General features: G+C 37.2%; 57 protein-coding genes and 1 pseudogene (1 of these 58 running past the window's edge). 19 read left to right on the top strand and 39 right to left on the bottom strand.

From position 1 onward, the window contains the following. The 4 genes from H5090_RS13555 to H5090_RS13540 all read left to right on the top strand — a co-directional run. On the top strand, positions 1-20 hold the 3' portion of the coding sequence (locus H5090_RS13555; RefSeq protein WP_002960879.1) for a carbohydrate ABC transporter permease. It extends 853 nt beyond the left edge of the window; 20 of the gene's 873 nt are visible here — the last part of the coding sequence; its start codon lies beyond the left edge, outside the window; the stop codon is at positions 18-20. A 2-nt stretch (positions 21-22) separates the two neighbouring features. Further along, positions 23-853 carry a carbohydrate ABC transporter permease gene (locus H5090_RS13550; protein WP_182695955.1) on the top strand — a complete coding sequence of 277 codons (831 nt, stop codon included), beginning with the start codon at positions 23-25 and terminating at the stop codon, positions 851-853. A 10-nt stretch (positions 854-863) separates the two neighbouring features. Then, positions 864-1865 carry an ABC transporter ATP-binding protein gene (locus H5090_RS13545; RefSeq protein WP_182693430.1) on the top strand — a complete coding sequence of 334 codons (1002 nt, stop codon included), beginning with the start codon at positions 864-866 and terminating at the stop codon, positions 1863-1865. A 248-nt stretch (positions 1866-2113) separates the two neighbouring features. Beyond that, entirely contained in the window at positions 2114-3073 is a 960-nt protein-coding gene (locus tag H5090_RS13540; RefSeq protein ID WP_002960874.1) for a sugar-binding transcriptional regulator, read from the top strand. Between the two features lie 433 nt (positions 3074-3506). Here H5090_RS13540 and H5090_RS13535 read toward each other — a convergent pair whose 3' ends face one another. The 14 genes from H5090_RS13535 to H5090_RS13470 form a co-directional block, all read right to left on the bottom strand. Continuing rightward, complete coding sequence (locus H5090_RS13535) at positions 3507-4331, bottom strand: alpha/beta fold hydrolase (RefSeq protein WP_182695954.1); 825 nt, start codon at positions 4329-4331, stop codon at positions 3507-3509. 366 nt (positions 4332-4697) lie between these two features. Continuing rightward, the gene (locus tag H5090_RS13530) at positions 4698-5126 is read right to left on the bottom strand and encodes a response regulator (RefSeq protein ID WP_182695953.1); all 429 of its coding nucleotides are present in this window, start codon (positions 5124-5126) and stop codon (positions 4698-4700) included. A gap of 96 nt (positions 5127-5222) precedes the next feature. Then, positions 5223-8093, bottom strand: coding sequence for a response regulator (locus H5090_RS13525; RefSeq protein ID WP_182695952.1), 2871 nt, complete (start codon positions 8091-8093; stop codon positions 5223-5225). Next, positions 8090-9256, bottom strand: a complete 1167-nt coding sequence (locus tag H5090_RS13520) for a hypothetical protein (protein WP_182695951.1) — start codon at positions 9254-9256, stop codon at positions 8090-8092. Before H5090_RS13520 ends, H5090_RS13525 begins: the two co-directional genes overlap by 4 nt. Positions 9257-9265: 9 nt before the next feature. Continuing rightward, entirely contained in the window at positions 9266-10081 is an 816-nt protein-coding gene (locus tag H5090_RS13515; protein ID WP_182695950.1) for a type II secretion system F family protein, read from the bottom strand. After that, the gene (locus tag H5090_RS13510) at positions 10078-10953 is read right to left on the bottom strand and encodes a type II secretion system F family protein (protein WP_182695949.1); all 876 of its coding nucleotides are present in this window, start codon (positions 10951-10953) and stop codon (positions 10078-10080) included. The genes H5090_RS13515 and H5090_RS13510 overlap by 4 nt, the downstream gene beginning before the upstream one ends. After that, positions 10946-12244, bottom strand: a complete 1299-nt coding sequence (locus H5090_RS13505) for a CpaF family protein (RefSeq protein WP_182695948.1) — start codon at positions 12242-12244, stop codon at positions 10946-10948. Before H5090_RS13505 ends, H5090_RS13510 begins: the two co-directional genes overlap by 8 nt. Before the next feature lie 6 nt (positions 12245-12250). After that, entirely contained in the window at positions 12251-13018 is a 768-nt protein-coding gene (locus tag H5090_RS13500) for a hypothetical protein (protein WP_182695947.1), read from the bottom strand. An 83-nt stretch (positions 13019-13101) separates the two neighbouring features. Further along, the gene (locus H5090_RS13495) at positions 13102-13491 is read right to left on the bottom strand and encodes a hypothetical protein (RefSeq protein ID WP_010552792.1); all 390 of its coding nucleotides are present in this window, start codon (positions 13489-13491) and stop codon (positions 13102-13104) included. A gap of 374 nt (positions 13492-13865) precedes the next feature. Continuing rightward, on the bottom strand, positions 13866-14543 hold the full coding sequence (locus H5090_RS13490) for a lipopolysaccharide assembly protein LapB (protein WP_182695946.1): 678 nt from the start codon (positions 14541-14543) through the stop codon (positions 13866-13868). After that, complete coding sequence (locus H5090_RS13485) at positions 14540-16459, bottom strand: pilus assembly protein N-terminal domain-containing protein (protein WP_182695945.1); 1920 nt, start codon at positions 16457-16459, stop codon at positions 14540-14542. The genes H5090_RS13490 and H5090_RS13485 overlap by 4 nt, the downstream gene beginning before the upstream one ends. Positions 16460-16671: 212 nt before the next feature. After that, positions 16672-17244, bottom strand: a complete 573-nt coding sequence (locus H5090_RS13480) for a tRNA-(ms[2]io[6]A)-hydroxylase (protein ID WP_165743839.1) — start codon at positions 17242-17244, stop codon at positions 16672-16674. Between the two features lie 47 nt (positions 17245-17291). Beyond that, entirely contained in the window at positions 17292-17924 is a 633-nt protein-coding gene (locus tag H5090_RS13475) for a sulfotransferase (protein WP_182695944.1), read from the bottom strand. 14 nt (positions 17925-17938) lie between these two features. Further along, positions 17939-18310: an MAPEG family protein gene (locus H5090_RS13470; RefSeq protein WP_002962524.1), complete on the bottom strand. Its 372-nt coding sequence runs from the start codon at positions 18308-18310 to the stop codon at positions 17939-17941. A gap of 152 nt (positions 18311-18462) precedes the next feature. Between H5090_RS13470 and H5090_RS13465 the strand changes: the two genes are divergently transcribed. Next, positions 18463-19815 carry a DUF2254 domain-containing protein gene (locus H5090_RS13465; protein WP_182695943.1) on the top strand — a complete coding sequence of 451 codons (1353 nt, stop codon included), beginning with the start codon at positions 18463-18465 and terminating at the stop codon, positions 19813-19815. 16 nt (positions 19816-19831) lie between these two features. On the opposite strand, the gene H5090_RS13460 is transcribed toward H5090_RS13465, so the two are convergent. The 3 genes from H5090_RS13460 to ggt all read right to left on the bottom strand — a co-directional run bounded on the left by H5090_RS13460 (position 19832) and on the right by ggt (position 24327). Next, entirely contained in the window at positions 19832-20557 is a 726-nt protein-coding gene (locus tag H5090_RS13460) for an SIMPL domain-containing protein (protein WP_024596616.1), read from the bottom strand. A gap of 154 nt (positions 20558-20711) precedes the next feature. Continuing rightward, positions 20712-22406: an NAD-dependent malic enzyme gene (locus H5090_RS13455; protein WP_024604382.1), complete on the bottom strand. Its 1695-nt coding sequence runs from the start codon at positions 22404-22406 to the stop codon at positions 20712-20714. A 142-nt stretch (positions 22407-22548) separates the two neighbouring features. Next, positions 22549-24327 carry a gamma-glutamyltransferase gene (ggt, locus tag H5090_RS13450; RefSeq protein WP_182695942.1) on the bottom strand — a complete coding sequence of 593 codons (1779 nt, stop codon included), beginning with the start codon at positions 24325-24327 and terminating at the stop codon, positions 22549-22551. Positions 24328-24424: 97 nt separating this feature from the next. On the opposite strand from ggt, the gene rrtA reads away from it, so the two are divergent. After that, positions 24425-25009 carry a rhombosortase gene (rrtA, locus tag H5090_RS13445; protein ID WP_182695941.1) on the top strand — a complete coding sequence of 195 codons (585 nt, stop codon included), beginning with the start codon at positions 24425-24427 and terminating at the stop codon, positions 25007-25009. Positions 25010-25090: 81 nt separating this feature from the next. On the opposite strand, the gene H5090_RS13440 is transcribed toward rrtA, so the two are convergent. From H5090_RS13440 to H5090_RS13420, 5 genes are all read right to left on the bottom strand, one after another. Next, entirely contained in the window at positions 25091-27595 is a 2505-nt protein-coding gene (locus tag H5090_RS13440; RefSeq protein ID WP_182695940.1) for a prolyl oligopeptidase family serine peptidase, read from the bottom strand. 132 nt (positions 27596-27727) lie between these two features. Next, entirely contained in the window at positions 27728-28891 is a 1164-nt protein-coding gene (locus H5090_RS13435) for an endonuclease/exonuclease/phosphatase family protein (RefSeq protein WP_182695939.1), read from the bottom strand. Positions 28892-29003: 112 nt separating this feature from the next. Then, positions 29004-30155, bottom strand: coding sequence for a 5-(carboxyamino)imidazole ribonucleotide synthase (locus tag H5090_RS13430; protein WP_182695938.1), 1152 nt, complete (start codon positions 30153-30155; stop codon positions 29004-29006). A 2-nt stretch (positions 30156-30157) separates the two neighbouring features. Then, entirely contained in the window at positions 30158-30640 is a 483-nt protein-coding gene (gene purE / locus H5090_RS13425; RefSeq protein ID WP_002962540.1) for a 5-(carboxyamino)imidazole ribonucleotide mutase, read from the bottom strand. 151 nt (positions 30641-30791) lie between these two features. Beyond that, entirely contained in the window at positions 30792-32381 is a 1590-nt protein-coding gene (locus tag H5090_RS13420) for an ABC-F family ATPase (RefSeq protein WP_138490010.1), read from the bottom strand. Between the two features lie 637 nt (positions 32382-33018). Between H5090_RS13420 and H5090_RS13415 the strand changes: the two genes are divergently transcribed. Continuing rightward, positions 33019-34227 (top strand): porin, encoded by a 1209-nt coding sequence (locus H5090_RS13415; RefSeq protein ID WP_182695937.1) that lies wholly within the window; start codon positions 33019-33021, stop codon positions 34225-34227. An 89-nt stretch (positions 34228-34316) separates the two neighbouring features. Here the strand turns inward: H5090_RS13415 and H5090_RS13410 are convergent, their stop codons facing one another. Beyond that, positions 34317-35228 (bottom strand): LysR family transcriptional regulator, encoded by a 912-nt coding sequence (locus H5090_RS13410; protein ID WP_182695936.1) that lies wholly within the window; start codon positions 35226-35228, stop codon positions 34317-34319. A gap of 108 nt (positions 35229-35336) precedes the next feature. Here H5090_RS13410 and H5090_RS13405 point away from each other — a divergent pair, with 108 nt between their 5' ends. Further along, positions 35337-36509, top strand: a complete 1173-nt coding sequence (locus H5090_RS13405; RefSeq protein WP_182695935.1) for an MFS transporter — start codon at positions 35337-35339, stop codon at positions 36507-36509. A gap of 24 nt (positions 36510-36533) precedes the next feature. Next, positions 36534-37619 carry an MFS transporter gene (locus tag H5090_RS13400; protein WP_259395102.1) on the top strand — a complete coding sequence of 362 codons (1086 nt, stop codon included), beginning with the start codon at positions 36534-36536 and terminating at the stop codon, positions 37617-37619. A 583-nt stretch (positions 37620-38202) separates the two neighbouring features. On the opposite strand, the gene H5090_RS13395 is transcribed toward H5090_RS13400, so the two are convergent. The 3 genes from H5090_RS13395 to H5090_RS13385 all read right to left on the bottom strand — a co-directional run bounded on the left by H5090_RS13395 (position 38203) and on the right by H5090_RS13385 (position 40364). Continuing rightward, positions 38203-39084, bottom strand: coding sequence for an alpha/beta hydrolase (locus H5090_RS13395; protein ID WP_182695934.1), 882 nt, complete (start codon positions 39082-39084; stop codon positions 38203-38205). A gap of 30 nt (positions 39085-39114) precedes the next feature. Beyond that, positions 39115-39726: a MarC family protein gene (locus H5090_RS13390; protein WP_033029579.1), complete on the bottom strand. Its 612-nt coding sequence runs from the start codon at positions 39724-39726 to the stop codon at positions 39115-39117. 155 nt (positions 39727-39881) lie between these two features. After that, a complete protein-coding gene (locus tag H5090_RS13385) occupies positions 39882-40364 on the bottom strand; it encodes a GNAT family N-acetyltransferase (RefSeq protein WP_182695933.1) in 483 nt (160 codons plus the stop codon). Positions 40365-40471: 107 nt separating this feature from the next. On the opposite strand from H5090_RS13385, the gene H5090_RS13380 reads away from it, so the two are divergent. Next, positions 40472-40672: a hypothetical protein gene (locus tag H5090_RS13380; RefSeq protein WP_002962626.1), complete on the top strand. Its 201-nt coding sequence runs from the start codon at positions 40472-40474 to the stop codon at positions 40670-40672. Positions 40673-40730: 58 nt separating this feature from the next. On the opposite strand, the gene H5090_RS13375 is transcribed toward H5090_RS13380, so the two are convergent. Beyond that, the gene (locus H5090_RS13375) at positions 40731-40925 is read right to left on the bottom strand and encodes a CPXCG motif-containing cysteine-rich protein (RefSeq protein WP_002962627.1); all 195 of its coding nucleotides are present in this window, start codon (positions 40923-40925) and stop codon (positions 40731-40733) included. 281 nt (positions 40926-41206) lie between these two features. Here H5090_RS13375 and msrA point away from each other — a divergent pair, with 281 nt between their 5' ends. Next, positions 41207-41806: a peptide-methionine (S)-S-oxide reductase MsrA gene (msrA, locus tag H5090_RS13370; RefSeq protein ID WP_039487894.1), complete on the top strand. Its 600-nt coding sequence runs from the start codon at positions 41207-41209 to the stop codon at positions 41804-41806. 68 nt (positions 41807-41874) lie between these two features. Here msrA and H5090_RS13365 read toward each other — a convergent pair whose 3' ends face one another. Next, positions 41875-42114, bottom strand: coding sequence for a hypothetical protein (locus H5090_RS13365; protein WP_182695932.1), 240 nt, complete (start codon positions 42112-42114; stop codon positions 41875-41877). A gap of 323 nt (positions 42115-42437) precedes the next feature. Between H5090_RS13365 and H5090_RS13360 the strand changes: the two genes are divergently transcribed. The 4 genes from H5090_RS13360 (at position 42438) to H5090_RS13345 (ending at position 47016) form a co-directional block, all read left to right on the top strand. Then, positions 42438-43352: a 2OG-Fe(II) oxygenase family protein gene (locus H5090_RS13360; protein ID WP_182695931.1), complete on the top strand. Its 915-nt coding sequence runs from the start codon at positions 42438-42440 to the stop codon at positions 43350-43352. Positions 43353-43686: 334 nt separating this feature from the next. Continuing rightward, positions 43687-44949, top strand: a complete 1263-nt coding sequence (locus H5090_RS13355) for a hypothetical protein (RefSeq protein WP_182695930.1) — start codon at positions 43687-43689, stop codon at positions 44947-44949. A 2-nt stretch (positions 44950-44951) separates the two neighbouring features. Next, positions 44952-45392, top strand: a complete 441-nt coding sequence (locus H5090_RS13350; protein ID WP_058550077.1) for a hypothetical protein — start codon at positions 44952-44954, stop codon at positions 45390-45392. After that, positions 45385-47016 carry a sensor domain-containing diguanylate cyclase gene (locus tag H5090_RS13345; protein ID WP_182695929.1) on the top strand — a complete coding sequence of 544 codons (1632 nt, stop codon included), beginning with the start codon at positions 45385-45387 and terminating at the stop codon, positions 47014-47016. The genes H5090_RS13350 and H5090_RS13345 overlap by 8 nt, the downstream gene beginning before the upstream one ends. A gap of 31 nt (positions 47017-47047) precedes the next feature. Here H5090_RS13345 and H5090_RS13340 read toward each other — a convergent pair whose 3' ends face one another. Continuing rightward, positions 47048-47470, bottom strand: coding sequence for a hypothetical protein (locus H5090_RS13340; protein ID WP_182695928.1), 423 nt, complete (start codon positions 47468-47470; stop codon positions 47048-47050). 264 nt (positions 47471-47734) lie between these two features. On the opposite strand from H5090_RS13340, the gene H5090_RS13335 reads away from it, so the two are divergent. From H5090_RS13335 to H5090_RS13325, 3 genes are all read left to right on the top strand, one after another. Beyond that, on the top strand, positions 47735-48436 hold the full coding sequence (locus H5090_RS13335; RefSeq protein ID WP_182695927.1) for a metal-dependent hydrolase: 702 nt from the start codon (positions 47735-47737) through the stop codon (positions 48434-48436). 348 nt (positions 48437-48784) lie between these two features. Further along, complete coding sequence (locus H5090_RS13330) at positions 48785-49387, top strand: thiamine biosynthesis protein ThiC (RefSeq protein ID WP_182695926.1); 603 nt, start codon at positions 48785-48787, stop codon at positions 49385-49387. Positions 49388-49815: 428 nt separating this feature from the next. Further along, positions 49816-50919, top strand: coding sequence for a hypothetical protein (locus H5090_RS13325; protein WP_182695925.1), 1104 nt, complete (start codon positions 49816-49818; stop codon positions 50917-50919). A 191-nt stretch (positions 50920-51110) separates the two neighbouring features. Here H5090_RS13325 and H5090_RS21090 read toward each other — a convergent pair. Further along, a pseudogene (locus H5090_RS21090) lies at positions 51111-51324 on the bottom strand (cold shock domain-containing protein); the annotation flags it as partial. A gap of 416 nt (positions 51325-51740) precedes the next feature. Here H5090_RS21090 and H5090_RS13315 point away from each other — a divergent pair. Then, positions 51741-52361 carry a trimeric intracellular cation channel family protein gene (locus H5090_RS13315; RefSeq protein ID WP_182694263.1) on the top strand — a complete coding sequence of 207 codons (621 nt, stop codon included), beginning with the start codon at positions 51741-51743 and terminating at the stop codon, positions 52359-52361. A 70-nt stretch (positions 52362-52431) separates the two neighbouring features. Here the strand turns inward: H5090_RS13315 and H5090_RS13310 are convergent, their stop codons facing one another. The 9 genes from H5090_RS13310 to H5090_RS13270 all read right to left on the bottom strand — a co-directional run bounded on the left by H5090_RS13310 (position 52432) and on the right by H5090_RS13270 (position 57389). After that, positions 52432-52941 (bottom strand): DUF421 domain-containing protein, encoded by a 510-nt coding sequence (locus tag H5090_RS13310; RefSeq protein WP_182695923.1) that lies wholly within the window; start codon positions 52939-52941, stop codon positions 52432-52434. A gap of 91 nt (positions 52942-53032) precedes the next feature. Further along, positions 53033-53473, bottom strand: a complete 441-nt coding sequence (locus tag H5090_RS13305; protein WP_182695922.1) for a GNAT family N-acetyltransferase — start codon at positions 53471-53473, stop codon at positions 53033-53035. Between the two features lie 115 nt (positions 53474-53588). Next, positions 53589-54059 (bottom strand): SMI1/KNR4 family protein, encoded by a 471-nt coding sequence (locus H5090_RS13300; protein ID WP_182695921.1) that lies wholly within the window; start codon positions 54057-54059, stop codon positions 53589-53591. 318 nt (positions 54060-54377) lie between these two features. Then, positions 54378-54746, bottom strand: coding sequence for a hypothetical protein (locus H5090_RS13295; protein WP_182695920.1), 369 nt, complete (start codon positions 54744-54746; stop codon positions 54378-54380). A gap of 190 nt (positions 54747-54936) precedes the next feature. Then, complete coding sequence (locus H5090_RS13290) at positions 54937-55356, bottom strand: hypothetical protein (RefSeq protein ID WP_182695919.1); 420 nt, start codon at positions 55354-55356, stop codon at positions 54937-54939. Between the two features lie 184 nt (positions 55357-55540). Continuing rightward, complete coding sequence (locus H5090_RS13285) at positions 55541-56020, bottom strand: hypothetical protein (protein ID WP_182695918.1); 480 nt, start codon at positions 56018-56020, stop codon at positions 55541-55543. A 38-nt stretch (positions 56021-56058) separates the two neighbouring features. Next, a complete protein-coding gene (locus tag H5090_RS13280; protein WP_182695917.1) occupies positions 56059-56466 on the bottom strand; it encodes a hypothetical protein in 408 nt (135 codons plus the stop codon). A gap of 34 nt (positions 56467-56500) precedes the next feature. Beyond that, positions 56501-56935, bottom strand: coding sequence for a hypothetical protein (locus H5090_RS13275; protein WP_182695916.1), 435 nt, complete (start codon positions 56933-56935; stop codon positions 56501-56503). Positions 56936-56990: 55 nt separating this feature from the next. Beyond that, the gene (locus H5090_RS13270) at positions 56991-57389 is read right to left on the bottom strand and encodes a hypothetical protein (RefSeq protein ID WP_182695915.1); all 399 of its coding nucleotides are present in this window, start codon (positions 57387-57389) and stop codon (positions 56991-56993) included. Positions 57390-57671: the final 282 nt, after the last annotated feature.

Below are 57671 nucleotides of genomic sequence, written 5' to 3'. Positions count from 1 at the left end.
GCAAAAACTTGGAGGGTTAATTATGACTATAAAAGATAGCCATCGTTCCAAACTAATTTATACCATTGCTGCATGGACAATAAGCGGCATGATTTTCTTTCCAATTTTATGGACGTTAATCACCAGCTTTAAAACGGAAGCTGAAGCAATTTCAGCAAGTCCAAGCTTATATGCGTTTGATTGGACGCTAGAAAATTACCGAGATGTACTGTCGCGTTCGCCATACTTTAACCATTTTTGGAACTCTGTAGTTATATCACTAGGTTCAAGTTTACTGGGGTTATTAATTGCTGTACCTGCAGCTTGGTCTATGGCTTTTGTACAAACTAAAAAAACTAAGCATTTATTAATGTGGATGCTTTCTACCAAAATGTTACCGCCAGTAGGGGTACTTATTCCGATTTATTTATTGTTTCGAGACTTTGCGCTACTCGATACAAAATTAGGTTTAGTAATTGTAATGACACTCATTAACTTACCAATAATGGTATGGATGCTTTACACCTACTTTAGAGAAATACCAAACGAAATACTTGAAGCTTCACGTATGGATGGCGCAACAATTGGTGAAGAAATATTCCATGTTTTATTACCAATAGCCTTACCGGGTATAGCCTCAACGCTATTGTTAAATATAATTTTGTCGTGGAACGAAGCTTTTTGGACACTTATTTTAACCGCTGCAAATGCTGCACCTTTAACGGCATTTATTGCCAGTTACTCAAGCCCTGAGGGGTTATTTTACGCTAAGTTATCGGCAGCATCTGCCATGGCCATTGTGCCAATTTTAATACTTGGTTGGTTTAGTCAAAAACAATTAGTGCGTGGATTAAGTTTCGGCGCAGTAAAATAGGAGAATACACATGGGCAGCATCACACTAAAACAAGTCACTAAAAACTTTGATGAAGTTAACGTAATTAAACCGCTCGACTTAGAAATTAAAGACGGTGAGTTTATCGTATTTGTTGGGCCATCAGGCTGTGGTAAATCTACATTACTTCGTATGATCGCAGGTCTTGAAGATACCACCAGTGGTAATATAGAAATTGACGGCATTGACGCTACAAAAACACCGCCTGCAAAAAGAGGCTTAGCAATGGTGTTTCAATCCTATGCGTTATATCCGCATATGACAGTGCGTAACAATATTGCTTTTCCTTTAAAAAGAGCCAAAGTTAGCCCTACAGAAATCGAAAGTAAAATTGCTAACGCCGCTAAAATTCTTAATTTGACCGATTATTTAGACCGAAAGCCTGGGCAATTATCGGGCGGTCAGCGCCAGCGTGTAGCGATAGGGCGCGCAATTGTTCGTCAGCCTTCGGCATTTTTATTTGACGAACCACTTTCAAATCTTGATGCGTCACTACGTGTAAATATGCGTTTAGAAATATCTGAATTACATAAAAGTTTAGCTACAACAATGATTTATGTTACGCACGATCAGGTTGAAGCTATGACAATGGCAGATAGAATCGCGGTATTTAATGCCGGTATTATTGAACAGGTAGGCACACCTTTAGAGCTTTATAAAAACCCAGTAAACAAATTTGTAGCTGGTTTTATTGGCTCTCCAAAAATGAATTTTATAGATGCTCCACAAAATGAAAATGCGAATGTTAGTTGTATTGGTATACGACCAGAGCATATAACACTCTCTACTGAGCAAGGAACGTGGGCTGGTACTGTCGGTGTAATTGAACATTTAGGGTCGGAGAGCTTTTTACATATAAATATTGAAGGCAAAGGGACCGTAACAGTAAAAGCAGATGGTGATTGTCCGTTAAAATATGGCGACAGTATTTACCTAAGCGCACCGGATGATAAAGTATTAAAGTTTGATAATAACGGTTTAACAATTCGCTAAAGCCAATCTTTAATCACCTTAAATAGCACCTTTATAAGGGTGCTATTAACTAAATTCTAATTACATAATCCTATGAAACCTAGGTATTTTTTATTAAGGAATGGTATATTTAAAACTATAAATAACAAAAACGTTATTGATAAATAGATAATCCAAAATTAATAAAATAATTTATATAGCAGCACATATAATTAAAATTATGTTATGAAAATAAGGACTTAGTTTTCCTTCTATTTTAAGAGGTTTACGTGGTAAAGCTATCAAATACAGAAATTAGAAAGCTAGATGATGCAGCCAGAGCAGGGTGGTTATATTATGTTGGCGGTAACACACAAGATGAAATTGCCAAAAAGCTAAATATATCTCGTCAATCTGCACAAAGAATGGTCGCATTATCTGTGAGCCAAGGATTAATTAAAGTTAGACTTGACCACCCGATTGCTAAATGTATGGATTTGGCCGAAAAATTAAAAAGCCGTTTTGGGTTAGATTCGTGTGAAGTTGTACCGAGCGATCCATCTGAACCTTCATCTACATTAGGTTTGGCTCAAGCTGGCGCGGCAGAAATAGAACGTCATTTAAAATCAGAACAACCCAAAGTACTTGCTATGGGAACCGGTCGAGTTTTACGTTCATGTGTAGATGAGCTAAGAACCGTTGATTGTCCGCAACATAAAATTGTAGCAATGCTAGGCAATATGGCTTTGGATGGATCGGCTTCACCTTATGATGTTGTAGTAAGAATGGCCGAACACACCAATGCAAAACATTATCCAATGCCATTGCCAGTTTTACCAAGAAGCATTGAAGAAAAAGAACAATTACACGCACAACAAAATATTACCGGTAATTTAAAACTCGCTAAAGATGCCGATGTAACATTTGTGGGTATTGGTAGCTTAGGTGAAAAGTCGCCATTACATATAGATGGTTTTATTGATGCGCAAGAACTTAAAGAGCTACAAGATCTTGGTGCTGTTGGTGAAATGATTAGTTGGGTGTTTGATAAAAACGGTAAGCTTTTAGATTGCACAGTTAATCAGCGTGTAGCAAGTACGCCATTAAAAACAAATGCTAACAAACAGATTTATGCGATAGCTGCTGGTGAAGAAAAAGTGTTAGCCATTTTGGGCGCGGTAAGGTCAAACATGATCAGTGGATTAATCACTAACGAATATACAGCTGAGCGTTTATTAAGTATTGATTAAACAAATTGAGAAATAAAGTATCTGTTTCAGTAATACCTGTTATTGTAATAAAATCACTTAATGTCCGATACCGTCTAGTATTGGACATAGTAAGGGCGCATTTAAGCGCTCTTTCTATATATACATTAACTACCTATAATTTATATTATGTTAAATAGCATAATAAATACATAACTAAGTTACTCACCTTCATTAATTAACGTATAAACGCGACATTTTGACTATTTAATAAGCATTAACCTACTTATCTTAATAAGTTAATGTTTTTCCCATTTACGCTATTAGCTTCTTGAACATATAAAAATACCGCTTGGTTATTAATATATCCAAGCGGTATGAACAATAACTTCCTAGTAGATATTTCATCCAGTAAAATTCAAGATGTTGAATTTAATGGCTTTTTAACTATCCTACTGATGTACTTGCTGAGACTTTAGAATTTTTTATCATTCATAAATTCACTAATAAGTTCAGATACTTTATCTGGATACTCATCAACAACCCAATGTGCGGCTTTATCTATCCAAACCAATGATGAATTTGGAATTGCTTCTTCTAACATTGGTGCATACTTTGGCTTTTGAAATTTGTCTTCTTCACCCCATAATATAAGTGTTTCATGAGGTAAGCTTTTAAGATCGCCTGCAATAGCTTGTGTATATTCTTTATTGAGTCTGCGCATGTTGCTAAATAAAGCGGCTTTTCCTTGCTCATTGCTCCATGGTTTCAAGTATATTTCCATTAACTCTTCAGTCATTACGCTAGAATCGTGTACACCTTTAGGCATGAAATCTCTTAATGTATCAACAAATTCAGCTACACTTGTCTTTTCTTCTACACCAGGTTCTAGCAAAGGTTCAAATTCTGGTATTGGCCAAGAATCAAAACATACACTATCTATTAAAACTAATCCGTTTACTTTATCAGGATGATTTACCGCCATTAATTGAGCAACACCACCACCAATATCATGTGCAGCAATATTAACTTTAGAAATACCGAGTTCTTCCATAAACTTACACATTATTCTACATTGCGCATTTATAGATACATCGGTGTTAATTGGCATATCTGATTCACCAAAGTTTAGTAAATCAGGCGCTATTACTCGATGTTCTGATGCGAGTTTGGGCATCACATTTCGCCATAGAAATTTGTTGGTTGGTATGCCATGTATTAATAATAAAGGTGTGCCTTGTCCCATTTCTTGATAAGCAATTTGATGACCTTCTACTGTAACGTACTGTGTTTTGCTCATAATTTTGCCTCGTTAACTTTAAAAATTATAATGTTTAATAAACTATAAAATTAGAATATAACCTTATAAAGCAAATTCCATCCCAAGATGAGTATTTTTTAGTTATTCAAAAATTATAATAATTTAAAGTCAAACCCAAACCCTTGTAATACTTGGGCTCTAGGCTAAGTAAGTTTATTTGTTTTTTATTATTATAGAGTTTGATAATTGTGATTGTTAAACCTTATGAAGTGTGAAGCGTTTGCTCTTAAATATGCAACAATTACAAAAGCGAAGTTGCTACTAATTTGAAGAAATTATTCTTATTAAATAGTTTTTAGTAAGTAATAAGTAATAAACAGCGAACCGCCCTACTATTGCTATTAATCACTTTAAGAAAGATCTAATATTTTCAATTAATACACCTTGCTTAACAGGCTTTAATAACAAACCATTAAACCCAAGCTTTATATATTTATTATTACTATTTTCGTTTTCACTAAATGTATGCGCAATAATTTTCGTTGCTGATGCATCAGCGTGCTTTCTTATTTTTAGCATTGCGTCTGTGCCCGTAAACTGTGGCATGACTATGTCCATTAAAATAATATCGTAAATATTTTGAGAAACCATTAATAGCGCCTCTATTGCACTGGATGCAAAATCTATTAATATGTTTTCTTCTTTAAGCATTTTTCTTATTACAATTTCTATTAGTAAGTCATCATCTACTAAAAGTAGTCGTTTAGTTTTATTTATAGGTTTTACTGTATTAAATCCGATAACTTCCATCGTATCTTCAATCGTTTTTTTCATTTTTTACCTCGAATATATTACGCTATATGTAACACCAACCGGCATTAATATTTTATCGTTACATAAAATCTACATTAAGGCGGTTGGTATAGCGGCCTATCTTTTTAAAATACGTGCTATTTGGTTTATTAATATGCCTTGTTTTACAGGTTTTAATAGCATGTCATCAAAGCCCTGGTTTACATATTTAGATTCTGGATCGGGTGTCGATGTATGTGCAATTATTTTAGTTTTAGAATTATCACTGTGTTTTTTAATTTTTAACATAGCATCAGTTCCTGATAATTCTGGCATTACTATGTCCATTAAAATAATGTCGTAACTGTTTTGAGATACCATTAACATTGCTTCTATAGCACTGCGCGCGTAATCTATTTTAATGCTCTCATTTTTTAGCATTGCCCTAATAACAATTTCAACCAGTGGATCGTCATCAACCAGTAATAGCGTGTTTTGTTCTTCATTAGTTAATGGATTAATATTTACTAAATCGGTAGTTATTAATGGACTGTTTAATACTTCTTGTTCATCATCTTTGTTTTGTTTACTCGCTAGGTTTACCAACATAGAAAGTGATATCGTCGTTTTATTTGCATTACTGCTAATAATTATCGCTTTCCCACCAAGCATTTTAAATATCGAGATAAAAAACTTTAACTCTAATGATAAGTCTTTATCATCTATAAAGCGTGTTATATTATCACCCGAAATGCTTTTAAGTTCAGTTATAAAATGGTTAGTGTTGATTAAATTACTTAATGAAAAGTCGAGGTTTAAGTAATTACGAGGACTTTCTTTTTTAATCTGAGCGTCAATTGAAAGCGTTGTATTATTTGATGAATCCAAAACCTCAGTCACTAACTGAATAACCAGTTGAGAAATTAACTTTTCATCGCTTGCTACCGTTAACTCTGATGTAATATTATTTTTCAAAACTATTTTATTATTTTCAGCCTCTTTCGTTAAAATTGACATGTTATTATTGATCAGTTTCTTTAGATTTACGTTTTTGGCTTGAAGCTTTAACTTACCTATCTCTGATTTATTTATATTTACGAGCTGTTGAATCACACTTTCAAGCTGGTCGCACACATCAGAAATATTCCCTACATTGTTTTTAAATTCGTTAAAGCTTATAGGATCTTTTGATATTTCAATTAATGACTTTAAAGATGATAAAGGCGTTTTTAATTGACGGCTAAGCCTTGAAACAAATTTTTCTTTTAATTGATTTGTCTGTTTAGATTTTTCGAGAACATCAGCGAGTAAACATTCTTTTTGATGTGCCTCTGTATCATCTCTAAAGTAGCAAACAAAACCATTAAATTCTGTATGTCTTTGTAATACAGTTATCCACTTCCCGTCTGTAAAACCTATATCTATTAATTGGTTACGATCATCATCAAGCTTATGATGCTCATGGTAATGATTTATAATATTATGCTGTTGCGCAATACTTATCAGCTGGCTATACGATAGCTGACTGTTTTGTTTATTCACCTGTGGAAATAAAAGATTAAATGCATTGTTAGTAATCACAGGAAATTCGTGGCTATTAAAAATAGCAAACCCATGTGGCAATGCATCAAGAGAACTTGAAAATAGCTCTTCCCTATTAAGTATTAACTGATTTTTTTGTTTTATTTCATTGTGTAAACGCCTAGGCAAACGTAAAAAATAGTACACGAATGCGAATACACAAAAGGCGATCAGTCCTAATCTAATTAGGCTATATTTAGTTATTTGTGGACGTACTATTTTATTCATTGGTTGCACATGTAAACGCCAAGTAGGTGGAAAACGACTGCTCAAAGCGCTAATACTATTTTTAATTATACTGGGGTTTACTTCTCCTTGTTTTCCTAAAGTAAACTGTGGTGTTGCTATAAAAACGTTATAATTTTCAGTGTTTAATTTGCCAATAACGGCTTTTAAAAACTTACTTAAATCAAATGCTGTAAGTGTATAAATAGAGCCTTGTTTAATTTTTATTTCAGAAATTAAGAAGGCCGTATCTGCAACAGTAAATACCTCTACTGCTTGTTTATTCGCTCTATTATTGAATTTTTCTAACCAGTTTTTAAATCCATACGCGGCTAAATCAAAATTATTTTTTGACCAAAGTGCAAGTTGGTTATACTCAGAATCAAACACAACATACCCTTTATAAGTTAAGCTTTGTGAAACCTGACTCTGTACTAAATCATTAAGCTGCTCTTTTGTATAGCTATTTTGGCTTTGTAAAAAGCCTGCGATAACTAAATCTTTTTGCGATATATATAATCCTTGATTATCAAATCGCTCTAGAGCATTAAATAACGTTTTACGTAATTGCTGAGTTTGTTCATTGTAATTACTTTGCAGCTCCTTTTTTTCTATAGTATAAAGCAGTAATACAGTGAATGAGCATAATACTAATGCAATTAAGAATGCAACGGGCGCTAAACTAAATACATGAATATACTTTTCCCCATAATTTTTTTTCACAGGATTAGTACTTTGATTACTTACTGAATCTGAATTTTTATTTAACTGTGTCTGCAATAATTGAGCAAATGAAATAAACTGATTTTTTTGTGAACCTATTAATGTTTTAGGTGCTAAATCAGCCATCAGCACTACGCCAATGAATTTATTAGTGACACTATAAATTGGATATTGTGCATAAAAACGAATTAATTTGTGCGTGTTGTTTGATACATCATCAAAAAAGGTATCTTCAAATAAATATAGTTTTTCTTGTGTGCAGCGTTGTTGATAGCTTAATAACTCATTTTCGACACTTTCTTTATCGTTGCAGGTTATTAACTGCTCTGAATAAACCTCTCTAAAATCGATAAATTTAACAATTGGAACATCATAAAACTGTTTTAGTAGCGTTAGCGTTTCTTTAATTTCTGTTGATATTTCATCAGTTGGTGTATCTGCTAAATTAGCATGTGAGGTAAATATATTTGAGGCGTTCATTGACGTTCTCCTTCCCCTTTTGGGGGAGTATGTATCCACGTTGTACTGTTTTGGCCGCTATGTACTGGCAGTAAAACTTTAAATGGTGGCGTTAAGCTACTAAGAGCAGGTTCGCCTGTGGTGATATTAATTACTTGTTCTGCATTAACTAAATTCAGTGATGTTTTACAGTATGTAACGCCTGGCTCAATCCCTATTAAGCTTAGTGTTTCGCTTATAATCAGGTTGTTGACTAAGTCGATTCCGACCAGCTCAAACGTTGTTTTTAAAACAGTAAAAACAAGCGTTTCTACAATGTTTTCATCATCTTCTAAGCGTGTACCTTCTGGACAGCATATTGTACCCAGCTCTATATCAACACTTGTTCCAATACCAACTAATGACAGCGCATTAAGGGCTGTATTTAAAAGTGGTTCTACCTGGGGTAAATATAAATCAAGTATGTCACCTTGCGATTCGTACCCTGCTTGGCATGTATCACACGATTGCGATAAACCTTGGTCACTTGTACCTAAAAGTGGATTTCCTAAAGCTGTTACCCCAACTAAACAACTGCTATCGGCCGGTTGTTTATCTATTTCAAAGCTTTCACAAGGTGAGCCTGTTACCACTTTTTGCGATACATAACGAGATAGAATTTGTTCACTATTAGCAGGGCATTGTTGTGGCGTACTTCTTAATAACTGACCAATAACGCTGTTACCTAACTGCCCTATTGCGTAATTTGGACCTTGCTGCAGCGCATTTATATAACTTACATTACCGGTATTATTTAACTTGCTGACACCTTGGCTGTCTGTTGCTTCGTCGCTTAAGCCCTTTAAACACGGGTTACCTTGGCAATTTGGAGCATCGTAATAAACAGCTTCTCGCGAGGTAAACCTATCATCTCTTATGCCTATTAATGCCCTGTACGTGTTGTTTGCTCCACGATCTGTATAAAAAATAAGTGGTGCTTGATGCTCATCAAAACTTACTGCAATACCGAGTGGTCTATTGTTAGCATCAACTACAGTAATTTGATTATCTACCTTAGTTTGATGGCGCTTAATAAGGGCATCCCTTACTAAAATCACCCCACCAATTGAGCCAATAATTAAAATAGTTATAATTAATATAAGCTCAATAGTAAGTATGTACCCTTGTTGATAATGCTTTTTCATATCAGGCTCCTATAACACTTCTACAAGCATTTTAAGTACGTTCATTACTTGTAATGCTGCGGGAAAAAACACCAATACCAAAAACATCGGAAAACAAATTAAGATAATGGGAAAGGTTGTGTGCATCGCTTTTTTGTTTACCTTTTTAGCGAGTAAAATGTTCTTTTTTAAAGCTAGGCCTTCAAGTTGAGCCTCTACTGCTTGGATAAGTGGCGTACCAAGTTTTGACCCTATTAACATTAAGTTTGCGAGTTTTTTAATTCCTAATACGCCGGTTCTTTCAAAAAGTGAATTAAATGCAAATTCACGATCTTTACCTGCACTTAGTTCGAATAAAAATAACTTTAGCTCTTTGTATAATGGGTGTTTTTGACTCAATCCATGATCAACCGCCAGTGCAAATGAACGCTCTAGTGAAAATCCAGCGCGCATGTAAACCAGTAACACCCGTAAAAAAAACTCTAAGCTATTATTTATAACAGTTTTACGTTGATTTTTACGTAACAAAAACCAGCATTCGGGTGCAAAAAAACACACAAAACACAGTAATAATTTAATCGATTGGCTCAGCTCGTACCCTGTTAGTTCTATAACTGTAAATGCACTAAAAGTAGCTGCCACTTTAAAGCAGTACAGGCTTATTAATATTTTATTAACTTGAATTCCTGCTTGCCTTAATTGACGTTTAGAGATGATGATTAGCGGATACCAATTAATGTTTTTAGTATCGGGTTTATCTAATTCGACTTTAAGAGATTGCCTATGAATATGGATAAACGAGCCCATACTTACTAAAAGTCCGATAAGTAAAAGTATATCAATCATAATGTTACCCTTAAGCTAAGGCGTAGCCATAAAAAGCCAAATAGCTGACAAAGAAGCGCAACCGTTATAAATGCAATCCCATTAGGATCGTTTAATAAAGGTTCAAACCAGGTTGGATCGGTATAGCTAAATAAAGGAATTAGTGCGTAAGGTAAAAAACCACTAAATACAGCAGCGTACTTAGTACCTGAAAGCTTTGCTTTTAGCTGTTGGCGGTCGAGGGTCCGAAGCGACATCATGTTGCATACGCTTTTTAGCATGTCGGTCAAATCGCACTGGCTTTGTGTATGTGTGATGATGCTATGAGCAAATAATCTTACGGTTTCGCAGTTGTATCTTTCAATTAATGGGGCAAACGACGTTTCGGCATCACTACCCATGCTCATGCGTTGTATTAGTAAGGTGCTTTGTTTTTTTATATATGGGTCTGCATGTTCATCAGCAAACTGCATTGATTGTTGTAGCGACAGCCCTGTGCTTAAACACGATTGTACGGTTTCAATAAATTCTAAAAAGTGATGCTCAAATTTTGCTAATTTATAATGAGCCAAGTCAATCACAGTTATAAAACAGGTTACAAAAACCACGATTGAAATAATAAACGCGCTGGTTGATGCCTCTGGGTAATATAATTTAGCTAAAAACCAGGAGCTACTAGAGAGCGAGCACGCCATGCTTATAAACCAGGCGTTACTAATATTTAAACCAAGCACTCGTAGTGACAGAGTAAGGACATCTTTTTCTTCTAAAATATCTGCTTTTTTAGTGCTTTGGTTGCTTTTATTATTCACATACAAAGAAGCCAATACACTCGCAGCCAGTACAAAAGTTATAACCGCCGCAATAGCTAATAAATAATCAAGTTTAGTCATTGTTAGCCTCCGGGTTATTGTGCAGTAATGCTTTCAATTCTTGTGCATTTGCGCCTTGACCTTTCATAAACTCAATAACACTTGAGTTATCTATTAAATCACTTTGTACTGGTTCTGCTTCGTTAATACTATAAAGCGGGCTAAATTGTGCGCCGCCATTAACACGCTTAATTTCACCAATACTTTTTAGAGTGCGGATGCCATTAGTTGAGCGAGAAACATGAACTATGAGCTGAATACTCGACGCGATTAGCGAACTTGTATGGGTATCACTCAGTTGTGCATTGTGTAACTGCACTAAGGTAGATAAACGAATAACGGCATCATTTGCACTGTTAGCATGTATGGTCGTCATCGAACCTTGGTGGCCACAGTTCATTGCTTGGAGCATATCGATTACTTCGCCTGAGCGTACCTCACCTACAAGTATTCTATCTGCGCGCATTCTAAGGGCTGCTTTTACTAAATCTCTTAGGCTTACTGCACCTTTACCATCGCTGTTAGTGTCGTGGGCTTCCAATTGCACAACATGGTTGTGATGCAAATTAAGCTCAGCGCTTTCTTCAATGGTTACAACACGTTCGTTTGGATTAATTGAGTTGGCAAGTACGTTCAATAATGACGTTTTACCAGCCCCCGCATTGCCACAGACTAAAATATTAACGCCTGTTTTAACTGCACTTTTTAAAAATAATAAGATGTTTTTATCTAAAAAATGGTTATTAACTAAAAAGTCATCGTTTATTTTTTTATGATTAAACTTACGAATAGACACAATAGCGGCGCCGGTACACGCAGGCGGTACAATAATATGAACACGGCTACCATCTTTTAATTTGCCATCAACAATTGGCATAAGCGCATTTACCTGGCGACCACAGCCATCAAGTAAGCGATCAACAAATCGGCGTAAATGGCGTTCGTCATCAAACTTACTGGCTGTGCAAAGTAGTTTGCCTTGCTTATCAATCCATATATCTTGCGTGTCGTTTATTAAAATATCACTTACCTGATCGTCCAGCATAAACTGTGCAATAGGTCCCAAGCCTTGAATTTCATCAAAAACAGCCTGCACAACCTGCTCTTGTTGATGTTGGTTAAATGAAGATTGATTAAATTGTGGAATTTCACTACACAACGCAGAGATTTTTTCGAGAACATTACTTGATAAAAGCGCGGTTGGTTCTTGTTCGTACTCTTCGATAACGGCATCGTGCAATAGCTTTTTAAGCTCTTCAAGGGTACTTAAACTGGTTTGAACTTCTTCATGTTTGCTTGATAAATTAAACATAAAAACTCACTTAGCTACATATACAGCTTCATTTTTAACGCCTTTAACCACTTCGATTGTGCGACTGGTTTGTAAGCGTGAAAAGTTTTGCAAACGACCTTGTTCAATGTCATGAGCGCTATGCACAATAATTGAAACTTTGTCGGCGTTATCTATACCCGCCAACGAATAAACATCTTTTGGAAGTACCGCAAGGACTAACGAAACACCGCCTGTAGCAGAATTAGACTCTTTAGCTAAGTTATCCATTACGCCATTTTTTTCGGCTTGCGATTTAGGGCCTTTTGAAACACCAATGAGCTGTACATCACGGGCAACTGTTCTTACTAGACGATTAGTTTTAGCGACTATGTCGAGTCGGTCACCTTTGTGTATGCGCGAAAGCGGAATATCCAAGGTGTTTAGTTTTAAAGTATATAAAACACGCCCTGCCGGTATGGCTTCTGATAAATTTTGGCTTTTCGCTCTGATAAAATCTGTGCCAAATAATGGTTGTTCAACAATTTTATTAGTTGCTAATTTTTGACCAATTAATGCACGTGGGTTTTGAACGCTCAGTGCAATATTTGAATAGTTACTTGGATCTATACTCTTTTGCTCAACATCGTGAACGGTTACTGTTTGACCGGCCGACATATTTTTGTTTACTACCCAAGCTGTTACGCTATTTTCATCGTTTACCTGTCTAATACCCAAAGCCGAAGCTAACATGCCAGAGGTGATGAGTAATGTGAGAGCCGCTGTGGTTGCGCCTTTGTTACTTTTACTTTTCATAATATTCCTCCGGAGTAACTTTCACTGCCACAATTTTGTGGCAGTGAGCCTTAAGCTTGGTATTCAAACCTGGTTACCTTGCGTTAGTTACCTTGTGAACCGCCTGCTGCTGTACGTGTTGCAGCATCGCCGCTTGGTGTTGCATTAACAAGTGCGGCACTTTCACTAAAGTCTGATGCAACAAAAGTGAATGAACTACCATCGCCTGCGTACACGTCAACTGAATCTACAAACCCAGAGCCAGACACTTCAGCTGTGCCTTCGGCGTTAATCATGCCGTCAAATACATAGCTTTGGTCAAGTGAGCCAATTGCTTCAGCTACATCTTCAAGTTCGCTGGTCACCGAGTCACGTAATGTAGATAAACCAATTACAAGTGCCGCTACCATTGAAGTAGAAAGAATGATTAGCTCTGACGTTAGTACAAAACCTTTTTGCTTTTTGCTATTTAAGTTATGTTTAATAGTTTTCATAATCGTAGCCTTTAAATTAGAAGAGCTTATGCTCACTTTATATATAGCGAGGACCATGCCAACTAATTAAATCCTTTAAATACATATGGTTAGTTTGTTTGGATTATTTGTTCTTTAGCTGTTTTTACTTTTGATTTGCAAAATGCAAATCAATATTAAAAAATAATTTTTAGATACTTAATGTTAGAAACGCTCTGTTAAATTATTAAAACTAATAGGTATTCAAAAAGGGTTAAATATTAGAAGCAGTCTTGTGGGGTAACTTATAAAACGTATGATTAGCGTAAGCTCTACTACTATTTTTGATAAATAATAAAGTGGTTTTGGCTCCTTAATAATGCCAAATTTTAGGTATAAAAAAAGGCCCGAAGGCCTTAAGAATAACAATTACCTAAAACAGAGAGTTTACCGCGCCTAGCAAGTGCTTTTTGATGCGTGGGTTCTGCACGTAAAACTTGCTCATAATAGCCACAGGCCAATAAATTATTGGTATTAGCTTCTTCAATTAGGCCTTTATGGTAAAAATAGGCGGTGCTATTTAAACCAAACTTAACCGAAAGCTCTAAATAGTTTGAAGCTACAACGTAGTTACCCTGGGCATAATGTATAGAGGCCATTTGCAGGTATGGTGAAGCATGTGTACCAAAAACATCTACGCCGTATTGGGCAATGCTTTTCGCTTTAGCTAAATTGCCTTGCTCAATTGCTAAAGTGACTCCTAAAGTAATTGCGTTTAACGGCGGGTTAGCTTTATTAAGCAGAGTATTTATAACTTGTTGAGACTGATTAGCACGGCCACTTTTATAAAGTACATATGCCGATATTGAAAGTATTGCCGTGTTATCGGGGTGTTCAAGCATTAACTGATTAACCTCATGCACAAGGTTCAAACAGTCACTTGCATTAATACCTTCGCACTTTAATGGTTGGGCATTTAATTGGTATTTTTTAACTATGTCACCCAGCGCGTTGTAAGGATTTACTGTTGGCTTGTAATCAATATGAGCGCAACCCGATAAAGTAAGCAGTAAAATTATATAAAGTATTTTCATAGCCCTTGCTCCTGTATATAGCTAAGTATCTGGGTGTCTATATTTGCCTGTTCCCACGAACGTAAGGTATTAATTGGCTCACGCACCAGGTTTGGAGTTACAACAATTATAAGCTCGCGGTTGTTTTCACTTTTACTGGTTGTTTCGCTTAACTTTCCTAGCATGCTATTGCCGTTGCCATCAGGTACAAAGTCGTGGCTTGCATTGTTATCGGTGCTAATTAAGCCACCAATAATAAGAGGTTGTCCGTCTTTTAAACGCGTTGATGTTTGCATGCTGCGTGTATTAAATGCACTACTGTTCAAACTGCTGCCTGTGCTTTGTGCAATTTCGGCGGTTAACGTGGTATCGGGTAGCGAAATTACTGGGTTTAGATCAAGTGTGATTCTGTCTTTGTCGTCAACCATGGCGCGTACATTTAATTCAACTCCAAATGATTTAAATTCTGTGCCGCTAAACACCGACCCACTACTACCTTGCTGCCCGCTTGTAATTCCTGAAGGGCTATAACTTGTAGGTACGGGTACTTCTCCACCGACCTTAAATACGGCACTTTCACCAGCTAAAACCGTTATTGTAGGGCGAGAAAGCGTTCGAGAAATACCTTCTTGTTCAAGTAATGAAAACAACATATCAATGGCAAACTGTGAGGTAGAAAGCTGTAAGTTATTAGTTAATTGACCGCCAATTAATTGCAGCGCATTTTCTATTGTTGCAGAGCCTGATTCGCGTTCAGTCATACCGTCACGACCAAACAATCCCGCTTCTTTTTCATACCCATTAGAGAGCACGCTAATATCTGGGCGCCATTGCTTTAATCTACGTTGATTTACTTCGTATAATTGCACCGACACACGCACTTGAGGTAAATCTTCAACTTCAATGCTCGACAAAACTTTACCGCCAGCCACTGAAAGCAACGTTGCTCTGGCAATATTAGAACTTACATTACTTAAGTTTAACCCTGATGTAGCATCGTTTATTAACCCACCCGACTCGTTGGCAAGCACTTCAATACCTGCGCTTTTATCCTGCGTTGCGCCGCCCATTAAATTATTAGGATCAAGAGGAGATCCCTGAGTTTGTAATGCTTGCTCTGGTTCGAATAATTTATTAATTGTATTTAATAAGCGCACTAGCTTTATTTGATTTTTTACAGAGCCTGACAGTAAAAATACATCGCTATCATCATTTGATAGCTCATCAACCGAGATGCGTTTAATGGTCACTTTATCTGCGCCCATTGATTTAATTACTTCGCTAATACGTTCTTCTTTTGGCTTGGGTGCTTGAGTTACTTTTATTAAATTAATAATAGCGACTTTGCTCGAGTTTTGAGAGGTACCACCGTTTGCGTTACCCAATCCTTGCAAGCGTTGAGCGAGAGAATTAAACATTCCTTGGTTAGAGTTTGAGGTAATAACGGGTTGTGATGCTTGTGAGCTACTGGCGTATAGATAGTTTTTTGCAGCTTCATAAGCGGCATGACGATAATTTATAGTAGGTACTTCACCGCGTAATACAACAGCATGGCGATCAGGTGCTATGGTTAGTTGCACGTCAGGGTGAATATCGTTTAAGGCATTTTCCAGTACGCTATAGTCTTCGGTAACACCAAGTAAAAATGTTTCCGAGCTTTTATCGTCGTACCACACCATCATAGATGTACGGCCTAACTTTTTAGCTAAAATTAGTAGCTCGCGACCATTAACCACGTTCACATCAAGCGTTGTTTCGTGGCCAAGTGCTATACGCGAAATATCACGGGTAAACACAAAGCGAGTATGTGTCCATTTAACTAAGTGTGATACTTTTTGTACCCGCTCACCATTTGCATTTTCTATATAATCTAAATGACTTTCACTGCCTACGGCGCTAAAAGATATTAGTAATAGTATAAAAGTAAATTTTAACATAAGCCTTTCCCTCTATTTGCTTAGTGTATAGGTAGCAAGTATGAGACCAAACGCTTTTGTATTTATTATCAATGCATTAAGATGTGTGAAAGTGTGTTTTATTATTTTGATTCGCAAATTGCAAATCAATAATTCATGAAGGGTTTAACCAAGAAATGAGAGTAGAGGCAGGTGGCGCAAAGCGAATAAAATAGGCTCTGCGCTAATTTTAGTTAATGCAAAGCAGCTGTAAATGGGATGCTTTCACAGATTTTAGCTTCTGCTGTAAGTAACTCTTCTAGGCGAGTATCAACTTCTTCTTTATCAAAGTATTCGTAAGCAAGCTCTACAAAAAGGTTTTTATGTTTTTCTTCTGACTTGGCAATCGCAACATAAAAGTCTTTTTCTTTACCCTCAGGAAGTGCTTGTGCAACTAAAGAAAAACGCTCGTGACCACGTGCTTCAATTACACCGCCAACCAGTAATCGGTCCATTAAAAAACCATCACGACCATGTCTAAACAGTGCACGTATTTGTTTTATGTACGGGTCTTTTTTGTCGTCACCTAAGTTTACATCGCGCTCTAAAAGTAACTTAAGCACTTGTTTAAAGTGTATTAATTCTTCTAATGCTAAGTCGGTCATGGCTTTTACTAATTTACGTTTGTCTGGGTAATGCGAAAGCATAGACATAGCCATACCCGATGCTTTTTTTTCTGCAGCGGCATGATCTTGTAAAAAAGTATTAAAGTCAGCAAGGACAACTTCGGTCCATTCAAATGGGGTGTGGTATTTTAATTCAAACATGTTCTGTACAACTTAAATAATAATGCGGGGATTTTAACGTATTTGTTTTAAAAAATCTTGTAAGGCAGCAATTTATCTATGCGCCCTTTAGCGGTGGATTCGACTTTTAGCAGGTGTTTAATATCGTTCCATGCGGTGACTTTGCCGCCCATATTCATTTTTTCAAAATCAGCTTTGTCACTTTTTAATGCTAAAAAATCGCATAGTTTTTTGTAGCTATCAGGCTTTGCTATATCAATGGATAAAAAATCGTTGTCACGATTCTTAAAGTACGTGTGAGCATCGTTCAAATGTGTTTCGTAGCAGTGAGCTAAGTAACTATCGTCGCTAATATTATTAAGCGAAAGCTCACTAAACGTATTTAAATAACAGCGCTTTATATGAATATTAAAGCCCCCGTCGCCGCGCGTTAAATTAGTGTGCATACGCGTTAAAAGCTGCTTTATTGAAGGTAGCCATGCACTCAATTCGCGCTCTAAATAAATAAACTTAGAGTCTGGGTAATGAATATCAAGTGCTTTAAAGTCGTTAAATATGGGAGTGTCGGCAATTGCGCTGGCATTTTGAAAACAGGCATTAGTATACGCGGTATGCGCTGTTGTAATGCGAAGTTCTAAAAATGCATGGCACACACTAGTTGTGCCGGTACGTGGTAAACCTATTATAAATATTTTGCTCATTAACTTTTCTTTAATTAGCCGCGTGTTACTAGTAATACAAAGGCGCTGATAATCATGACTAAAAATGTAGTAATAGTACCAATTTGGCGATATTTAAGGCTTTTTTCTACTATGCCTAAATTTTGAAACACACGCCCTACTAATAACGCACCACCTAATATATGGCAGTAATGGCTAGCAAGCCCTTGGTACTCTGCTAAAAAAAGCAAAATTAAAGCAAATGGCACGTATTCCATAAAATTTGCGTGGGCACGCACAGCACGTTGCAGCGTTGCATTACCGTTATCACCAAGCGATATTTGCTCCGCACGGCGCACTTTTATTACGTTAAAGCTTAAATAAATGTAAAAGAATGCGAGTAATGCAGCATAAGTTGAAATGATCACGGCGTTTTCCTGTTATTTTTATCGCATAAATATGCGCTCTATTATTGTGGGCGTGATAATAACACATAAATTTGAGCAGCATTATCAGAAGTTTAATAATTGCCTATGCTAAGCTAGAGGTATTAAGTTAGTAGAAAATACATAAGGATTTTATGTTTGTACCTCGTAAAGTAGCCGACAGTTACCGTGAAATGATTAACAGTATTGGCTTTTACCCTTCGATGCTTTCAGTGGGCTTTTTGGTATTTGCCATTATTACAATGTCGGTTGAATATTTAGCCCCTGTTGAGCAGCTAAAATCGTTTATATCGGTTGTACTTGTAGATAGCGCCGAAAACGCGCGGACTATTTTAAGCACTTTAGCGGGGAGTATAATTTCGCTTACCGTGTTTAGTTTTTCGATGGTAATGGTGGTTTTAAATTCAGCCAGCGCGAGTTTATCGCCCCGCGTAGTGCCAGGGCTTATTACGCGCAAATCACACCAAATGGTTTTGGGGTTTTATTTAGGCAGCATAATTTACTCTATTATTATGCTTATAAATATTAATAAGCTTGATGGTGGCAGTACAGCAATTCCTTCAATAGGTGTGTTGTTTGCACTTGTTTTTGGATTGATTTCATTAGGTTTGTTTGTATTTTTTATACACTCAATCTCACGTGCTATTCAAGTTGATAACGTTTTAAATGGCTTGTTTAGTCAAACTAAAAACGAAATTAAAACAATAATACAAAGACAACAAGAGAACCCAGTTGAGGACTTTCCAGACTTTAGCAAATGGCATTCGGTTAGCAGTAAAACAGAAGGATATTATAAAGGCGTACATACCGATAAGCTGTGTGCCATTTTGGCTGAGCAAGATATAAAGGTGTATATATCTGTAAACCAAGGCTATTTTACAGTTAAAGGTTACCCGTTTTTAAAATGTAATAAAGAGATAGCAAACGATGAAGAGCTGATTAATAAAATTCTCGACTGCTTTATTTTTTATATAGAAGAGTACATTAGCGATCATTACCGTTATGGATTAACGCAAATATCAGAAATTGCAGTTAAGGCAATGAGCCCGGGCATAAACGATCCCGGTACTGCGGTTAAATCAATTGATATGCTGAGTATTTTACTTATTCAACGACTTTCAATTAACGATATTAACTACTCGTTTAAGCACAGTGATAATGCCCCATTGTTGTACCTTCATGAAACAAGCTTTGATGAGTTATTACATGACAACTTTACACCGCTGCGTAATTACGCCAAAGGCGATGCATACGTAATGACAAACGTGCTTGAGGCATTCAAAAATATTTTGTTTGTAGCCCATAAAGATACCGATGCACGAAACAGTTTATTTAATTATTTAAATGCGATTGTTGATGACATAAATGAGCATGTAACTAATGAATACGACAGACGCGAAGTGACTAATATGCTCAACTCTATAGCGCGTATCAGCCAAGAGCAAGGTGAGAAGTTGGTGGCACGTTTTGAGCACCACCAAAAATAAAAACTTAAAACATAGTTTAATCTATGTAGTAAACAGCGTAGCTTGACGCTGTTACTTTAATCTCTCCAGCATGGTAGGCATCAGGTACATAGTTACTTGGTGCGCTATCAGCCATCATTACTTTTTCTGCGCGCATATAAGGCTGCGACTGCACATTGAGTGGACTTAGTGACGCGCTGTATAATCCTTTTAAATCAACGTCATAATCTTCACTAAACTCTTTTGCAGCATCCCGTGCGTCTTTAATTGCTAACTTTTGCGCTTTTTTATGCAGCTCGTTGTAGTTACTTGCTAAAAATTGCGTTTGATTAATTTCGTTAATACCGTTGTTAACTAAGCTTTGTAGTAACTCAGGGTATTTATTTATATCGCTGAGTTTTACTGTTAACGTACGAGAAACCTTAAAGCCTTTAAATTCTTGATTACCGGTAGTGCGGTTGTATTGGCTATCACGGTTTATTGAAATTTGCCCTGCGTTTATATCTCCCTCTTTAACACCAATCTCTTTTACGAGCTTAATTGCCTTGGCGATAGTTAAGTCGGTTTTATTTTTAGCAGCAATTAAGTCTTTATCAACTTCGGTAATACCTACACTAAGCTGTACGTAATCTGGCATTGTAGTAAGAGTCGCTTCGCCCTTAACATAAATATGAGGAGCATCGGGAGTCGCTGCCGCAAGTGCATCAAAGCTAAGTACGTTTAAAGCCAGTGCACTACCTAAAACAAGAGTCAGTGTTTTCATTGAGTCGATCCTTTAATTTTGTAAATGCTATTAAAGACCTTACGTGGTTAATTAAATATGAACAAGCACAAAAAAACAGGCAATTGCCTGTTTTTTGTTAAGCGTTGTAACTAATGCTATTACGCCATTTACTTTTAATTACTTATAAACCTAATTAAACACTACAACGTTTATAGTTACGGTATTTTGGTAACCAGTAATTTTTGTCGATTGCTGCCCATAACGCATCATCAGTAATCTCAAGAGCAACGCCCTCTTCGATTGCTTTTTTAGCGATGGCAAATGCAATACGTTTACTTAGCGTTTCAATTTCAGTCAAGGCTGGTAATAAACTACCTTTACCTGTGTTTGCACGCGGCGACGACTCTGCAAGCATTTCGCTAGATACACTTAACATTGCATCTGTAATGCGTGTCGCTTTAGCGGCAATAACACCTAAACCAATACCCGGGAAAATATAACTGTTGTTACATTGTGGGATTGGGAACATCTCGCCATTGTACTCAACAGGATCAAATGGGCTACCTGTGGCAACAAGTGCTTTACCGTCAGTCCACTTAATCACATCAGCAGGATGCGCTTCTACTTGCTTAGATGGATTACTTAATGGGAAAATAATTGGCTGTTCACAACCGGCATGCATAGCGCGTATTACTTGTTCTGTAAATAAGCCAGGTTGACCAGAAACACCAATCAAAATGTCAGGCTCAGCACAGTGCATAACATCAAGCAGTGATGCGTACTCGCCGCTGTACGTCCAATCACTTAACGAGCCTGTAGGTTGTGCAAGTGCTTGTTGGAAATCGCGTAAGCCTTCCATACCCTCACTAAGCAAACCAAAACGGTCAACCATAAATACTTGGCTACGCGCTTGTGCTTCTGAAATACCTTCAAAAACCATTTGGCTAATAATTTGCTCAGCAATACCACAACCAGCAGAGCCTGCACCCACAAAAACTACTTTTTGCTGGCTTAGGGTTGAATTTTTAACACGACACGCAGCAAGTAAAGAACCGACCGTTACAGCCGCAGTACCTTGAATGTCATCGTTAAAGCTACAAATTTCATTGCGGTAGCGCTTAAGTAATGGCATTGCATTTGGCTGTGCAAAATCTTCAAACTGAAGTAATACATTTGGCCAGCGACGTTTAACCGCTTTAATGAATAAATCTAAAAACTCATCGTATTCGTCTTGAGCAATTCGCTTATGGCGTGCGCCCATGTACATAGGATCGTTTAAAAGCTTTTCGTTATTAGTACCCACATCAAGCATAACAGGCAATGTGTATGCTGGGCTTATACCACCACACGCTGTGTAAAGTGACAATTTACCAATTGGAATACCCATGCCACCAATACCCTGATCGCCAAGGCCTAAAATACGCTCGCCATCGGTTACAACAATAACTTTTACTTTACCTTTGGTAGCGTTGCGTAAAATGTCGTCAATTTGGTAGCGATCTTCATACGAAATAAATAAACCACGTGCGCTGCGATAAATGTCAGAGAATTTTTCACAAGCATCGCCCACTGTCGGTGTGTAAATGATTGGCATCATTTCTTCAAGGTGGTCACGCACTAAACGGTAGTAAAGTGTTTCGTTGTTATCTTGAATCGCACGTAAGTAAATATGCTTATTAAGGTTGTCGGTAAAGCTAGAATACTGCTGATAACAACGCTCAACTTGCTCTTCTATTGTTTCAAAGCGAGGAGGAAGTAAACCAGCAAGATTGAAATTTTCGCGTTCTTTTTTACTAAAGGCGCTGCCTTTATTTAATAGCGGTGTTTCAATTAGGCCAGGGCCAGAATGATGAATATATAAGTAGTTAGGATCAGTATTAGTTGTCATATTTCCAGGCTTTAACGGAGTCTTAAGTTATGATCTGTCATTATCAGTGTTAGAGGTTTAATTGCAACGACAATTAAGCTAGTCAGACCATTGAGAGAAAATACATGCGGGCTTCACTGCCCGCATGCATATTATACATAATTTAAAATTTGATAGTGGCGTTATTATCAGTTAAATCAGATAACGCAACACCTTCACGGCGTGGATCAGCTCCGCCGTAAAGTTTGTCATTTTTAACTTCAACTGCGTGTAAGCCCGAGTTTAAGTCAATAATACGTACATTGTGGCCGCGTTTAGTAAGCGCAGGCGCAATGGCTTCAATAGCTGTGCCTTTTTCAAGGCTGGTATAATCGTTACGATTTGTTGTACGCGGTAAGTTAATAGCGTCTTGCGCTGATAAATTCCAGTCAATAACACCCACAACAACTTGTGCAACGTAATCTATGATACGACTACCGCCAGGTGAGCCTACAATTAAACGTAAGCTGCCATCTTTATTAAATACCATTACCGGTGACATAGAGCTACGCGGGCGTTTACCAGCCTCTACACGGTTTGCTACAAGCTTGCCGTTTTTACGTGGCGATAACGAAAAGTCAGTTAGTTGGTTATTTAAAATAAAGCCATTAACCATAACCGTAGAGCCAAACGCCATTTCAATTGAACTAGTCATCGAAACGGCATTACCTTTACTATCTACAATAGAGACATGAGAAGTAGAAGGTAACTCGTATGAATCATCCATTGCATAACTTAGGTACCCTACTGGATTACCGGCTACGGCTTTTTGGTCTGTTTCGGTAATTAATTTAGCGCGTGAGGCAATGTAATCTTTGTTTAATAGCTCTTTTGTAGGTACTTGCGTGAAATCGGGATCGCCCATGTACATATCGCGATCGGCAAATGCAATACGCGAAGCTTGGCTAAAGTAATGAATCGCCTTTTCGCCATTTGGTTTAAGTGCGCTCATATCTTTATGCTCAAGTAGGCCAAGCATTTGTAGCACAGCTACACCGCCACTACTTGGTGGCGCCATAGAACACACGTTATAAGCACGGTATTGTATACATACCGCATCGCGTTCCTTACTTTTGTAATCTGCTAAATCTTGCACACTTAATTTACCAGGGGCTATTTTAGAGTGCTGTACAGCATTAACCATTTGTTTAGCGTTTTCGCCTTTGTAAAATGCATCAATGCCCTGCTTTGCAATGTCTTTGTATAAATCAGCAAGCGGTTGATTCTTTTTAACACTACCTACTTCAATTAACTTACCATTTGGGTAAAAGTATTCGTTAATAATGGGCATACTCAATACACCAGGGTTTAATTGGCGTGCTAATAAGCCATGTAAACGCGGCGAAATTACAAAGCCTTGCTCTGCAAGTTCAATAGCCGGTTTAAAAAGCGCTTCCCATGGCAATGTACCGTATTGTTTATGCGCGCTTGCAAAGGCGTGTAAAATACCAGGCACACCAACAGAGCGTCCGCCTACTACAGCTTCAATCCATTTAACGGCTTTACCGTGCTTATCTAAAAACAGCGTTTCGTCTGCATTTGCAGGTGCTGTTTCGCGGCCATCAAAACTAGTCAATTTATTGTTAGCTTTGTTGTAATACATCATAAATGTACCACCGCCAATACCTGAGGATTGCGGTTCAACTAAAGTAAGCACTAGTTGAGTAGCAATCGCAGCATCTACGGCACTGCCGCCTTGGGCTAAAATTTGTTGACCGGCTTTTGAGGCATATGGATTTGCCGCAGCTACCATGTATTTATCACCTTGCACTACTTTTTTATGGATTAATCCGGTAGCAGCTTCAGGTTCGCGAGTTTCAATTTGAGTTGTTTGCTGTGCAAATGAAGGCAGTGATACTGCGCACAGCCCAATGGCAAATAATGAGTTAAGTTTAAAATGCATAAAAATACTAAAAACACTTAATTACGTAGTTGTATTTGGCATCTTAAAGTTAAACGGGCACAATATGCAAAAATTTTGACTAAAAAAATATAATAAAATGCTTAATTTACCTATTCAACCTCGTTATATATTACCGCCTATTATTTTGCTGCTTTTTAGTACCATTTTTGCTGCATTTGATTTAAATAGTTTACTTGAATTTAACCGAAGCCTAATTGATGATGGCGAACTGTGGCGAATTTTTTCTAGCCAATTTGTTCATGCTAATTGGGCTCATTTGGGATTAAATGCCAGTGGTGTTTTACTAATATGGTTACTACATGGCGAATACACATCCCCTACTCGCTACGCTTTTAATGCAATTTCGCTAGCACTGTGGTGTGGACTCGGTGTTTATTGGTTTTGCCCAAACATACATATTTACACCGGATTAAGTGCTCTACTGCATGGTGTAATTATTTGGGGCGCAGTTAAAGATATAACCGTAGGGCTTAAGTCGGGTTATTTATTATTTATAGGCGTATGGATTAAAATAGCGTTTGAGCAATTTAGCGGCCCTAATGCTGATATAGGAAAGCTTATTAACTCCACTGTGGCTATTGATGCACATTTAATTGGTGTAATTGGCGGGACTCTGCTTGCCATACCACTGGTTATAGAGCTCTTTAAAAAGAAAAAATAAAGTTAGATTTTGTTCAACCCAATAAAAACGCCGCATTAGTTAACTAAACCAATGCGGCGTTTTTGTTTTTATAATTAAAGCTTAAAGCGTTTCTTTAAATAATTTATGAATACGGCGGTATTCGTCTAACCAGCTTGAAGGCTGTACAAAGCCATGCGGTTCAACAGGGAATATAGCTGTTTCAAAGTTTTGTTTTTCAAGCTCTATTAAGCGCTGTACTAAACGCACTGAGTCTTGAAAAAACACGTTATCGTCAACCATTGGGGCATTAATTAATAAACGTTTGTTTAAGCCCTCAGCGTAATAAATTGGCGAGCTGCGCTCATACGCAATCGGGTCAACATCAGGATGGTTTAATATATTAGCTGTATAACCTGTATTGTAATGTGCCCAATCGGTAACAGGTCTAAGTGCCGCACCCGATTGAAACAACTCAGGCGCGGTAAACAATGCCATAAAGGTCATAAAGCCGCCGTAAGAGCCACCATAAGTGCCGACTGCTTTGGTATCAACGTTGGCATTTTGCGCCATCCATTTAACGCCATCGGCTAAATCTTGTGTTTCAGGCGTTCCCATTTGACGATAAATTGCGGTGCGCCAATCACGCCCGTAACCTTTAGATGCGCGGTAATCCATATCCATTACTATGTAACCTTCATCAGCGAGCAATGAATGAAACATAAATTCACGAAAATAAACCGAAAATCCCATATGTGAGTTTTGTAAGTAACCCGCGCCGTGGTTAAAAATAACTGCTTTGCGATTTTTACCTACTTCACCTTCAACGTAATCAGCTGGGTAGTACACTTTTGCGTATATTGGTTGTTCGGTATGGCTCGATGGCACAGCAACAATTTTAGGTGCAGTTAGCTTTTTAGCTAAAAACTCATCCGACACTGTATGAGTTAATCGCGTTGCTTTTGTATTGGCTTTAGCATCTGCTACGTAAAGCTCATTAGGCATAGTAATTGTAGAGTGCTTAAGAAGTAACTTGTTTTCATCTGGGCTCAACGTGTAATCGGTCATGCCGTTTAAGTCAGTTACTTGCTCGCTATTACCTGTTTGCGGGTTAACACGGTAAATTTCGTAAAGCCCTGGATGCTCAACATTCGCTTTGTAATAAATTGCGCTGTCGTCGCTGGTAAGCGTTAAGTTAGAAACCTCAAATTGGCCTTGTGTTAGTGCGGTTGCACTACCATTTACAGGCTTTTTATAAAGCTGGCTGTAACCCGACTCTTCCGATAGGTAATAAAGCGTGTTTGAGTTATGTAACCAACCAAAGTCGTTAAATGCGTAAGCAATCCATGCATCGTCATGCAGGCGATGTTGCGACACAAGTTTGTTGTTTTTAAAATCTACCGTTGCAAGCCAGCGGTCTTTGTTGTCCCACGCTTCAAGCATTACAGCTACTTGCGAGCCGTCATCGTTCCATACTATTGGGCTTTGCTCAAAACCCCAGTCCATAATAAGGTTAATACCACGAGGTGCCTTTTTAGACTTATATGTTTTACCATCACGTGCATAATTTTCTTTTTTAACTGCGGCTAAAACATCTTCGTCAAAGCCCGGTAAGGTATTAAAGCTAAGTGATGTTTGCTCTTTGTTAGTTAAATTGATGTAGACAAGCTTTGAGGTTTCTTCTTTAGCGTCGGCTACACGGCGGCGTGCTTTTTTAGGTTCTATAGTGGCGTCATTTGTAATGTAGTTAGGCATAATATCGCCATCACCACGCCAGTCTGTTTGCTTTTGTACAACGACTAACAGCGCATCACCATTTGGCGAAAGCTGCGCTTCTGCAACGGTATTTCCTTCGCCTAAGTAATAAGCTGTGTTAACAATTGAATCGTTTTGTTCATTAATTTGCTCACTGCGTGCTTGCTTATCTTTTTTATTTTTTTGTTGGAGCGCCACAAATTTAATCAATTTATGCTGCTCTTTAGCAATATACGTGCTTGGCTCTTCAATACCTTTTGGCTCATCAGCAAGTTTTAAGTTAGCAAGCTCGCTCGTTAAGCCTGTTTTTAAATCAACTTTAAAAAATACATTGCCTTGGCGGTAAACTAAATCGCCATTATTTAAAAATTGTGGCTTTGACTCGCCCGCTGATGTAGCTGTAATTTGTTTAAGTTCGCCGGTTTTTAGGTTTTTAACAAATACATTGCCTTTAAATGTGTAGGCCGCCATTGTTTTATTTTTAGAATAAACGGCTTTATTAGAACCCACAGTATGAAGTTTATTAAGAGCTACTTGCTCTGCTGTTTGGCTAGTAACCGATTGGCTAAATAAATCGCGTAGTGTATTACCCTGCTCTTTTTGAGCATAAATAATAGTAGACGAATCGCTCGCCCAGTAAGCACCCTCTGGCTGATTACCCATCCAATCCGGATCGGCCATTGCTTGTTCTAGCGTTATTTTTTGTGAGCCGATATCTGCTGGCGTGTTTACAACCGCAGCAATTTTAGTTGCTGGTAAAGCACTTTGCTGTGTTGAAGAGGTATTAGCGGTAGCGCTACAACCTGCAAGCATAACACTTGAGGCAACAGCTAAGGCCACTAACGTTTTAGATGAAGAAAAATTAAAAATCATAGTGCTTCTATACGGTTATTATAATTAAGCCGTATTTAAGCAGAAGCACTTAAGTTATTGCAATTTTTTAAGATAAATAGCCATTAAACAGGGTAAAGCTCAGTTTACTAGCGCTTCTCATGTTAACAGGCGTTATTCAATTACCAAATCAAGCCAAACCATGCGGTGATCGCTCGATGCGTTTCTATCTTTAATTAAGCGATACTCACTACTCATTTTAGTAGGCCAAAACACACCACCGTCCTTAATTTTTAAACCATAGTTTGATGGTAAAACGTAATCAACACGGGCTTGCCAATTAGCACTGTAATTTTGTGCATATGGCACATCATACTGCTCTTTAGCACCTTCGCTTTTTGGAACAAAGCTTGCGTTGATAAGTGGGTTTTTAAGTAATTGGTCGGTGGTATTTGTACGGGCTTTGTCCCCCTCAGGGGCTGCATTTAAATCGCCTAAAATAACAAAACGAGAGTGAACTTTTAAACCGCCCTTTTCGCCTTTATCGTCATAAATATACTTAGCATTTGAAACGTAATCGGCAATTAATCTTACTTCATCGTGGTTACGCTTGCCGTTTCTATCCTCTTCACCGTCAAATACAGGCGGTGTTGGGTGAGATGCAATAACATGAATTGTTTTATCATTTATGCTGATAGGTAAATCCCAAAACGATTTAGAACTGAGTCTAAGTGCTTGCCATTCTTGTGCGTTATACCAGTTTTCACCTGTTTTAGGCATTACAGGCATTTGTGCATTTGGCATGTCTTTATATTTAAAGGTTTGAAGGGTTCTTACTTTATCAAAATTAATTGGGTATTTTGACAAAATAGCCATACCATAATGCCCTTCAAAAAAGCCAAAGCCTTGTGCATCGCCCATCACGCCATTTTTATTGCCATCGTTATCTAAATCAAACTCGGTAGCTAGGCCTGTATTTACTGGTGCAATATAAGAGTAAGGGTAGTTAATAGCGGCTTGTTTTTGCTGACCTACATTTAAATAATGCTGATTAAAGTATTCAATGCCTTGCTCTTTTGGGATGTAATCAAATTCGTTAAGTAAAATAATATCAGGGCGAACACGCTGAATAATTTCCGCTATGTTCTTAATTTGCTGGTGGTTAGCTTTAAGTGCATTAACTAAAGCATCACTTTTAACTTGCTCACCTTTAGGCGTGTGATTAGTTGCATCCATACTTACATTAAAAGTTGCAACACGAAGAGATTCCGATGCAAATGTATTTAAGCTAAATAATGCAGTAATGGCTAGCACGCCAGATATTGTTTTTAGTTTCATTGTTTTACTTCACAAATTTAAAATTAGACTTTAACAGTATTACATATTCAAAGCCCATTTTTATGACAAAAAAATACCGGCTTAAGCCGGTATTTATATAAAGGTATGATAACTATTCACTGAGCACTAAATTGGCAGCTGCTTTTAAAATACCAGGATAATCTTGCTCTGGTAGGTACTCTGTAAGTTCACCAAGTTTGTCCGCAAGCTCACTCATATTAACAGCTGATACATTAATATGGCCCATTTTACGACCTGGCTTAGCTGTTTTACCGTACCAATGGCTCGTTAAATCAACCGTTTTTAATACTTCACTTGGAATACTTGGTTGGCCTAATACGTTTATCATCGCGGTAATGTGTTTAAGCTCTGTATTACCAAGCGGCAAACCTGCAACAGCACGCATGTGGTTTTCAAACTGTGAGCAATGGCAGCCTTGTTGCGTCCAGTGGCCTGAGTTATGTACACGCGGTGCAATTTCGTTAACGAGTAACGTGCCTCTTACATCAAAAAACTCAATTGCTAATACGCCAACGTAGTTAAGCTCGTTTGCTATTTTTGTAAATGCATCGTTTGCTTGAGCTTCAACACTTTGATTATTTTTACCGGCAATAGAAAGCGTTAATACACCATTTGTGTGCTCGTTTTCTGTTAGCGGATAAATAGCAACATTACCGTGTTTGTCGCGTGCACCAATAATAGATACTTCACGATCAAACGGAATCATTTTTTCAGCAATAATCGTATGTGGCGCAAGCTCGGTGCCCGATGCAATAAAATCATCCATTTGTGACCAAATTTCGTCTATTTGATCATCAGATTTTAAACGCCATTGGCCTTTTCCATCGTAACCCGCTTGACATGTTTTAATTACAAGTGGTTTACCTAGTGTTTTAACGGCAAGTTCTAAATGCGCTTTTTCAGTAATTAATTGGTACGGCGCACAAGTTACGTTTGTTTTATCAAGCAATGCCTTTTCAAGCGAGCGATCGCCACCGGTTTTAATAGCGGCTTTTCCTGGGTAAAACTTATTACTGTTACAGCAAAGGGTTAATACGTCATCAGGAATGTGCTCAAACTCGGCAGTAATGGCATCAGCGTTTGATATTGCTTGCTCAAGCGATGTGTTATAAATGTCACCGGTTAGCGGGTGCATAATTTGTTTACTGCCTACATCGTACGCAACAACGTTTAAATTAAGCGGCGCGCCTGCAAGGCTCATCATACGTGCAAGTTGCCCTGCACCTAATATTAAAATATTCATTATTACTCTGCAGGGTTTGGATTAGCTAATATAGTGTCGGTTTGAGCTTTACGAAACGCTTCAATTTTTGCAAAAATTTCTGGATTTTGACATCCTAAAATTTGTGCAGCTAATAAACCCGCGTTTGCTGCGCCCGGCTCACCAATTGCAAGCGTACCTACTGCAACGCCTTTAGGCATTTGGCAAATAGATAAAAGTGAATCAACACCATTTAATGCTTTTGATTTTACAGGTACGCCAAGTACAGGAAGCGACGTAAAAGCAGCTGCCATACCAGGTAAATGCGCTGCGCCGCCAGCACCAGCAATAATAACTTTAATACCACGTTCTGCGGCTGAACTTGCGTAATCAGCAAGTAATTGAGGAGTGCGGTGTGCAGACACGACTTTGGTTTCGTACTTAATGCCAAAATGCTCTAGCATAAGTGCTGCATGTTCCATGGTTGGCCAATCTGATTTTGAACCCATAATAATGCCAACAGTCATAAATACTCCTCAGTAATGTATTTTAAAAATAGCGGACTTATGTCCGGTTTTAGGCGGGTATTATACCCAAACCAAGTTTAATTGCGACTCACAAAAACAAAAAAAGCCATGTTTAAACATGGCTTTTTAGAGTTAACGGGTAAATAGCTAATTAAGCTTCTTTACTCGCTAAGTATTCGGCGTAGTTGCCTCTAAAGTCGATAACTTTACCGTCTTTAATTTCCCAAATACGGGTTGCAACCGATGATACAAACTGACGGTCGTGGGAAACAAACATCAATGTACCCTCGTATGCTTCAAGGGCTAAGTTAAGCGCTTCAATTGATTCCATATCCATGTGGTTAGTTGGCTCATCCATTAACAATATGTTTGGCTTATGCATCATAATTTTACCAAACAACATGCGGCCTTGCTCACCACCTGAAATTACTTTAACTGATTTTTTAATATCATTTTGAGAGAATAACATACGGCCTAAGAAGCTACGAACCACTTGCTCGTCGTCGCCTTCTTGTTGCCATTGCTCCATCCACTGAAACAAGTTCATGTCGGTTGCAAACTCATCAGCGTGATCTTGCGCGTAGTAACCAATATTCGCGTTTTCTGAGAACTTAAACTCACCAGCTTTAGGTGCTAGGCGCCCTGCTAATGTATTAAGTAATGTTGTTTTACCAACACCATTTTCACCAATAATAGCAATACGTTCGCCAACTTCTACTAAACCTTCAAGTCCAGAAAACAACGTATTGTCGTCAAAACCTTGTGTTAAGTTTGTCATTTCAAGTGCGTTTCTGAATAACTGCTTTTCTTGATCAAAACGGATAAACGGCGTTTGGCGTGAAGATGCTTTAACTTCGTCTAATTGGATTTTGTCGATACGTTTAGCACGCGATGTTGCTTGCTTAGCTTTAGATGCATTAGCAGAGAAACGAGATACAAACTGTTGAAGTTCAGCAATTTGGTTTTTCTTTTTCGCGTTTTCGTTAAGTAATTGCTCACGTGCTTGCGTTGCTGCAAACATGTATTCGTCATAATTACCTGGGTAAATACGAAGCTCGCCGTAGTCAATGTCGGCCATGTGTGTACACACAGAGTTTAAAAAGTGACGGTCATGCGAGATGATTATCATGGTACAGTCGCGCTGATTTAACACGTCTTCTAACCACTTGATGGTGTAAATATCCAAGTTATTAGTAGGCTCATCAAGTAGCATAATGTCTGGGTCTGAAAATAATACCTGTGCAAGTAGCACGCGCAGCTTAAAACCCGGTGCAATTTCTGACATTGGGCCAAAGTGTTGGTCAGTGCCAATACCTACACCTAATAAAAGCTCACCTGCTTTAGATTCTGCAGAGTAACCATCCATTTCAGCAAATTCAGTTTCAAGATCGGCTACTTTCATACCGTCTTCTTCACTCATTTCAGGTAAAGAGTAAATACGGTCTCGTTCTTGTTTAATTTCCCACAACTCTTTGTGGCCCATAATCACGGTATCGATTACTGAGTATTCTTCGTAGGCAAACTGATCTTGGTTAAGTTTAGCAACGCGTTCGTTAGGATCAGTACTTACATTACCTGCAGACGCTTCGAGCTCACCACTTAAAATTTTCATAAATGTTGATTTACCACAACCATTTGCACCGATTAAACCGTAACGGTTACCATCGCCAAATTTTGCTGAGATATTTTCAAATAATGGTTTAGCACCAAATTGCATGGTGACATTAGCTGTACTAATAATAGCGCTACCCTCCAAAGGAGTAATGATGTATTTAAATTGCGCGCAGTTTAAACCAAAATGGCCTGTTTTTCTATGAAAGTTTAAAAGCAAACCACTGCGTTTTAGCCATTTATTATGGCTATGTAGTTAGTAGTAAAAATAACGGATTAGATTTAATGGTTTCGTTAATTTTTATTCAGCTTATTCTAATTAAAATCCATAAAGTATGTTTTATAAACGGGCATAAGAGATTAGAAATTACGATACAAATTAGAGTAAAAACACTTTTAACGTATTTGTGTGTCTACTTAACTCATTTTTGTTCACCCTATAATAATAAAAAGTTATATTTATGAAAATAAAGTACTTTTAGAGCTTTTACACTAGTTACTACTTTTTAACCAAGATGAAAATAATTCAAATTACTATTTTTATACATCGCTAATTTCTCATCCTATTTACCTATCAAATCATTAAAAACATAAACTTTTGCAACACCTGAAAAACAAAATTAACCTTTAGTGAATATCCGTTAAGTTTAACGATTAATTTTATTGAGTATTTTTCACTTTTGAGCCGTTTATTGCTTTGTTAGTCTTCGAATCTGAATTTTTACCTACGTAAAAAATTGACCAATTTACACAGGGCAACACACAAGATGAGCAAAAAATTAGCGACGCTTATTAGCGCAAGTATTGTATTCGCACCCGCTGTTTCGGCAGTTGAATTATACAAAGATGACAAAAATACTGTTGAAGTTGGTGGATATCTTGATGTGCGTGTAATTAATACACAAAACGAAACCGAAGTTGTTAACGGTACCTCGCGCATTAACTTTGGATTTACCCGAAAGCTTAAGAAAGACTGGACCGCACTCGCACTCGTAGAATGGGGTGTAAACCCTGTTGGCAGCAGCGATATTATTTATAACAATCGTTTTGAGTCTATCCAGGATGAGTTTTTATACAACCGTTTAGGTTACGCAGGGCTTTCGCACGAAAAATATGGCCAACTTACCATTGGTAAACAATGGGGTGCATGGTACGACGTAGTTTACGGCACAAATAATAGCTTTGTATGGGATGGCAATGCGGCTGGTGTTTACACCTATAACAAAGACGATGGCGCTGTTAATGGCACTGGCCGTGGAGATAAATTAGTGCAGTACCGCAATAGCTATAACGATTTTAGTTTTGCAGTACAAGCGCAGCTTAAAAACAGCGAATTTTATACCTGTGACGTCACCGACATTTCAGAAGAAGAATGTGAAGCACTTTGGAACTCTGGCGATAGTGCAGCCCAAGAAGTTGAATTTAATTACACATTTGGTGCGTCTGTAACTTATAACCCAACTGACATGCTAACACTTACAGCAGGTGTTAACCGTGGTGAGTTTGATTTAACGTTTGGCGATGGTTCTACTCGCAATGTTGAAGATTTAATTTATGGTGCAGGTATTATGTGGGGCAACATTGATGAGCCCGGCCTATACGTTGCAGCCAACGTAAATAAAAACAAAAACCACGACACAGATAACATCGGTCGCTTAATTAAAGACGCAATCGGTGTAGAAACATTTGCATCTTACCGCTTTGATAACGATTTTCGCCCTTTTATTGCCTACAACGTGTTTGATGCCGGTGATGATTACGTAATTCAGCCAAACTTTAACGCCGATCCTAACGATGTATTTAAGCGTCAGTTTGCTGTTATTGGCCTTCATTACCTAATTGACGAAGCTACTATTGCCTACATAGAAGCGCGTAAGGACTTTAGTGACTTCGAAAGTGATAACGACGATCAACAAGCACAAATGGAGCAGTCGGAAGACGACGGTATAGCATTTGGTTTTAGATATAAGTTCTAAATATAAGCTCTAAATATAAGTTTAAAAACGACTACAACTTCCCTAAGCACAACCCTTTTAGCCCTTTTGACTTTTTTAATTGGGCTTTTTTATTCCGCCATACTTTTTTTAATACTTGGTTTTGCATTTAAGGCTATTTCAACAAATGCATTAACAGCCGCATTGGTATCTGCTTTTTTAAATTGTAATAGCACCGGAATTTGCGTAAATACATCGCTCAATTTTATAAAATGGCACCCTTTACTATACAATTTACGTACGCAATAAGGCGCAATTGCCACACCAAGGCCTGCAGCCACTTCGGTAACTAATGTTTGCATATGTCGAGGTTGGCTAATAATGTTCGGTGAAAAACGAGCTTGTTTGCATTGCAAAATGGTTTCATCAAAAAGACCAAGTGCTTCCTCTCTATTAAAAATGATAAATGGCTCATTTTTTAGTTTAACTAAATCAATGTTTTTATAATTTGCTAGCGCATGGTTTTGATTAACTATGGCCACTAATGAATCTACATAAATAGTATGACTTACAAATTCATCGTTAATCGAATCAGGTAAAGGCCGTGAAAAACCCACATCAATTAAATCATTTTTAAACGCATGTATCTGCTCAGTTGCGGTCATTTCAAACAATGTAACGTGCACGCTTGGGTATTGCTGTTTGTATTCTCGAACCAGTGCTGCCATAAAGGCTAAACATGCCGAGCTTAAGTGCGCAATATTAAGTGTACCTACCTGCCCGTTGTGGGCACGTTTAACCTGAGTTTTAGCTTTGTCAGCTAGAGCCAAAATAGCGCGTGCATCTTTTAATAGCTGCTCACCCGCTTGAGTTATTGCAACATCGCGTGAATTTCTGATAAACAGCACAACATCAAGCTCGCTTTCGAGCTGTGCAATATGCCTACTTATTGCAGGTTGCACGGTGTGTAGCTCTTTGGCCGCTTCTGAAAAACTCTGATGCTTAGCCACGCTGACAAAACTTTTTAATGTTTTAATATCCATTACGCACCTTAAATGCATTTTTTGTATAGATTCTATAAAATAATATCATTTTTGTTATAGGTAAAGAACTCATACCATAGCGGCATGAGTTAACAACACTAGACAGCTATGACCAAACCCAAACAAAATCAGTCATTAAGTCGATTTATTTTATTACTAATGACCACTGCAATTGCCGCAACAGCAGCAAACTTATACTACAACCAGCCTATTTTACCGCTTATAGCGAACGAATTTAATTTAACTGATTCACAGCTTGGGAGTATTCCCGCGCTTACACAAATTGGTTACGCGTTTGCGTTATCATTTATTTCTCCTTTGGGTGACTCGATTGCTCGCAGGCGTTTAATTACTATTTTGTCGAGCTTATTAGTAGTGGCTTGTAGTGCAGCAATGCTTGCACCTAACTTACCTTTATTACTTATATCGGTATTTTTAATTGGTGTAAGCGCCAATATAACCCAGCAATTAATACCCTTTGCAGCATCGCTTGTATCGAGCGAGCAAAAAGGTGCCACGTTAGGCACATTAATGATGGGCTTAACTATCGGTATTTTACTTTCAAGAACGTTAAGTGGATTTGTAGGTGAGCAATTTGGTTGGCGAAGTGTATTTTTAATGTCGGCAGTACTCGCAGCATTATTTGGTATATTACTGCGCGTGTTTTTACCTAGCAATAAGCCACACACTAATTTGCGTTATTGGCCTCTCATTAAAAGTACGTTGGCGTTGTTTATTAAACATAAATCACTGCAGCATTTTACACTTTCGGGCGCATTTTGGTTTGCATCATTTAATGTGCTTTGGGCAACACTTGCAATTTATGTTAGTGATGAGCCATTTAACTACAACGCTCAACAAGCTGGTTTATTTGGTGTAATAGCATTGGCTGGCGTAATAGGCGCTAAGTCATCGGGTAAATGGGTCAGCAAACTAGGGTCTAAAGCTCTAATTATGATTGCACTTACGCTTGCGGCAATCGGCTTTGCTATTACAGGTTTGTTTAATGGCAGTTTAGCGTCGTTGGTTATTGGTATTATTTTAATCGACTTTGCCATATTTAGTGCGCAAGTGGCTAACCAAGTGCGTGTTTTTAGTATTGAACCCACTGCGCAAAGTCGCATAAATGGAATTTACATGCTGGGTTATTACATTGGAGGCGCTGTTGGCTCAATGGTTGGTGTTAAGGCATTTGCACTTTATCAATGGCCTGGCGTTGTTGCTGTAAGCATTATATTTATTTTGCTAAGTGGCATTTTTAATTCATTTGCTAAAAAGTAATCGCTTAAAACTTAAGGAGTAAAAATGAATACATTGAAAACAGCGGGTAGCTTTACATTACTGTGTATTGCCAGCTTAACTATTATGGTGGGAACCCTACTTGCGCCAGGTTTAGTAAGTATTTCACAAGGATTAGGTATAACCGATAACACCGTACTTTTAATTACGTTGCCATCGTTAGGAGCTGTGGTGTTTGCGCCCTTCGCAGGAAAATTAATTGATAAATACGGCGCTTATAAACTTTTAGTAATTGGGTTATTTTTATATGGGGTTGAAGGTGCCAGTGCTTACTTTTTAAAAGGCCCAACGCTTGTATTTGCTAATCGATTTTTACTCGGCGGTATAACGGCAGTGGTTATGGCAAGTTGTACGGTTTTAATTTCTGATTGGTACACAGGCGAAGCACGCCTTGGCATGATTGCAAAACAAGGTATGGCGATAGAGTTAGGCGGTGTTATATTTTTATTTTTAGGTGGATTATTAGCCTCGCAATTTTGGGCGCTGCCATTTTCACTTTATTTAATAGCGTGGGTATTTTTGGCTATGCTTTTATTGTTTGTGCCAAATAAAAACTCAGTGGCTAGTAATAACGATGAAGTGTCAGAACATCTACACCACAAAGCTAATAATGGCCTCACGTTAAAAAGCGTTTATGTAATTTCAACACTCGCGATGACCATATTTTTTACGTCTACTGTGTTACTGCCCATCGTAATGAACGAGGAAAACTTTGACGAATCACAAATAGGCCAACTACTCGCATTTATATCTTTAGTGGCTGTAGTTACTGCAGGCTTTATGCCTAAAATAACAAAGAAGCTTGGTGAGCCCAAGGTTTTGGCATTTGCCTTTTTAGCGTTTAGTTTATCGTATATTTGTTTTACACAAGTAAGCACCCGACCTTTAATTTTAGGCGCAATATTAATAGGTATAGGTATAGGTATAGGATTTGGTTTTAGTATTCCGCTTTTAAACCATATGACGGTAGAGCTCAGCGATGTGAAAGTACGCGGCCGTAACTTATCGTACTTTACGATGGCTGTATTCTCGGGTCAGTTTTTACCTCATTTATGGAATATATACCTGGTGGTGAGAAAAACGTATTTATAATTTGTAGCGTTTCAGCATTTATAATTGCACTGGTATTATTTTTTAAACCGACCAAAGCAAAGCAGTCGTAACTTACAAAAGAGCATTTTTATAAATGCTCTTTTTTTATCTAAACTTCCCACTTTACTATTTGCACTACTTCCTTGATTTTTTTTAATTTGACTCTATTGCTAAGTTTAGCATTATAGCAATGCTTAGTATGATGTGTTCTTTTGCTATAAAGCCACCAGCTAATATATAATAATTGCATTAAGAGTATAAAAAATGGTGAAACTATATTGAAATTGCAAAGTGCTTGCACTGATTATTGCTGATCACAAAGGCGTAAGGCTAATTAAAAGCAGTAACAAAGAGGTGTGGTATATGCTCATAGGTACAGCCTGTATTCTAACTCAACATCTTCAAGCTGTATATAAAAACAGTAAGTGTATTTACCGTGCAAAGATAAATTAAAACAATTTCCCTTTGTAAGTCATTAATAACATTAAATTAAGTAAAGTGCTATGAAGCTGATTCGTTATCATAAATAGTTAAAATACCGGTAACTGTATATGCATACAGTTACCGGTTATGCCTATCTAACCTACTTTTTAATAAACTTACTAAAACCAGCTAATGCCTTTGATACACTCAGTGTTGGATTATCTGAATGCTCAGCACCTTCGTTTATAGCGCTTTGCCACACAAGGTTATTATTAGGGTTTGCTGTTAAAGCGGCCTCTAAATTACTAAACGCTTTTAACATTAGCGGATGCTCTGCCCCACCCACCGAAAGATATAAATAAGTAGACGACTTAACTTTGTTATCTTGAGCACTTAAAAACGCTTCTAAATTATTAACTACGGTCATATCGTCATACCAAGCCGCAGGGCTAAAAGCAAAATAGCCATTAAACAATTCAGGCTTTGTATGCAGTGTATAAAGCACAAAGCTACCTCCTGCCGAAAAACCACTTAATACACGGTTATTACTAAGCTTATATTTTGCTGATAAATAAGGGAGTAACTCAGTTTCAATAAACGCTAAAAACTTGTCGGCTTCACCATTTGGTTCAATAAGTGTTTCATGCTCTGGACGCGCTTGTGTATTTACATCTTGGCGGGCATAAGGAGGTACTAAATCGCGATTACGTGTATCTGTAAAAAACAAATTAGGAATAGACACCAATATAGCCTTATCCCCTTTTTCGCTCTTAGCTTGTTTTGTAAGTGCTTTATCCCATGTATCTAAATTAAAGTTACCATCGGTTTTAATAATTAACGGATACGCTTTTTTAGGATTGTAATTAGCGGGCAATCTTATAAACACTTTGCGCGACTCATTAAGCACGCTTGAGTTAATTGTTACATCTGTATAGGCCGATACATAATGGTTATAATAACGTATAGCTAAAATACCAATAGCAAAAATGACTACGGCTAAACTTAAATTAATAATATAGTGTTTTGTTATTTTTATTGCCATACGGCATTCCTTTCAATGTTTAGGAGTTATTTAATCGAGCTTAACCCATTGCTTTATTTCCAGCGCGGTCATAATAAGCTCAACCGAAAACGCGGCTAAAATCATCCCCATCACACGCGTTAAAATAGACGCGCCGCCAGTACCAATTAGCTTAATAATTTTACCCGAAAGCAGCAACAGTATTAAGGTAATACCCAACACACCAAGTGTAACAAGCGCTGTGCCTATTTGAGTAGTAATTGGGTGTATGTGGTTATCGGTAAGTAGTATTACCGCCAAAATAGCGCCAGGAGTCGCCGTTGCAGGTATAGCAAGCGGAAACACGGCTATATCGTGATCGGGGTCTTGTTTGGCTTTGTTAGAATCGTTTCCAAAAATCATTTGCAGGCCAAATAAAAACAATATAATTCCGCCCCCTAACTGAAACGATACCAACCTAATTCCCATCGCATTAAGTATTAGTTGCCCTATTAAAATAGACCCTAATAATACGCCCCCAGCATAAAGCACCGTTTTAAATGCAGTTTTACGACGTTGTTGATCAGTTAAATGAGAAGTAAGCGCAGCAAACAGCGCCATTGTGCCTATAGGGTCAATGGTCGCCCAAATTACAAGCGCATCTTGAGAGAGTTTTTCTAGCATATAAAATCCTTGTTAAGCGTAAATGTTTAATAAAACACGGGTAACAAATTCATTTGCTTACGCTTAACTATAATAGAAAGCCGCTATTTTTTGTATTTTATTTACTGAGCTTTAAGGATTGAGAAAAGGTAAGCACTTATAATTGCCGTCTTGAGTTAAAGTGATTTATGCCAGACAGAATTTTCTCTTAAACTAAACCCTAGTTTCATAAGTAAATTATGACAACGTGCATTATGTGCGCTCACCTCAGCCGACAAATGTTTAAGCGGAATATGCTTAACTAGAGTTTCAATAAAACCGGTCACCACTTCAAACATTACGCCCTTATCCCAAAAGTCAGGATGCAGCTCAAATCCTATAAACGCACTACTTTTACACGGGGTTAAATTATAAAGCCCACAAGTACCCATTAACTTTCCAGATATATTATGTTCAATTGCAACTCGAATTACTTCACCTTCGTAATATGCACTAATATCATCTTGTATTAATTGTTTGATTTGCGTTTTGCTAAGTGGTGTTTCGTAGTCGTTAAATTCTGACACGTGCGGGTGATTTAAAATATTAAATAAACACGCTGCGTGTTTGTGGGTAACTAAACGCAGCGTAACGCGCTCAAGCTTTGTGGTGTTAAACATTTTATTTAAGTGGTTAGTTAAATTAGCTCTTTATGGGCACGCATTATTAACTTACCATACCCTATTAACAAGCATTATCTTTAAAGCAAAAAGAGTAAGAGAACGTAATGAGTGACGATTTTAAAGTAATACAACCCACTACCACAGTATATTGCCCAAAGCGCGGCGAAGGCTGGACCTTAACAGGCATTACTAATATTAACGAGTTTACCTCAGTAATGTTTGACGGCACACGCTATACGCTTCCAGCACGCGAAATAGTAGAAGAACTTCTACCTAACCAATTAGCGCGTGAGCAAAATAGCTAACCAAACACATACACAGTAAAAAGGCTGCAATTTTGCAGCCTACTATCTAATTAACGAGTTAAAATGCATCGTCTTCGCTGTAAACATTAACGTTTAGCTCGTCATCATTTTCAAATACCACAAACGAAATAGGCTTACAGCACACTTGGCAGTCTTCTATGTATTGCTCATCAATATCTGCTGCATCAAGTAATACTTCTATACTTTCTCCACAATAAGGGCAACTTATTGATGTTTCTGTTAACTGGTTCATTTATCACCTGCTAATTTATATCACGGATGTTGTCACTTTAATGAACACGTAAGCATAATTCAACACCCCATTAAATAACGCATACTTGGCTAACCCAATTAAACCGTGCTACTAACTTAAATAGTGATCTTGTTACTAGCCTTATCCCTATAAAACTTGTCAAAGTGCAATATTTTTCACCATATATAAGTTGGCCAGCCCTCTACAATGAAATTGTATTAGCACTTAGCGGGTCTAACTTTATAAGTATTTATAAACTCACAGTACAGATGGATAATTTTATGAAAAAATCACTTACGCTTGCATTAACATCTGCCGTTATTTTGTTTAGTACATTCTCCCATGCAGCTAAAACCGAAAAAGCCGTTCTAGCTGGAGGTTGTTTTTGGTGTATGGAAAGTGACTTTGAAAAGCTAGAAGGCGTAACCGATGTAATATCGGGCTTTACTGGCGGTAAACTTAAAAACCCGACATACAATGGTAATCATAAAGGCCATTACGAGGCCGTAGAAATCACATACGATCCGGCCATAGTTAGCTATCAGGGCATACTTGATCATTACTGGGTAAATATTGATCCCTTTGATGCCAAAGGCCAATTTTGTGATAAAGGCCCTAGTTACTTAAGCGCTATATTTGTACAAAACGACGAACAACGTAAATTAGCTGAAAAAACAAAAGCAGCTGTTGTAGCCGAGTTCCCTAATCAAACTGTGGTTACACCTATACTAAACGCAAGCACCTTTTACCCTATAAAAGGGAGGGAAAGCTTTCACCAAGATTATTACAAAAACAATCCAATCCGATACAACACTTATCGTTGGCGTTGTGGTCGCGACAGCCGCCTAGAAGAAATCTGGGGTGACAGAGCAACCCATTAATCGCGTTAAATCAGGTATACCACAGTAAAATATTAAAAGGCTGGTTTAATTATCAGCTTTTTAATATTTTAGTTATTGCGAGATTCTTTAATAAATCGATATCTAAATTCAGATAAGTAACCAACAATGCTAACAAGCAAAGCAGAATTAAAATCACCTCTCACAAGCTGTGTCCAAACATTTCCTTCTCCATTAAAGCTAATGTAAATAGCCATAATAAAAGCAACAAACGCTGAAACTTGATACATCCAAGAATATTCACCAAAAAATTTCTGTGTCACACTTTTTTCTTTTAATTTATCTTCCACAATTAATCTCCATTTTATATTGCTATTAAATCCTAGCTATAACATAGGCAAAACAAGGAATTTATAATAAAGGTTTATTTATACACCGTCTATTTCATAAAGCCTTTGTTATTAAGCTAAGTGCTTGAATAGCAAATAGGATACGTGGTACTTCGCTTTAAGTGGACAGTATTGCTTGACTAAAGATACTTAGTTTTAGGATTCATTATCAATAAATAGTATATTCTGTTTCCTAAAGCGGGCTGTTTATCTACTAAATCAAATGCAATAAATTGCACTCCTAGATTGATATAAACAAAATTTAACAGCTGGAGTTACACAAAATGTTTGCCAACCAATTACAACTAGCGCGTGCTCTAGAGTTACCAACACGACAAGCCATGCTTTACCGTGAACCAGCAGTACAAAACTTTTGGATAAACAACACTGACCTAATTGCAAACACGTGGAGCGAATGGGAAGCAACATCAATAGATAGCTCAACGTTTACGCTAGACGACACACTACTTGATAAAAACATACGTGAAGCAGTAAAACAAGCATGGGAAGATCCATCAAAAGAGCTAGCCGTAAAAACGTTATTACACGAAGTAGCGCCTGATGTGTTTCAATTTCAATTTTTTGATCCTGAGCGACTAGCAGTATTACGCGGATATTTAGAACAAGTATGGAATTCGCAAATCCCTATGCGCCCGCCATACGGCATAGTGTTAAATCGCCGTGGTGCCATGCTTGATAGCCGATCAGAAGGTTATTTAGCCGCGCCAAGCTTTCAAGCATTTTATAACGAAATACTAAACACTTATATGCGCCCTATTTCACGTATGCTGTTCCCGGAAGTTATGGGGTTTGATACACAAACATTTGGCTTTTCAATTTATTATGAGCCAAATACAGATTCGTCAATTCGCCCACATACCGACGCATCAGCTGTAACGCTTAACATTAACCTAAATTTACCAGGCGAAGAGTTTACAGGGTCACAAGTGGACTTTTATCACCCGTACACAGGTGACATTAAATCACTTACCTTTAAGCCTGGTACTGCCATGTTACATCGAGGCAATATTGCACACGCAGCCAAGCCTATTACCAGTGGCGAGCGAACTAACTTTGTATTGTGGTTGTATGGGGAGCGCGGTCGATTACCAGCACAAGGCGCACCACGCATTCCTGTTGATGCTAAACAGCGCTGGACTAACCCAAACAAACCAAATGATGGCTATGCACCATTTTAAATAATCGCTTTTAAAGTTTTAAATACAAATGGCTGCCTAATTTAAGCAGCCTTATAAAAATAAAGCTTATCCAGTAACCAACACGTTTTAAGTTTAGTAATATCAAAAAACCGCCCTATTCATAATCTATATTGTCGCCACTTATAACAATAGATAACACAAATTTTCCGCCTTGCTTTTCTTATGTCCCAGTACTTCGCTTAACAAAGTACAAAATTTAGGAGGATGTCATGTTTTTTTGTATTTAATTGATAAGCCACTGTAATGCTTAAGTTGGTAATTTAATAAATTGTGCTATCTTTTTACTATCTACATTATAAAAATACGAGCTAACATGTTGTTCCGAGGTACAATTGCCATAGCAATATTGGCAATTTCTGCTGCTAATAAAACCTATGCAAACGACATAGATGTACAATTTAGTGGTTTTGCATCCTTAACACTCAGCTACACGGACGATTCAGATATTGGCTTTGCATCGAGTTATTCAAATGTGAACGAATCTGGTTTTTCAGCAACGCGTGATTCAATTTTAGGTGGTCAGGCTAATATATCACTAGCCAAAAATTGGGACTCTGTAGTTCAACTAGTAATACAAGATCATGCCTTTAAAAGCTTTGATAATTTTTTAGAACTCGCCTTTGTACGCTATCGCCCATCACGTAACTGGGCCATCCGCGCAGGTAGGTTAAACAGCGACCTTTACTTACTGTCTGAGTACCCTTACGTTGGATACGCTTACTTATGGGTGCGCCCGCCTCATTCGTATTACTCATTTGCAAACATTGCAGGTAATTTTGATGGAATAGACGTTGAATACAGTAAAGCCATTAACGACGGTTTTTTACGTTTAAAACTCGCTTATGGTAGCTCTACTGCAAAGATACAAGCCTATAATGACGACTTTTTTATTGATTTTGATAACTTAACAACCCTTAGTGCAACCTACTCTTTAGATGCATGGACAATGCGTTTTTCGTTATCAAGGTCAAACTTTGGCGATTATAAACTAACCGCGTTGGACGAATTTATAACCGCACTCGATTTAGTACCACAAAGTGTATGGCCGCAAGCACAAAGTATATCTAACAAATTTAACACCAAAGGCAACAGCATAGAATACGCAGCCTTTGGCGTTACTTACGATAATAATAATTGGCTTATTCAATCTGAGTTAGGTATTTCAGAATCCGATTGGATAATAGCTCCATCTGTATTTAGCACTTATATTAGTGCGGGCTACAGAGTAGATGATGCAATATTTTACACAGGCTTTACGGCAGCTAAAAATCGCCATGATGTAGTTGAAGTAAACAGCCCTATTTTCCCACCAGGTACTCCTGAGCAGTTTTCAGTACCCATACAACAACTCGCGGTTGCCACTCAATCTTCAGTTCAAATTACAAATGTTCACCAGCACTCTATTAACGTAGGCGTAAAATGGCATTTTTCGGATCGTTTAGTATTTAAAGCGCAGTTAGACCGCTTTGATATAAAGCCTCAAGGTGCGGGGCTATGGAGCCTTAGCAATCCTGCTGATGCAAATAAAAGCAACAAAGTACATATACTCAGTTTAAATGCTAGTATGGTGTTTTAGTTATGATAAGCGCTCGTAATCTAGGTCTTAATGTAATGCTCCCCTTATGCCTGCTTTTTGTGAGCTTTTATGCTAAATCTACAGAGTTTGTTGTAGTGGTAAATAAAAGCAACGCAATTAACGCATTATCAAAACGAGAAATTATTGATATTTACATGGGCAGGTATTTAACTTTCCCTGATGGTGAGACCTCAAAGCCACTCGATTTGCCCGCTCAATCAGCATTAAAAAACGATTTTTACTTAAAACTGGTCAATAAAGACGAGCAAAAAATAAATGCGTATTGGGCCAGGTTGTTATTTTCAGGGCGTGCAAAGCCCCCTACACCTTCGGCATCCGTTGAAGATGCAATAAATAAAATTGCAGCATCACAATTTGCTATTGGCTACATTCCGCTATCGCAAGTTACAGATGCAGTAAAAGTGGTATACACATTTGATTAAAATTATTAGCCAAAAACTCTACATACGCGTTGCTATAGCAATTGCGTTAGTTGCTATTGTTGTATCTTTAGTATCGTCAATGCTGTCGTATTATTCAGGCTTTAAAGAAAAGAAAAACACCAACTACTTACTCGTACAACAGTTAGCGCAAACAATGGAAAAAACAGCCGCCATAGCTGCTTATTTAAACGATAAAGAGTTAAGCCAAGAAATAATTAACGGCCTACTCAGTAACGATTTAGTGCAAGGCGCAAGCCTAGAAGGAGAAGTAAACCCTAAAGGAAAGATGGATTTATTTATAGCAAAAGGCTCTACTAACAAAAAAAATGAAGCTGTTTTAATTAAATTAGTTCACCCTTTTATAGAAAACACTTTTATAGGTGTACTCGCCATATACCCTGACGATAACTTTATTGAACAACAAGCACAGTCAGCGCTTATAAAAGAATTTATCTTAATGCTGATTCAATCCATTGTTATCGCATTTTTTGTATCGCTGGTAGTTCAGCGCTGGCTTACACAGCCTATTCAAAACCTAACCGACAGCTTTGCTAAAATAAATCCAAGCGAGCCAGAAACCCTTAAAATGCTAACCTTCAAGCAAGGCAAGCGGGACGAAATAAGCCGTTTAACCCAAGGTATAAATGCCTTAATGCACGAGCTACATTTAACTATTAGTAATGAGCAAACACTGCGTAAAAAAACTCAAGAGCTAGAAGCTAAATTTAGACTTATTTTTGAACAAGCCAGCGCAGGTATTTGTTTACTCGATGACAAAAACATTATCACCACCTTTAACCCTGCATTTAAGCATTATTTTACCGTACCTGGTGAAGAAGAATTACCAACCTTGCATTTTCCTGAGTTACTTAGCAATGTAGACGAATTACAAAGCCTACTGGCAGATATTCGCTCTGCTAAAAACCCACCACAAACCACCTTAGATGTAGAGTGTAAAGTTGGCTATAAAACGGTATGGTTTCATTGTTTATTTGTAAGGTTAACAGACCAAAGAGATACCAAACGAAACCCCAAACAAGAGCAGCTAGTAGAAGTAATTTTACACGATGTAACCGAGCGCGCAGAACGCGAACAGCAAACCCGCTTTGAAGCCGATCACGACCCACTCACTGGCTTATTAAACCGACGCGCCGGTGAAAAACGCCTTAAAAAAGCACTACGTGAATGTATTAAACATAATGAACATTTAGTACTAATGATGATTGATTTAGATAAGTTTAAACCCATTAACGACACCTACGGCCACGAAGCCGGCGATAAAGTGCTAATTGAAATAGCGCACAGATTTAAAACACTTTTTCACGAAAAAAACGATATGTGTATCCGCCTAGGCGGTGACGAATTTATTGTTGCGCAGCAAATTAAAACCTACGATAAAACGGCAACACAACAAAAAGCAATCGCCTTACTAAATGAGCTACAACAGCAGGTTAGTATTTCAAACACAAAAACATGCGCAGTAGGTGCAAGCATAGGAATTGCAATAGCCCCATATGATGGTAATGAACTACATCAATTAATGCACAACGGTGATAAAACTCTTTATCACGTAAAAGAAACAGGCCGAGGGAAAGTTGCCTTTTATGACGATATAAAAAATTAGATGGCGTGAATTAGTAACTACATAGTAAATGCTATAATGTTTTTATGGCTTTCAAATAGTCTTTATTATAAAAATAAGCCGCTAAACCAAAATAAGAAATAGCACCTAAATAAGCAATTGGAAAGTGTGAATATACACTGAGGTAAATAAGCAATAATATAAAAAACAGACTAATGCTAAAGCAAACCACTGCCAAAAGCCTGCCTAACCAACATATAGATTGGGCTGCAATATTTAAAACAAACAAGGTAATAGCACCAAGTATTACATACACTAAAGTGTTTAAATCTTCCCCATGCGCTAAACCATCTTCGGTATAGTACATCATGTAATGAGCAAGCGGAGTCAGTGCTAATAAAGCCCAGAAACCATAACTGCTCCAAGTTGATGAGACAAAATAGTTACTACCAATGACAGGCGCAGGAAACGATGCTTTATATCTATTTTGGTTCATGTGGATTCCAGTTAAGCCGTTTTATATAAGTTGATAGCTAGGCTTTTATTAAAAACACAAAAGGCCAATAGATAATAAAAACTATCTGTATTATTGATTTTTATCAAAAAAATTACAACTTGATTGCACTACTAACCAAAATACAGAATAACAATTGTACTATTAGCAATTAATCAAAGTAATAAAAAATCTAATTAAAAAGAATATTGAACAATAAACTTTTCAATTGATAGAATGCCCTACTTTTTCCCATAAAGAGATACAATGGCAAACTTCAATACTCATCTTAATACTGCCGTAATCATCACAGGCTTAGCCTCAGCCACCTTATTATCTGCAGGCCATATTGATTTAAAGGGCGCACTCTGGCTTTGGTTTTTAGGCTCTATTGGCGGCTTATTGCCCGACATAGACTCAGATAACTCAACATCACTCGATACTATTTTTAACTTATTTGCACTGAGCGCTGTATTACTGGTACTGCATTACATAACCACCGAGCTCATTATTGAAATTAGCTTTATCGAGTTAATCTTAGTGCCATTATTGGTGTACGGGTTTATGAAATATATTATTAGACCCATTTTTGAATGGATCACAGTACACAGAGGTAGTTGCCACTCTTTAATATTTATACTGTTATGCGCGCTATTAACGACTCAAGTAACATGGAAACTGAATGACCAATCAACCACACAAGCAGCCGTCTTTGCCTGGTTAACGGGTGGCTTTATTTTACTTGGCGGATTAATTCATTTATTGCTAGATGAAATTTACAGTGTAGATTTAAGTAATGTCACAATTAAACGCTCTTTTGGAACCGCTTTAAAAATAGCTGACTTCGATAACAAATTAATTACGCTAGCATCAGTTATTGCCATTGCAGGTTTAATCTATGTTGCGCCCCCTACAAAGCAAACTATTACAGCGTTAAGTGACTGGTCCCATTTTACGTTTTTATCTTAACGCCGTAAGTATTAAGCCGTTTAACCACATACTCAAAATTAATGCCCTCTTGATAATTAAGATAGTTAAACATTGATTTACTAAGAGGGTATGAGGCGCTGCGCTTTTAGAGGGCATAAATGGCTTGAACCTAAACGATTTCCCAATTTAAGTTTTGAATAAAACCAAAATTTGAGCCTATTTGTAATTAATTATTATTTTTATAGGTTTAAGTGAAATAATTAAATAGCTTTACCTGTCTTATAGGCTAAGTGTAAAAGCTAATTAGCTAAAAAGCTCCCTGTTTGACGTATTCAAACCTGTCGAATCTTTTTAAAGCATTAAATATAAAATTATAAGAGGTAAATAATGGAATTTATGAATAAACGCACCACTCTAATTACGGCATCTTTATTGTTGGTATTGGCGTTAACACAGGCTGTTTTTACTGCCCTTTACAGTGCAGAAATTAGTTTTTCAAGGCAGTATGCATGGGGACTAGAAGCCGTAGTTTTCACTCTACTTGTTGCCTTTGCGGGTTCTGCTATGGTGCAAGCACAAAACGCTCAGCTAGGATGGTCGGCTATAACATTTAGCGCAATTCTTAACATAGTACAGGTAAGCATTGGCCTTACTTTGTTTTCAACATTTGGAAAAGTAGCGGGTGCCGTAGAAGGCGCACAACCTTTAATTGGTGGCGTAGTTTCTTTGTCATTCATGATTTACTACGCAGCTAAATTATTATTGGGATTAGCAGCACTTGTTTTTGGCCTGTCTTTTATCGCTAAAGGTGGCAAAGCAATTGGCGGGCTTACTGCCTTAGCAGGCGGAGTTGCAATGCTTGCCAATGCAGTATTAATTATTGCTGGGCGTGATGGATTCCTACCATCAGGCGTTGCTGGCGCTTCAGGCATGATTGCAACGTTACTATTAGCAATATGTTTGATTAGTCTTAACCGTAAAGCAGACTAAGGTTTAATAGCTTACTAGTAATGTGCTTATTTAAATAAGTTATAAACATCGGCGTGTATTAGAGATGCTAATTCGCTGATGTTTTACGTTTGGTCACAGCCATCTTATTTTTAAGACAAATTCACAAAGAGGATATGAGGCGCTGCGCTTTTAGAGGTTATATAAAAAACTTCAACTAATTGATGTATGAAGTCAAGATTTTACCGCTTTAGTTTTTTGTTGGTATGTTTTGTCTGATTGATAGAAATCCCACCACAACAGCTTGTTTCTCCCGAGCGACAAATGATCAATGGCGAGTAATGATGATAGGTAAAACTAGTGTAGTAACTTGAGTTCTTATCTAATGGTATTTAAGATAACTTCCACTGGTGTTTAAAGTTGTATCGCCTGGTGTTTAACTAAAGAATCTAATTTATTGTGGAGTAATGATGCCTGAATTCAGTCATGAATGTTTTTTAGCAGCAAGAAAAAAAACACGTTTTAGCAAAATCACTCAACAAATTGTTAGTGGACAACTAGAAGAGCGAAAAGCTGAAATATACAGTGCTAACGAGTATGAGTTGTCTGACTATTTTTTAGATTTAATACTTCCTCACGATTTTGGTTCTAGATCATGTACAACTTGGTGCGATAAAAATAATAGTTGGTTTGTAGGCGCCTATGGAAAAATTGCATGTATCAAAAATGATCAACTCTGTTGGGTGGCAGAAATTGACGTTGCAGAAGATGATATATGGTGTTCTACCGTTAACGAAATAGTGATACTGCCCAGCGGCAAGCTGATGGTTACTTGCGAAGCCAACCAGCTGCGGCTAAGAAAGGCTCTTGTCGCGATTTTTGAAACTAATGGTGACATCGTCAATTACTTTATTGCAGCTCAATATAATCAAGTTAATATACTGAAATCGTTTGCTTTAGATAATAATACGGTACTGCTATTTTCTTCCGTGGATTACCCTAAAGTCAGTCATTTGACTCTAGAAGCCTGGGAAATTACGCATGATGAAAATTGGGATAATGTTAGCTTAAATGCTATTCGATGTCGTACGCCCATTGCAATTTGCAGTGCTTCTAATATCACGAATATAAATTCAGATTATTATTTATTTGGCGATGCATATTTAGATGATACGCGGCAAGACATATTAGTGAAATGGGAGCCAGAAAAGCATGACTTTACACAAGTGTCGATATTCGAGCTGGAGTGGAAATCTGATCCAGACAGTCACTTTTTGATTGAAGTCGATGGCACAAAATTATTAATGCTCAGTACAGCAAAAGAGACAGTTAATGAGCATAAGCTGATAGCCAAGTTGTGGGATAAAAATGAGCAGAACCTGATGTGGCAGGTTAGCTACGTATTACCCAAACCTAGCATGGAAATATTGTCCTTTAAGCGTATCAACGAGCAGAGTGCAATCGCATGTTTAAAAGATAAATGCTATCCCGCTAATAATATATATTATTGTAAGCTTGATATGCACTCAGGACAAATAGAAACTGTGTTAGAACTTGACTCTGATGGTAGCTAAATCGTCATTAGTGGCTAAATCGTCATTGAAGATAATGGGAGTTTGACTGCTTGAGTGAGTGTTGTATTTATTAATCGCATAAAAACAAAGTGCAGCAATAATCGCTATTGAGGCTACTTTGCCTAAAAAGCTGTCGGTAAAATTAGATTTAGCAACACGATGATGGTTTGATTTTTTAGGCGTTACTTTAAGCGCAGCTACGCCTTCTATCCGGCAATTTACGGCTTTGGTTTTACCGTCGGGCTGTGTTGCCACTTCAAAATAAAGGGTGTCGCCCACTTTTGGCTTGCGGCTCATATGTTTGAGCGCTGAAATGTGTATAAAGGTGTCGTGCTCTAGGGTGTCTGATTTAATAAAACCAAAGCCCTTTTCGTCATTCCACGCTTTTAACAATCCTTTGTTCATGTATTTACCTGTGCTGATTAAGCTGCGATTACGCAAATTCCATTTAAGTTAAGAATGGTTAGTATACGTTCCTAAATTGCTACCGCGCAACCAAATATTCATATTAGGTTAATTTAAACACGCCAATTAGTTGGCAAAACACTTTACCATATAGGGAAAATACCGAGCTTTGATGTTTAAAATGCAGCAATAAAATAGCCTGTTTTATTTTATAAATTACGGCCATTTGTCCTTTATTCTACGACAGCTAACTTTTGCCAGTCGATTAGCTTAACAGCTTGTTTACACACGGTTTTGTTATTAGTTATTTCTATCTGAATTAAGCGTTTTTAGTGTGATTTTTCATTCGTTATTTACTTAATTTATCTATACAATCCACACCTTATTTTTACGCACGTATTTTAAGTGATTATCTCATGCTATTAACGATTGTTTATATTATTGGTATTACCGCAGAAGCCATGACCGGCGCACTTAGCGCAGGACGAATGAAAATGGATTGGTTTGGCGTAGTGCTAGTAGCCAGCGCAACGGCAATTGGCGGTGGTAGCGTAAGAGATATATTACTAGGCAATTACCCGCTTACGTGGGTACAACACCCAGAGTATTTATTAATTACCTGTATTGCCGGTATTGTCACTACGTGGCTGGCTAAATGGGTGGTTAAATTTAAAGGCATATTTATGCGCTTAGACGCCCTTGGTTTAGCTGCCTTTAGTATTATTGGCTGCCAAGTGGGGCTTAATATGGGATTACATTACGGTATTTGTGTAGTGGCAGCGGTTGTTACTGGCGTATTTGGTGGGTTACTGCGCGATTTAATATGTCGCCAAGCACCGTTAGTATTACACAATGAGCTATATGCCAGCGTATCGTTAATTGTAGCGTGCTTATACCTAGCATTGCACCATTACAATATTGACGACAACATCAGCATTATTGTGAGCTTGGTTGCAGGATACTTAATACGTATTGCATCAATACGCTTTAAATGGCGCTTACCTACCTTTAGTTTATTAGAGCAGCACGCTAAATAAAAATAAGCTTAATACAAAATAAGGCAGGTAATATACCTGCCTTAGTTAATATAACTATTAGCGTATTAATTTAACGCCCGCTTACATCACTTAACGCGGTTTTTAACCCGCAGTTATTTTGCTTAAGCACGCTAAAACTACCATCGGTTTCTAGCACTACTGCGGCTACATCTTCTATAGCTAATATTCCCGCACCACGAATAGCGGCGCGAATTTCTGACTTTGTTACTCGCTGCGATTTAAGTGCAGCCGTGCAGTATTCACCATCACTCAGTAACAGCGTAGGCTCTGCTTTTATGAGCGCTGCAAATTTTGACGAGCGCACACTAAGCCATGTAATAACATATTGCAGCCCTATTAATACTACAAAGGCAAGTATGCCCTCAGCTAAAGGGACGCTTTTTGAAATAATAACAGACGCCAATATAGAGCCCAGCGCAATGGTGACTATAAAGTCGAACACATTCCATTTTGAAAGCGTACGTTTACCCGATATACGCAGCCAAAAAACCAGTGCGATATAACCCAGTACACCTATTGTAAGTACACGTAATAACCCCTGAATATCATCGTAAAACATAGTGGTTCCTTGCTATTAAAGGTGGCAATTAGCTTTTGCTTATAACCCTACATGGCGCTAAGTTAAATAACGATGAATAAAGTGCCTGCATTTACTTTGTTAGTTGTTTTACAAACTTAATTTTACTTAGCTCTGTACTTTGTTTATCAACGTAGCCACAAACGTGATAATCATTCGTGATTAGCATAGTCAGCATTTGAGGAAACCTGTTCATAGATTTAACGTGTATATTGGTAAAGCCTTGTTCATAAGCCCACTTTTCTTGTTGAACAAGTAATTTTTTAGCGATACCTAATCTACGATAGTTAAAATGCACTCCACCAAGCCAACTATAAAATTGTGTATTAGATAGCTCATAGCCAATTTTAAAACCAACTAATGTATCTTCTTTATGTGCTACTAATATCAATGTTTTTTTGTTTTCTAAACGGTTACGTAAAGTGTCACTATCAATGGCTGTTAGTAGTTCAGGGATATATTCACTTACTGCGGTTACATTATCAATTGTGCCTGTGGTTATTGTAATAGGCATGTAATTCCTAGCTTTATAATTGCGCCTAAAAGCCCTTTTAAAATCAGGTATATAATAAACATCATAGAGTTATAGGCTAGAAATGTTCCAAGCTACAACTTACGATAATTTCTAATTACAAATCTTCAATTGCAGCTTTTATTTCATCATAAAAAAAGTCACCGAAACTGTTTGCCAAAATTTTAATTTCTTTGTGTCTTTTGTAAGATAAGCTGGTTTCTACAACGGGGGAATGCTTTTTTGAATCCGATAAGTGTAAACTGAACAAAGGTCCATAACCTGAAGCTTTTATATATATCATATTATTTGAAATATCTGTTCGCTTTCGAGCTGATTCCGTCGCAAAAATAACACAGGGTATTTCACCCACGTCTAGCCCAAACTGAGTTAAGCCATAAAAGGATTCGCCTTCAAAAGATAACGAACCATAGATTCCTAAGAAATATTTATAATCTAAAGGAAATTCTAAACCTAAACGACTTTCAGCATCAGTTATATCTTTATCAGAAACCCCGCCTGTGAATAAAATCTCCTCACCAGTGCTTTCCATCATCTTGATAGCTAATTTAACTTTCTCTATCGACATATAAGCTCACTAAATAAACTCACGAAGTACACTCCCTCATCTGGCAAAGAATATTGTTGACAACAACGCTCGCAAAACCATGTTAAATCGTAATGCTCAGATGTGATGCCAATAATGTACGGCCTTGGATCAATTTTGTTATGTTTAGAGGTAGAATCATGTAAATGACTACATACCTTTTTATTTAGATTAATAGTAAAGTTAAATTTTTTTCAAGTTTCATCTGCTACTTATAAGTTTAAAGCCTAATAAACCGTTACAAAACTTAATTATAATTAAATAAGGTACTACATGTATTTATTAATGTTAAATTAAAACTCAATCAAATTTAGGACGAAGTTTTTCTCTCATTGCTAACATGTTATTTGGTGTAATAACCCACCGTTTTTGATCATCAAATTCAAAATCTATTTTAAAACGCTTTGTTTCATTTTCCATTTGAAAAAGCAGCTGATTGAACTTCTTACCGCATTGCTGGTAAATACCTTCTCTTAGTTGCTCCAAAGCATTACCTAATAACAACCGATCTTCTTCAATTGAAGCAGTAGCAGGTCGTACCCTATCGCCGGTGTATAAAAACCCCGAATTAGATATGTGCCCTTCACCAAATTCAAATATGAAGGTAAATTCAGTCCACGTATTTTCTAGGACTTTTTTGCAGCGTAGAAATAGCTCAGCTATGTTCATTAATATATCTTGTTTAATGTTAATAATAACCCACTTATAATATCTTCATATTAAAAATAAAAACTAGCATTATACTAAGTCACTCATGATAGGGCACTGTTTAAGTCAATCAAAATTTATAATGCCAAAATTAACCCTCTCAATATAAAACTTACCCTACTTTACATTTACACTTTATAAACAATTAAATTTAAGCAATAAAAGCTTTATATACTAATTTTGATACACCACTAAAAGCAATACTACCAAAAAGCACGAAAGCATAAATAAAACTAATTGCTCCAGCTGATGGATCATTTTTTTTATCTATCTCAATGCATAATGAGCACACCAAAATAAAAATGAAAATATTAAATACAACACCAAAAATATAAGCACTGCCAAATAGCGGTAATGCACCGACCAATATAGCACTTATAAAAAGCAATGAGCCTGAAAGTGATTGTTTATCAAACCTAGCTTCAATTATTTTTATTGTTAGTGTACTAAGCATTAATATTAAAAAATAAAGTGTGGGCCAGTATTTTTCGTAATAAGAGCTATTACCGTTTGTTGAGTTACGTTCGGAAAAACTAAAATCTATTAGCCAATAACATAAACCAAAGAACATTAGCCATGAAAACGCAAACTTTTAAATCATGAAAAATTAAATCGGTATCGTTTTTAAACTTTTAAATCCTACATTGAACATTTACAACTCGCTATATATAAAAGATAACATTTTTAGCGAATCGTCTGACTCTTATAGTTTTACGTTTAATACTTAAATAAAAGAAGACAAAATCAACAATTATTTATATCTTGTTACTACGTGTACTTTTGGTAATTTCGTTCTTTATAGCTAAACGAGAGCTTTTAATATCTTTGAAAAAATTATATTGATATTGGATGAGTTCTTGGTATTTTTGCCCTTTAATCAAGAAAAAAGAAAACAACATTAAAGCCATATTAATAGCTGAAGCAGTATGGTAGCCATTGCCTTCAATAACAAAAAAAGATGGCAAACATATAAACGCTAAAAAAAGCGCATAGTATTTTAGTATATTTGTACAAATAAAAGAGCCGCGACTTGCTTTAAAGTTTAAGAGGCAAAACACTACCCCAACTGAAAATAAAATACCTAACAGCCATTCAGGGCTGGTATTGAGGTATTGTGTTAATAAGGTCATCCCTGAGTAGGCCGTCCCTAAAAGTAAAAGAATCGTTACTAATAGAAACCTAATTAAAAGCTTCCATGGAGGTAACAATAAAACCTTCATATCGTTTTGAGACACTTATTCACCTCTTAAATGATGCCATTCACACAGACACTCTAGTTACACCAATCTGAAAAAGTGCCAGCTATTTGAATTGTTCCTCTATTGTTATTTACCCAGGTATAAATTGCAGGGCCAGATTTAAAATATGAGCCCCCTGGCCAATAGTAAGCCCCACTTAAACTTTTACAAAGTACTAAGTAAACAGGCGCTGAGTTAAATGTCATATCTTCACCTTTCTCAACTAACATTTCAAATGAGATTTGATTATAAGAATCACCTTTAAAAGTAGTAACTACATCAGCAGTAAATACATACTTTTGGGAATCATCAGCTTCTTGAAAAACGTCTACTCTAATAATTGTTACTTTAGCTAAATAATCTGTACTTTTAACCGCTTTTTTAAAGCCATCAAGCTCTAATAAATCAATATGCTGAGCTTTAGTACAAAAGCTAAAGCTCATAAAAAAAATGTACGCAATCAGCGCTTTTAATTGGCTACAAGTTTTCAATAGAAGCTAATTTGCTAATCGCAGTGGTGTTACAAACCCAGTATTTTTTTTTGTCACTCTTTTGTAGCGTAACTGTTTTTTCATTTGTGAGTGTATCGAATTCCTCACTACTGTAATCACTCAATGTAATTTCACTTCCTTCTTTTTTAAAAACCAAACTGTGTTCAATAGCTAAAAAACGATGATAGCTCGACTTTTTTACATTATTGAGCTCCGTTGAATCAATAACCGAGGCTTCATTTATAGTTAATTTATCTAAGTAAAATTTACTACCTACTTTACTTACAATCAACTCCATAGGTTTAGGCTCACTAGCATTACATTTAAATATAACTTGCGAAGCACCTTGAGCTGCATTACATGACGCAATAAAACAAAAGAGGTTAATCTGAAGAAGCTTATAGAGGTTACTTTTTATCATGCTTTTTAAATACCCTCAGTAGTTTAATATTATAGTTATTTAGCAAAGACACTACTTAATGTTTAACTGATACACCTAATAAATCAAAGTTATAAAGCGTAACTGAATCGATAGAGTGTTCTTCAACTAACTTAGTGTTTTTTACGCTAATAACACCTTTATCAATAGTAATATTGCTTACATTACTGCTCAAAGTGAAGTTAGGGAGTGCGTATAGCTCTGAGTTGATGATTTGATATCCCTTTAATACTTGTAATTTATTACCTGCATAATACTTTATTAGTACATAATAATTTTTGTCTTGTTCCAGCAATGTTATTTCTGGCGTATGACCTTTTAATCGAGTGGCAATAAAAGGGATCCCTTCACTAAAAGACAATATGTAGGTATCACTTGTAGGCAAGCAAATACCTGACTTATTTTTGTGGAGTAATTTAACTTCTTCAAACTTCAATGACTGGATAGCCCTGTTTTGTCCTCAATTTTTATAGGTTTAAATACTTTCATATTTAAACACTCTGACGCCAAAGCGGTATGACTTATCGTAAGTAATAAAGCACAAATTAAAGCTTGTGTAAGCGTTATAAGCTTTAGCAGTTTTTTTAGCGAGGTTTGTTCAGTCTTTACTTCATTCAACCTGTAAGTAGTAACCCTTTTAACAGATTGAATCATTTTTGTTGGTGACATTGAAAAGTCCATTTTTAACGTTATTTTTTTAATTACAATTTTTTAGTGG

Origin of the sequence: Pseudoalteromonas sp. SR43-5, from assembly GCF_014163835.1 — a bacterium.
GTDB lineage: Bacteria > Pseudomonadota > Gammaproteobacteria > Enterobacterales > Alteromonadaceae > Pseudoalteromonas > Pseudoalteromonas distincta.
The sequence above is the reverse complement of the archived record's forward strand: the minus strand, read 5'-3'. Positions and strand labels throughout refer to the sequence as shown.

Bases quoted from the DNA above. Each gene is read 5' to 3' on its own strand.
- H5090_RS13550 (WP_182695955.1), top strand. From the start codon at position 23: ATGACTATAAAAGATAGCCATCGTTCCAAACTAATTTATACCATTGCT.
- H5090_RS13545 (WP_182693430.1), top strand. From the start codon at position 864: ATGGGCAGCATCACACTAAAACAAGTCACTAAAAACTTTGATGAAGTT.
- H5090_RS13535 (WP_182695954.1), bottom strand. From the start codon at position 4,331: ATGAGCAAAACACAGTACGTTACAGTAGAAGGTCATCAAATTGCTTAT.
- H5090_RS13530 (WP_182695953.1), bottom strand. From the start codon at position 5,126: ATGAAAAAAACGATTGAAGATACGATGGAAGTTATCGGATTTAATACA.
- H5090_RS13525 (WP_182695952.1), bottom strand. From the start codon at position 8,093: ATGAACGCCTCAAATATATTTACCTCACATGCTAATTTAGCAGATACA.
- H5090_RS13520 (WP_182695951.1), bottom strand. From the start codon at position 9,256: ATGAAAAAGCATTATCAACAAGGGTACATACTTACTATTGAGCTTATA.
- H5090_RS13515 (WP_182695950.1), bottom strand. From the start codon at position 10,081: ATGATTGATATACTTTTACTTATCGGACTTTTAGTAAGTATGGGCTCG.
- H5090_RS13510 (WP_182695949.1), bottom strand. From the start codon at position 10,953: ATGACTAAACTTGATTATTTATTAGCTATTGCGGCGGTTATAACTTTT.
- H5090_RS13505 (WP_182695948.1), bottom strand. From the start codon at position 12,244: ATGTTTAATTTATCAAGCAAACATGAAGAAGTTCAAACCAGTTTAAGT.
- H5090_RS13500 (WP_182695947.1), bottom strand. From the start codon at position 13,018: ATGAAAAGTAAAAGTAACAAAGGCGCAACCACAGCGGCTCTCACATTA.
- H5090_RS13495 (WP_010552792.1), bottom strand. From the start codon at position 13,491: ATGAAAACTATTAAACATAACTTAAATAGCAAAAAGCAAAAAGGTTTT.
- H5090_RS13490 (WP_182695946.1), bottom strand. From the start codon at position 14,543: ATGAAAATACTTTATATAATTTTACTGCTTACTTTATCGGGTTGCGCT.
- H5090_RS13485 (WP_182695945.1), bottom strand. From the start codon at position 16,459: ATGTTAAAATTTACTTTTATACTATTACTAATATCTTTTAGCGCCGTA.
- H5090_RS13480 (WP_165743839.1), bottom strand. From the start codon at position 17,244: ATGTTTGAATTAAAATACCACACCCCATTTGAATGGACCGAAGTTGTC.
- H5090_RS13475 (WP_182695944.1), bottom strand. From the start codon at position 17,924: ATGAGCAAAATATTTATAATAGGTTTACCACGTACCGGCACAACTAGT.
- H5090_RS13465 (WP_182695943.1), top strand. From the start codon at position 18,463: ATGTTTGTACCTCGTAAAGTAGCCGACAGTTACCGTGAAATGATTAAC.
- H5090_RS13460 (WP_024596616.1), bottom strand. From the start codon at position 20,557: ATGAAAACACTGACTCTTGTTTTAGGTAGTGCACTGGCTTTAAACGTA.
- H5090_RS13455 (WP_024604382.1), bottom strand. From the start codon at position 22,406: ATGACAACTAATACTGATCCTAACTACTTATATATTCATCATTCTGGC.
- ggt (WP_182695942.1), bottom strand. From the start codon at position 24,327: ATGCATTTTAAACTTAACTCATTATTTGCCATTGGGCTGTGCGCAGTA.
- rrtA (WP_182695941.1), top strand. From the start codon at position 24,425: ATGCTTAATTTACCTATTCAACCTCGTTATATATTACCGCCTATTATT.
- H5090_RS13440 (WP_182695940.1), bottom strand. From the start codon at position 27,595: ATGATTTTTAATTTTTCTTCATCTAAAACGTTAGTGGCCTTAGCTGTT.
- H5090_RS13435 (WP_182695939.1), bottom strand. From the start codon at position 28,891: ATGAAACTAAAAACAATATCTGGCGTGCTAGCCATTACTGCATTATTT.
- H5090_RS13430 (WP_182695938.1), bottom strand. From the start codon at position 30,155: ATGAATATTTTAATATTAGGTGCAGGGCAACTTGCACGTATGATGAGC.
- purE (WP_002962540.1), bottom strand. From the start codon at position 30,640: ATGACTGTTGGCATTATTATGGGTTCAAAATCAGATTGGCCAACCATG.
- H5090_RS13415 (WP_182695937.1), top strand. From the start codon at position 33,019: ATGAGCAAAAAATTAGCGACGCTTATTAGCGCAAGTATTGTATTCGCA.
- H5090_RS13410 (WP_182695936.1), bottom strand. From the start codon at position 35,228: ATGGATATTAAAACATTAAAAAGTTTTGTCAGCGTGGCTAAGCATCAG.
- H5090_RS13405 (WP_182695935.1), top strand. From the start codon at position 35,337: ATGACCAAACCCAAACAAAATCAGTCATTAAGTCGATTTATTTTATTA.
- H5090_RS13400 (WP_259395102.1), top strand. From the start codon at position 36,534: ATGAATACATTGAAAACAGCGGGTAGCTTTACATTACTGTGTATTGCC.
- H5090_RS13395 (WP_182695934.1), bottom strand. From the start codon at position 39,084: ATGGCAATAAAAATAACAAAACACTATATTATTAATTTAAGTTTAGCC.
- H5090_RS13390 (WP_033029579.1), bottom strand. From the start codon at position 39,726: ATGCTAGAAAAACTCTCTCAAGATGCGCTTGTAATTTGGGCGACCATT.
- H5090_RS13385 (WP_182695933.1), bottom strand. From the start codon at position 40,364: ATGTTTAACACCACAAAGCTTGAGCGCGTTACGCTGCGTTTAGTTACC.
- H5090_RS13380 (WP_002962626.1), top strand. From the start codon at position 40,472: ATGAGTGACGATTTTAAAGTAATACAACCCACTACCACAGTATATTGC.
- H5090_RS13375 (WP_002962627.1), bottom strand. From the start codon at position 40,925: ATGAACCAGTTAACAGAAACATCAATAAGTTGCCCTTATTGTGGAGAA.
- msrA (WP_039487894.1), top strand. From the start codon at position 41,207: ATGAAAAAATCACTTACGCTTGCATTAACATCTGCCGTTATTTTGTTT.
- H5090_RS13360 (WP_182695931.1), top strand. From the start codon at position 42,438: ATGTTTGCCAACCAATTACAACTAGCGCGTGCTCTAGAGTTACCAACA.
- H5090_RS13355 (WP_182695930.1), top strand. From the start codon at position 43,687: ATGTTGTTCCGAGGTACAATTGCCATAGCAATATTGGCAATTTCTGCT.
- H5090_RS13350 (WP_058550077.1), top strand. From the start codon at position 44,952: ATGATAAGCGCTCGTAATCTAGGTCTTAATGTAATGCTCCCCTTATGC.
- H5090_RS13340 (WP_182695928.1), bottom strand. From the start codon at position 47,470: ATGAACCAAAATAGATATAAAGCATCGTTTCCTGCGCCTGTCATTGGT.
- H5090_RS13335 (WP_182695927.1), top strand. From the start codon at position 47,735: ATGGCAAACTTCAATACTCATCTTAATACTGCCGTAATCATCACAGGC.
- H5090_RS13330 (WP_182695926.1), top strand. From the start codon at position 48,785: ATGGAATTTATGAATAAACGCACCACTCTAATTACGGCATCTTTATTG.
- H5090_RS13325 (WP_182695925.1), top strand. From the start codon at position 49,816: ATGCCTGAATTCAGTCATGAATGTTTTTTAGCAGCAAGAAAAAAAACA.
- H5090_RS13315 (WP_182694263.1), top strand. From the start codon at position 51,741: ATGCTATTAACGATTGTTTATATTATTGGTATTACCGCAGAAGCCATG.
- H5090_RS13310 (WP_182695923.1), bottom strand. From the start codon at position 52,941: ATGTTTTACGATGATATTCAGGGGTTATTACGTGTACTTACAATAGGT.
- H5090_RS13305 (WP_182695922.1), bottom strand. From the start codon at position 53,473: ATGCCTATTACAATAACCACAGGCACAATTGATAATGTAACCGCAGTA.
- H5090_RS13300 (WP_182695921.1), bottom strand. From the start codon at position 54,059: ATGTCGATAGAGAAAGTTAAATTAGCTATCAAGATGATGGAAAGCACT.
- H5090_RS13295 (WP_182695920.1), bottom strand. From the start codon at position 54,746: ATGAACATAGCTGAGCTATTTCTACGCTGCAAAAAAGTCCTAGAAAAT.
- H5090_RS13290 (WP_182695919.1), bottom strand. From the start codon at position 55,356: ATGTTCTTTGGTTTATGTTATTGGCTAATAGATTTTAGTTTTTCCGAA.
- H5090_RS13280 (WP_182695917.1), bottom strand. From the start codon at position 56,466: ATGAGCTTTAGCTTTTGTACTAAAGCTCAGCATATTGATTTATTAGAG.
- H5090_RS13275 (WP_182695916.1), bottom strand. From the start codon at position 56,935: ATGATAAAAAGTAACCTCTATAAGCTTCTTCAGATTAACCTCTTTTGT.